The following is a 57,671-nucleotide window of genomic DNA, read 5'->3' as shown; positions in this document are numbered from 1 at the left end:
AATAAAACATCATTATAAGTTGTAAAATTATTACCTGGGACAAAACAACTTGAATCTGAAGTGCCTGCAGCACAAGCTGTAGAAACTATACGCGACCCAGGTAACTGACCAATTGCGACTTCAGCATCTAAAGCTGCAACTAGTTGTGGTACATTTAACCATAAACCACTATTAGACAAATTCACTGTACCAGTTAAATTTGCAAATAAATTAATATTTCTTAATCCAGCATAGTAGTTTACCGCTTCACCACTTTTAGAGCTAATGGCACCATCAATCAACATAATAGAGGTAGTTTTTGAACCAGTACTATTGCGCCCTTCTGTACTCATTGACAGACCAAAACCAAGGCTTTGCCTGTCATTCGAACCTTTAATCCCGTACAGCCCGATATTACTATTTAAGTTATAAATAGGTAACCCTAACCCCCAAGTTCCAATATTACTGCTTGGTGGATTATTAATGCTATTATCCGCAACAAATGCTCCTTGACGAGCAATTGCTTGGAAATCCATACCACGAATGGCAATCACTATCGCATTCGCAGGTGTAGTAGTCGGTGAAGCATACAATGCTGTTTTTAAGGTTGAGTCTGAAAAAGTTCCACTATAAATTTTATTTAATACAGCTTTTAATGGGAAATTAACAGTATTGGTTTTAGCTGCATTAATATAAATATCACCAAAATTTATATATGCCAAATCAGAATTCAATGATGTTGGATTACTAACTGTGTCTTTACGGATTTGTAACGGTGTCAAATTTCTAAAACGAATCGCATAAGCATTCTTACCAGATAATCCCAAATCGAAATAAGTTTGTGGATCATTGACAAAGTCCGTTTTCATTTGCATATGTAAACCGCCTTTACCGACTAGGTTACCAGTTCCTGTATTGGCGGTACCAGAAGTTGCGGCACCTAAATCATTTAGCTGTGTAGCATTCAGCTTTATATAGGCATTTTTTAATACACCAGAAGCACCTAAACGACCAAAACTTAAAATGTCCGAATCTAATCCAGTCGCTTTATATTTTGTATAATCTAAACCTACGCCTTTCTTATAACGTAAATCAACATTTAAACCAGGTTGTTTTTTCCCAGAGAAATCAGGATCATCAACATCACCCAATACAACTGAATTGCTACTAGATACATCACTCTTTTTATTGGTAGATAATACCACCCCATCCGTCGGGTCTAAATATAAATATCCATCGCCAGAAAAATTAAAATTAAAATCCTTTAATATAAGTTGGTTATAGTCTGTCCCACTATTATTTAATGTATAAAAAATATGAGAGTTTTTTAAACCAAATCCTAATGATGCAGGACTGTTCGAATTAAATAAACCACTTTGTGTTTCTAATGAAAAAGTTAAGTCTTTACGGTTCTGAAAAGTTAAAGCACCTAATGATGCACTGTTACTACAATCTGTTCCTCTACCCCCAGCAGCATTTGAGCAAACAGCCACATTAGCAATATTCATGGTTGCGGGTCCCAAAACAGCATTTAAACGCAGCCCATTAGATGCAGCAGCAGGTGCACCCGGTTTTCCGCCGACATCAGCTGTAAATTTTGCACTTAAACTAGTAGCACCGTTATAAGGAGTAGTTTTTATACCTTGCATACTTAAATTCAGTACATCGTCTGTACCTGCAGAGGTTTGAGTACTATCTTTCCAATTAACTTCACCAACTTCAACTTTATCTGCTTCAATTTGTAAACTAATGCCATCCTGACCTGAAATTTGACTGAGAGAGCTATCTTCCAACTCTTGCAACGCAAAGCTCTGCTGAGCACATAAAATACTCAATGTTAAAATATTCAATTGTATTATTCTTTTTCTCATCACTTATCCCTACCTGTGACATTTATACTTGATAAAATGTAGTTAAACTTTAGCAGCGTGATCCATTAGAACCATTACAACCAAATACTTTTAACGTTCCTGCAAGTGCAAGGTTGCCGTGTACATTTAAACCAGTAAAACCTGTTTCTTTACCTGCATCAAATGCAGAAGTAAAAGTACTGGATACATTTGGATAATTACTTATATTTAAATAACCTTTATTTGCAGCTGTAGCAGGATTAGTAGTGGTCGCACCTGAATCTTTCTCAATTTGTAACGCTGCATAACCGAAGTTACGAATTTTTAGAGGTTGCAAATAATTACCTTTATCATCTATACCAAAACGTAATTGTAAAGCCGTTTTAGTTCCCCCTCCAACACTAACACCATCTAGCTGAAATTTTTCTAGCTGCAATGTTCCTTGTAATTGCTTAAATACCAACCAATACAGATTACCATTCGCATCTTTACGATTGTTAGCTGAGATGGCTAAACGACAATAAACTGAAGCTGCATCTTTACATTCATATTCACGAGAAAGAGAACCATCTGTTGTTACCTTATGATTTAAAGACAATGTCCAGTTTAAATCAGCACCACCTTGTCCATTAATCTCACCTAACTGCTGGTTATTTAAACCGACTAAACCTGCATGAGCCGAAGATGCTAAAAGCAATAAAGAACCCAATATCATTTTCATATTTAAGCTCCTACAAACCTGTCGTTGAAATTTTGAAATGCTGAATAAGTAAACCATCTATGGCAGCAGAGCCTAAATTTACATCGCCAGTCGCACCTCCTTTCATTACAATACCTGTAGCATTTATGCTTCTATCTGCTATCAACGATTTATTATCTGCTGAAAAACCCACTTTACCGATTGCAATACTACTGTGAGTAGCATTTGAACCTTGATATGCAATGTTATTAATAGATGTTATATCAGAACCACAGTAACGCACATTACAGGTTGAACCTTTATAAGTTGTATCCGTTCCCGAATAATCTGTATAAATATTCTTATAAACACTTGCTTGATTTGGAATACGAGTCACTTCAAGACTTAAGTTCTTCCCATCTGGCGTATCGACAATTAAAGGCTGATAAATACTTCCTAAAACCAAGTTGATGTTTGGACTATAAATATAAAGACCTTCTTTATCACTAAATTGCGCTGCACCCGTACCACTAATGGCTGGAGTGGTTAGATCCTTAGTTGTACCTGTCGTTTCTCGGGTACTAATTCTTAAAACTTTATCGTCATTATTTCCACCACTATCTGATAAATAATGTGTATTTAATCGAAGTAATAAACCCAAACCCAAAGTCTTATTATAGCTAGTAGACATTCCACCTGTATTTGTAGCGCCATCTAAAGTCTGAAAAACTCTTAACTTTGAACCATCTAGATATAAACCATTTGCAATCATTTGAAAGCGTAGTTTTTCATCCAAACCAGCCAAAGTGGATGGTGCACCCGTTAAAAAGTTTAAAGGAGGAGCAGCAACTGTTTGGTTACGGGCGAACAAATCTCCCCATAAGCCCAATTTCATTGTGTCATATCTTATCGGTTGTGATTGTAACGCCAAAGGTGCTTCTAATTGTAGATAACTCAAATTATTAGATGTTGATAAGCCAGCAAAATCGGGGACTGTTGCAGTTACTACATTCAATATCCACGGATTAGTTTCAGTCCCTAAGTTTACTCCACTTTTTGTAGCATCTCTTGGATCAGCCGTATTATTAAACCGTGAATTCGTCTCTAAATCTGCTTGTGATAGCGCTAAACCATATATAAAAATATCGGCTTTTTTCGCCCCTGCATTAGCAGCAACAGAGGTTAAAGGTCCTACAGGGATAATACGAATCAAGCCAGTATCTTTAGTACGATCTCCCCATGATGCTTTAGGGTCAGCAACGCTATCTTCAGCTTTTTGAAAAACCATCTTGAAATTTTCTGGTAAAAAAGCAATACCTTCACCTGTAGACTCACTTAAGTTTTCATCCGTTAATGCTTCCAAAGCAAAACACGTTTGAGACAAACTGAGTCCTAGCAGTGAAGCCAGTAGCGTTTTTTTAAACTTTACCGTATAACCGAGCTTAGTCATCTTTGACCTTCCTATGTATACGATGCTCCGCACCATATTTTATTTTTCTAAAACTGCATATTTTTGGACAAATAAACCTTCATAATTCCTGTCCAAATACGGCAAAAATCCAAATTTGCCAACCTATTCTCATTTTCTATTATGCTTAAAATTTTATCAAATGCAAAAAAAATACCGTGTGTTTAATGTATTTCCGATAAAATGCCGCTGATCTATGTTTTTTCATTATAAAAATGAATAGCTTATTTTTTAGAGATAATTGTTTCAAAATTCTTAAAGCTATTTTCAAGAGTTTAAACAGAAAAAAGCGAGTATTTCACTCGCTTTTTTTTGCTATCACATTGAATAAATTATGCTTTTGGTAAAGTCACACCTGTTTGACCTTGATATTTACCACCACGGTCTTTATATGATGTTTCACACACTTCATCAGACTCAAAAAACAACATTTGTGCAACACCTTCACCCGCATAGATTCGTGCAGGTAAATTCGTAGTATTTGAAAACTCAAGTGTGACATGCCCTTCCCACTCTGGTTCTAAAGGAGTGACATTTACAATAATACCGCAACGTGCATAAGTGGATTTGCCCAAACATACCGTCAAAACATTTCGAGGAATACGAAAGTATTCAACAGTACGTGCTAAAGCGAAAGAGTTAGGTGGAATGATACAAACATCTGACTCGATGTCGATAAAGCTTTTATCATCAAAGTTTTTAGGATCGACAATGGCAGAGTGCACATTGGTAAATACTTTAAACTCACGTGCGCAACGAACATCATAACCGTAGCTAGACACACCGTATGAAATCAGCTTTTCACCATTTTCATCAAAACGAACTTGGTTCTCAGCATACGGTTCGATCATGCCGTGTTTTTCGCTCATCTCACGAATCCAACGATCAGACTTAATTGCCATGTGTTTTTTCCAAATGCTTAACTCTATAACTGTGCGTACTTTAACTGAAAATGCGTTTGATTGAAATGTTAAGTACTTTAAAATGCAAGATTGTATTGCATTCACACCATTCTCTATAAGCTCGAAATCGCAGAATAACCAATGGGCACTGAGAATCCAAGTAAAATTAAAGAAGCTGTGCGTTGCATATTAAATGGATTTAACCAAGAAATTTTATTTGAAGTTAGTTTTTTACCCAAAAATATCCAAAAAAAAGCAATCGGAATAATCAAAATCAAAAAAATCAGCATGTGCGATACATAAGCTGCGAAATTATGCCAAACAAAACTTGGAAAAATCACAGATGCAAACAACAAGGCTTTCGGATTAAGCAAAGTAGCACAGAATAAGGCACTCGGGCGAATGGTCGCTCGGGAATAATCTTGTTGCCGCTCTGCCTGATGCCAAAGTTTAAATGCCAAATAAATAATGAATACGGCACTAAACAACTTTAAAATCACAGGAATCATCGGGAATTGTTTGGCTAAACTCCCAATCAATGCCCCCCAAACTGTAATCGAAATAAAATAACCCAATGCTTCGGCAGGAATCAGGCTCAAAGATTTACGCACCCCCACTTGGATGCCAGAAGATGCCAACAAGGTGTTGGTTGGACCAGGAGTCAGTAAAATGGTGACAATCAGTCCCATAAAAAACCATGAAATCATTAAATGACCTCACCAAATCATTGAGCGCAGATTAAATCAGTTCAATTCAGTTATCAAAAAAATAATTGTAAGTAGAGATATAACTTAGATTATAAAAGTTAAATATCACTTTAAATCAAAAACTTAAAACAGGTTACAAAAAACATACTTTAAAGTCACTTATTTGCAACATGTGACATAAATTCTTAATTTTGCATATTTTTTATTCTAAAATAGCTGTTTTCACATATTCTATTTAAGTTTTCTTTCAGTTAGTACTGATATTCTGGATTTATATCCCATTTTACTGTTGTTTTTCTAAACATTCATACAAAATAATTTTCTAATTTTTAATACTCTCATTATGGCAAAGCAATTTTTTCAAGCATGGCTTCCTTCTCCTGAAAAAGTCAATAATATGAAAATAATGAAGATTTTTGGTCAACGCACCTTAAGTTCACAGCTTTGGTATGTCAATCGCAAGTCTATTTCTAAAGCGATATTCATCGGAACTTTTTGGGGAATATTACCGATTCCCTTACATAGCCTATTGATTATTTTAACAGTGCTAGTTTTTGAAGCCAATTTACCTGTGGCTTTATTGATGGCATGGATTATGAATCCATTCACAATCGTACCTATTTTATTTTTTGCATTTTGGATTGGCTCTAAAGTTTATCATGTACATATGATCAATACCGATATGTTACTTGGTGTTTTTCATCAAATTGTGCATTGGATCGAAAATTTCGGACAGGGTCATATTGATTTTATTTTGGCAAAAATTTTAGCAACAGGGCTTGTCTGTGAAGCCCTATTTTTTGCCTTTCTATTTTTTATTGGTATGCGTTTATATTGGCGTTGGAGTACCATAAAAAAATGGCGTAAGCGTCATTCAATATGACAGTTTTATGTCTCTATCCTCGTTTAGCTTAATTTAACACCACTTCAATCAACTCTGAATGTCCTGTCGACAAATCTCCATTTAACCATTGCCAATCTTCAACCAACTTGATGACATCATTGTCTAGTAATTCTATTTTGGTTTTGCATTGTCCTATGCGTAACTCACCCGTAACAGTTAAATGCTGATAGCAAATCTCAAAACTATCATCTGTCAGCATTTGCCCAATGATTGAACCGACTTCTACCACACCACCTTCATATCTTGCTGTAATGACCTTGCCTTTTTGATTGTAATAAAAACGTGTTGCCCCATTCACATCGCCATTTGCTGTATTGGCAAGGCTCATAAAGATTTTATTATTGAGTAGATTTAGATTTTTCATTTATTTTCCATGCTATTGTCTTGGTTTATATCCCCTCCTCTTAAAGCAGAAGAGAGGTTTTAAAATGACAATATCAGAAAATCCGATGGGGGTCTTTTTCGACTTTCGTCAAAGAGTTTTTTATTTTTTCAGCAATTGCCATATAACTCTCTGCTGCAGCATCACCCGCTACCACAGAGGGTCTACCTGCATCGACATTTTCACGGATTTGTACATTTAAAGGTAAGCGTCCAAGCAGTGGAATATCATATTGTGTAGATAGTTGATCACCACCACCTTGACCAAATATTTGCTCTTCATGACCACAGTTTGAGCAAATATGAGTAGACATATTTTCAACAACACCCATGACAGGGATTTGCGCCTTATTAAACAGCTCAATCCCTTTAATAGCATCCATTAATGCGACATTTTGTGGTGTCGTTACAATCACGGCACCTGTCACAGGAATACGCTGCGCCAGCGTCAGTTGAATATCACCTGTACCTGGTGGCATATCAATCATAAGCACATCTAAATCTGGCCATAAGGTTTGATTAAATAACTGCATCAAAGCACCTGTTGCCTTTGGACCACGCCAAGCCACGGGGGTGTTTTCTTTGCCAATCAAATGACCAATCGAAAGTACTGCCATACCGTAGGCTTCAAGCGGCACAAAATTTTCCGCTTCAATCATGGGTGTGCGTCCAGCATTACCAAGCATCGTCGGAATACTTGGACCATAAATATCAGCATCCAACACACCAACTTTTAAGCCCATTTTTTGTAAAGCCAGTGCTAAATTCACAGTTGTGGTTGACTTGCCTACACCACCTTTACCAGAGGAAACCAAAATCACATTTTGAATACGTGGATGCTTGGGTACATCACGTTGTTGGGGCGCAGCTTTTTGAATCGGTGGGTTATTTGGATCTTGTTCTGTTTTAGCCTGTGAAGAAGCATCCACCACAGGCGGTAAATTTTGACTTTTAGATTGATTCTGAGGTTTAGGTTCAGATGAGCAACTGTGCCCTGTTTGTCCATGTTGTTCACTTGAACAGCGATGACCATGCGTATGATCGTGTTGAATTTTTTGTTGAATAACGTGCATATTGAGTTCTTGAATGCCACATTTTTCTAAAGCATCCGCCAAGTCATCATGAATCTTTTGTAAATGATCGGCTTCTTCAGGAAAGGTATTGATGGTTATTTGTAAGATGCGTCCTTCCACATTGACTTGGGTAATTCGATCTTTTAAAGCATTGTTTGAGTTTGGCAAAATATAATTTTGAAGCACATTTTGGATTTCTTGCTCTTTCACCTCTTGTGCAGGAGAAAAAACAGATTTTAAAGAAGAAAGCCACGACATATGTTTGCTCCAAAAGTGGAAATGCATCTAAAGCTATAGTCTAGCGGTAAATTGCACGCAGGTTAAGTCTAGTTCTATCAAGCTTTCTGAATGTACTTATAAATCTTAGTCATTTAGTTGGTTTTATTGCTTGGTACTTTTTATAATATTCGCTAAATACTGTAGTTATTTTCATAGAAAATGCGCTTTATGATCACATAAAACGCATTTAAATCATTTTAAATCCATATATTAGCCTTGCTGATCTTTATCTTGCTCATCTGTTTTTACAGTATCATTTTTTTTCAAAGCATTCATTTTTTCAGTGGCTACTTTTTTAAGTTCATCAAACTTGGTGGTTGCTTGTGCTTTTAGCTCATCAAACTTAACTGCAGCCTCTTGTTTCAGTTCATTTGCTTTGATTTTAGCTTCTTCAAGTTTATGACTGGCTTCAGTTTTTAAATGATCAAACTTTTCTTGTGCTTGTTGCTGAGCATCACTCCATTTGGCTTTGGCATCCTCTAACCCCGAATGTGAAGTCGCTGTATGCTCTTCCGTCTGAGCATCTTTTTTCAATTCATTGAGCTTTTTTTCAGCCTCAAGTTGTGCTGCTTTGGCATCATGCTTTACATCATTGATAACTTTTTCGCCTGCAAGTTTTGCCTCGTCAGCTTTAATTTTCAGATCATCACCCAATTCCGATGCTTTTGTTTTTAAATCTTCAACTTTATTTTCTATTGTCATGTCATCACCCTCTTTTCAGGTTATTGTGAATCAAATTTAAGCTTTCTAAGCTTGATGATTCAGTTATACACTGATTTTTTATTGATAAATTATTTCACTGCAATTTGCAATAAATACCATACGCAATGTTACGAACGAACATTTATGCCAATTTGTTATTTATAAATATATTCTAAATAATACACAAATCATTGATATAGATAAACTATTTCAGTAGAGTAATAATTTTAGGAGTCAACAAGTTAGTACTATGTCGCCCAAAATCATTGAAAAAATACGACGCATCTGTGATGAAAAAATCAGCAAAAAAGGTGAAAATGTTGGACTGTCTTTTTATGCGTTCTTTGCAAATAAAAATGATGATCCCGAAACATTGATGCAAGTTGCAATTTGATGGATTCAAACCCATCAACTCGATCATTTCGAAAAAGCGATAAAGATCAAGAAAATGATTGAGGAGGAATATGGAAAATAAGCCATGAAATACTTAATCAAAGGGGATGATAAGTGTGTTTATGACGTTTGCTTGTAACACTTACTTTAATCATTTTCCGTATATTCAAAAACATATAATTACCACTCCATATTCCAATTAGTAAGGGAATCAAAAATATGCTTAGGCTAATGATACCAAATAATAGGCTTTCTACGATTTCGCCCATTCTGCCATCGAGGAATTGAAAGAGAAAAATTAAGATAAACCAAACTAGGGCAAATAAACGGAAGACTTTAAAAAAACGTTGTATTTCAAATAGTTTTTGAGGTGCATTTAAAAATCTAAAAATAAGCCAATAGCTGATAAATGCCATTAACACCAAAAATGGCGTGAGATAAAGTATAACTTCAATCCCACGATAAGCAGTTCGTTCAGATGCAGCAACAAATAAATCACCATGATAAAAGCTTAAAAATAGACAAAAAGGAATCACAAGACTAAATACCGACACCACACTGGCAAAGATTGCCGAGAAAAATAATGTCCAAGATCTCATTTTCATTATCCTTTTTTTGAACTTGGTCTTATTCTGCCTATTTGAATTGTGATTTATATGAGAAAAATGTGAAATTTAGGTGAAGTTGCTTAACACCTGATCGTACTCATAAAACTCACTGCGCTCAACAACCAAACCCACAACACAAAACAACGCCCTTGATGAAAATGATTTAACTCTGTGCCATGCAAAATATTATGCCGAGTTGCTGTCACAGTCGAACTATTGTCCATTTTATAGGCAGCTAATTCTGAAAAATACGGATTCAATTCACGGGCAATTTTAACTTTGTGCCACAAGCTTTTAATTTCATGACCTTTTAAACCCGGTACGATTTTATAGACATCGACAAACTTGGTGTCTTGCTGCTTTAAATAGCCCTGCTGAATCAAAATATCGGTCAATAAACCTTCTAACTGTGCATAAAGAATAGGAACGCAACCTGCATAAAATCCTAGTTCATACAGTTTAAACGCTTCTTCAATCACGTTTTTGCGTAAAGCCTTATTTTCACCGATTTTTAATACATCCAAAGCCTGAAAAAATGTAGTTTGAAAACGCTGACCATTTACCACATTTAAGAGATTAAAATTGTTTAAATCTTCAACGTCATGAATATCTTGCCAAACATACAGTAAATGCAACGCATCATTGGCAACTTTAGCATCTAATTCCTGATTTAGCTCATCGGCGAGCACGTTGAAATAAGGCTCTTTTTCTGCCAACTGATGCAAAGTTTTTTGTAAATAACGATGCTCATCTTCTGTAATATCTTCAAGGTAGTATTGTGCTTCTTTTAAGATATTTTTTCCAAATTGCTGCTGACTGCCTTTATTTTGTGGAATACGGTTCACAGTTCGGTCGAAATCAAATTCATCATTAAAACGATGCTCTAACGTACTATTATCAAAGGTATTTTTATGAATCATGTTTAGATTACTCTCAGCAATGACAAGTTTGGAAATAGACAACAATATTCTATCTGAATGACTCATTGAAAATGTGAATTTGTATAAAAATCTACATTTGCAAAGAATTCCCCTATTCTATTGTGCATCTTCATAGCAATTACGTTAAAATCAATGCCCTTGCATTAACTTTGAGAAAGAGAGTTATATCCGTGCGAAATATCTTAGTCACTAACGCCCTTCCATACGCAAATGGTCCGATTCATATGGGTCATTTACTCGGTTACATCCAAGCAGATATCTGGGTTCGTGCCATGCGTGCAATGGGTCATAACGTGACTTATGTCTGCGCGGATGATGCACACGGGACAGCGATTATGCTGCGTGCAGAAGCCAACGGTATTACACCTGAAGCGCAAATCGCCAATGTTCAAAAAGAACATATCCGTGATTTTGATGGTTTTAATGTAATTTTTGATCATTATGACTCTACACATAGTGAAGAAAATAAAAACCGTTCTTCTGAGATTTATATCAAAAACCGTGAAGCAGGCAATATTGCGATTCGTCCTGTGACACAGTTATTTGACCCTGAAAAACAAATGTTCTTATCTGACCGTTTCATCAAAGGCACATGTCCAAAATGTAAAGCGGAAGATCAGTATGGCGACTCATGTGAAGTCTGCGGTACAACCTATAACGCAACAGAATTATTAAACCCACGTTCTACTTTGAGTGGTGCAACACCAATCGAAAAATCATCAGATCATTACTTCTTTAAACTGCCTAACTTTACAGAATATTTGCAAAAATGGACACGTGACGAAGGTCGTCTCCCTGTTTCTATCGCAAACAAGTTGGATGAATGGTTTGAAAATGGCTTGAATGACTGGGACATCTCACGTGATGCACCTTATTTCGGCTTTGAAATTCCTGATGCACCAAATAAATATTTCTATGTTTGGGTGGATGCACCGATTGGTTATATGTCCAGTTTTGAAAACTACGTGAAAACCAAACGTCCAGACCTAAGCTTTGATGATTATTGGAAAAAAGATTCTAAAAATGAGGTCTATCATTTCATTGGTAAAGACATCGTGTATTTCCATGCGCTGTTCTGGCCTGCAATGCTTGAAGGTGCAAATTACCGTACGCCTACAGGTTTATTTGTAAATGGTTTCTTGACAGTCAATGGTCAAAAGATGTCGAAATCTCGTGGCACATTCATCAAAGCAGAAACGTATTTAGAGCATTTAAATCCTGAATATTTACGTTATTACTTTGCGTCTAAATTGTCTGATAAAGTTGAAGATTCTGACTTAAACCTTGATGATTTCGTACAAAAAGTAAATTCTGACCTTATTGGTAAAGTCGTAAACATTGCCAGTCGTTGTGCAAAATTCATTAACACCAAGTTTGAGAATAAGTTATCTGTAACCTGTGCAGAACCTGAACTGGTTCAAAGCTTTATTGATGCTGGTGACTCGATTGCCAAATCTTATGAAGCACGTGAATTTTCGACTGCAATCCGTGAAATCATGGCGCTTGCAGACAAAGCCAATCAATATATTGATGAGAAAAAGCCTTGGGCTTTAGCTAAAGTTGAAGGTGAAGAACAACAAGTTCATGACGTATGTTCTGTAGGGATTAACCTATTCCGTCAATTGGCTGTGTACCTTGCGCCTGTACTGCCTACACTTGCACAGCAAGTTCAAGACTTCTTAAAACTTGAATCTTTCGACTTTGTATCGAATAAAACTGTATTGGTTGATCATGAAATTGCTTTATTCCAACCGTTAATGCAACGTGTTGATCCTAAAGCGGTTACTGCGATGGTGGATGCTTCTAAAGATTCTTTAGCTGCTGCTGCCGAAGCTCCAAAAGTTGAGAAGAAGAAAGAAAAAGCTAAAGAGAAAAAGCCTGAGCCTAAAGTGGGTGAAGCTGTTTCTGAAAACAATGTTATTGGCATCGAAGATTTTATGAAAATTGATCTTCGTGTGGCAGAAGTTTTAGATGCAGCAACTGTTGAGGGTTCTGACAAACTTCTTCAACTCACTTTGAATGTGTGTGAAGCTGAACCACGTAATGTATTCAGTGGTATTCGTGAGTTTTACCAACCTGAAGACTTAAAAGGCAAATTAGTCGTGATGGTGGCGAACCTTGCACCTCGTAAAATGCGCTTTGGTATTTCAAATGGTATGGTTTTAGCTGCGGGCAATGGCGAAGGTGTTTGGGTCATTTCACCTGAAAGCGGTGCTAAAGCGGGTGATAAGGTTTCTTAACCTCTAAAATTTTAAGATGGAAGCCTCTACTGATGTAGGGGCTTTTTTAACTCAAATTGTATGCTCTTGTTATTTTATGGAAAAGATGCTTTAAAAACCAATAAATTTAATTAATCAAATAAATGTGTTTAATTAATAATATACTTTATTACATCTATTCTTCCATTCTCATATTTTTTGCCAATTGAGCTATTTCATTTTTAAAGTTTTTTGCTATATTTTCAAATTTTACTTGTGCTTTTACGAAATCCTGAACATCGATTTTCTTATCTATGTTCATATATTTAACAATTTCACTTCTAGCTAAATTGACTTTTTCGTATTCCACTTCCAACTCTGGAAAATGTATATTTAATAAAGTAATTAATTTTTGAAACTCACCAGAAAGAGAATTTTCAGGATTCTTTAGCAGTTCAAATAATTCTGATTCACTAATTTTTTTACTATGAAAATATAAATAATTCAGATAACCAACAGAAAAAAATGTACACCATTTTTCAAACAATTCATAACTTTCCTCTAGTTTATTTAATCTAAGTTCTTTGTTTTTTAATCCTGATTGAAACCTAAAATTTCTCTCTAAAGACTTCATATTAAAATAGTTAGTAATAAATACAGCCGTTAAAGTCGAAATTGCGGTTATAAGACCCGCTAAAATTGGTAGCATTTCTTTATTCATTGATTTCCACTCAAAAATGATCATACAAAATATTACTTATTATATTTTATAACCAATCAACTTAAATTTATCTTCTAAAAACTACCCATAAAAAATCTGCCTTTTCACACCAATATTTTTTCATCAATAAAAAGTCCAAACACTCATCAATCCATGTTAAAAAATAAACAACAATAATTTTATTTAAACGATCATGAAAAAATCCATTTTAGCTATTACAGTCTCCATCACACTATTCAGCTCATTTTCAACTGTGGCAGAAACTACAAAGACTCTACCAATCATTGAACAGCAATCCCAAGTCGCAGGTTACTATCAACATCAAGTCGGCAATACCCAAATCACCGCCCTGCTCGATGGCACAAACTTTATGTCACCGACTTTGTTTAAAGACATTTCCCAAGATCAAGTGCATGAAATTTTAAAAAAATACCATACAGATCAAGCCAAAGGCGTACAAACTTCCATTAATGCCTTTTTGGTCAATACAGGAAATTCTCTCGTTTTGGTCGACAGTGGTACAGCCGATTGCTTTGGTGCACATTTAGGTTCTGTGCTGAAAAATCTCAAAGCTGCAGGTTATCAACCTGAACAAGTGGATACGATTTTACTGACCCATTTACACCCTGATCATGTCTGTGGCGTGAGTAAAGATGGTATAGCGAATTATCCCAATGCCACGATTTATGTCTCAGAAGATGAAGCGAATTATTGGTTAGACCCAAAACAACTCAGTAAAATTCCGAAAGAACAAAAAGACAATTACACAGGCACAGTCGAAAAAATTAAAGCAGCACTTGCACCATATCAGGCTAAACAGCAATTTAAAACTTTTAAATTAGGCGACAACATCAAAGGTTTTGAAGTCATCAATACCGCAGGTCATACACCGGGGCATTTTAGTTATAAGCTTAAAACAACGGGCGAAGATGTGATTTTTATTGGTGATATTGTGCATTCTCATACCGTACAATTTGATCAACCTGAAACAGCGATTGAATACGATATTGATCCGAAAAAAGCAGTACAAACCCGCTTAAAACAGTTTGCTGATTATGCGAAACATGGACAAACCATTGCCGCACCACATTTACCATTTCCAGGCATTGGACATATTTATTCAGCAGATGGGAAAAGCTATCAGTGGATTCCTGTACATTTTAAGGATTGATTTAAAATCGAAAGAAGCTCTTTTTACAGGGGGCTTCTTAATAGTATAAAGCGCCTTGTACCTGACCTTCATCTACAAATATTTGAATGTTTGGTGCCAACTTAAATCCCAATTGATTTTTGACCAGTTCGCAGAAGCGAGTAATTCTATTTTATTTTTCATTTTAGATAGCAACTTGATTTTTTTAAGCTTAGCTCAGGAAACTTAAATACATTTATTCACTTCTTTTTAAGATCTTCCCATTTTCTTTCACAACATTTCCATCATAGATATATGTCATTTTATGCTTTGCAACTTGTCGTTCTTGCTCTTCACTCTCAGGTGCACCCATAAAATCTGGCATTGTGATGACGATTTGATTTGTTTGTGCAGAAACTTTGATTAAATCTGAACATGACCCAAATGCTGGTGAAACAGTTAACTGCTTGGTAGGTGTTACTTTCACAAAATATAAAGTGACAGGACAACCACTTCCGCCGATTTCCTCCACTAAAGCTACATCATTGTTCTGTAATTTATAAATGTTTTCAATAGATAAACCATTATTTCCCTCTATCACAGGTGTCACCAACTTTTGATTAAAATAGAGCGCACCTTGAGGGTAAGTCTGTGATTCTTTGATCTGAAATTTACCATAACGAGATGAAACCTTACTTTCACTCGCATGAGCAGTCATCCATGTAGTAGAGATTATTAGCATCAATATTGTTTTATAAAACATTATTTTTCCTTATTATTTTAAAGTTCTTATCACTTCATCCCAAAAATTAACTTCAAGCCAAGCAAGGTCATCACTCCACCTGCAATACGATCAAAGACTTTTTTAAACTTTAAATACACTTTACGAGGTTTTTCCGCAGACAAAGCAACCGCAACCAACGAATACCAACCAGCATCGATAAAAAAACATAAAATTGGCAAAACAAAATAATAATAGGTTGGGAATTCTTTCGGTAAAAGTGCAGTAAAAACACTGGCTAAAATAATGGCTATTTTAGGATTACTCAACTGTGTAATTAAGCCCAAACGATACGCTTGTGCGAAACTCATTACTCTAGCAGTTGCACTTACTTGCTCGATTGGTTCTTTGGCATGCTTAATAATTTTATAAGCCAAATAAAGCAGATATAAACCACCACAAATTTTTAAAGCCAGATAAGCAGAAGGCACAGCCAATAAAACAGCTTGTAAACCAATCACCGCTAAAAAACCAAAAATCGCTGCGCCTGTGCCTGTACCTAAAGCGGTAAATAAACCATGCTTACGTGAAATCGCAATTGAATTTTTTGCTACATAGATAAATGCAGGTCCAGGACTGATTGCACCTAACATCAGTGCTAAAGCAATTGAACCTAAAACAATCAAAGATTCCACGAAATCTACCTACACCAAATTTTCAGATATTTTAACTGATCAGACACCAAAAGAATCTATTTATTTGCATTTTCTAGTAATTTCAAACACACAATTTAGCTACTTAAAAACAACAGAAATTTGCGCTTGGACGCTATTTTAAAGTTGTATTTCAATTCATCACAATACGATAATCAACTAAACATGGTTTTTGGATTAAAACTTGTTGTTGTCCATTCTCGCCTTTTCGCCCTGTATTGAAATTAAAAGAAAAGTCACCATTATCTTCAAAATAAGCCGTTAATGGGTCAGTCAGTGATTTAAATTGAGGGACTTTATTGTTTAACACCAAACGCACACGAAAATCGGGAACACTATAAAAAACCAATGAATCAGGCATATTTTTTAAACTGTGTTCATAAGTCACCATACAATTTTGTGCAGCATTCATGGCTTTAAAATCAGCATATTGCTTTTGTTGATTTTGATCACTGATGACAGTCAAAATATGTCCTGAACCTGTAGCGCCATATAAAAACCCGATACGATTTGCTGAGAACTGATATAGCTTGACATGATGTGACCAATCTTCAATTAGAACTTCACGCTGCCCTTTTGCATTATATAAAACATAATCACAGTGAAAACCATTTTGATCACAAAACTCTTTTTGAATCTTTACCTTTGCAGCACGTCCTAACACTTCTGCGTTGGGATCAACCTCATAAGCTGTTGACGACTGGGCAAAAAGCATAGGACTATTCAGACTTATTAGGCAGAAAATAAAGGTTTTAAATTGTATTTTAGACATAATTTTCCCACATACTTTCCTGATATGATCAATGCTTGAGACATGGTGATGTCGCTGAGGAATAGTTTTTACCCCAAGTTCGATAGCCTTGCGTATCTATATGAAAGCGGTTGTTACCATATGCCCCAAATCCCATTTTATAGCGCTTGCCTTCTTTACGCCAAAATTCACATAAACCTTGTTCTAGTTTTTGGCTTGTCTCTGCGTTTGTTTCTTTAGGGTTCAACACATGAAAATCTACAGCAAAATTTTGCAGATGTTTACTTTTTTTAGCGCCTTTCACACATTGGTTTAATTCAGGATTACGATAAGTTGCGGTGATGGTATACGTTTTAAAATACTCACTCTGCTGTAGTTTTTCTAACAAAATCAAACTTGGTTTGAGATTATTCCAGTATTTTTTCGGTGGAATACTAAAACGTGCATATTCACACTTTTCAGGCATAAAATTTCGATTAGTGACAAGTTCCATCATTGGCGGAGGTTGTTTCATAAAGTTTGCAAAAAATTGCTGATATTCTTTAAAAAGTTTCGGGTCTTGTTGTTGTTTCCATGCTAAATATTGCTGCTTCAATTTTGAAGTCGCTTGTGTTTTTTGTTGCGGTGCGTCTTCAGACTGTTGCGAACATGCAGCGAGCAAACAAATCGTCATGAAAAGAATCGTTTTTACTTTTTGTTGATAGGTCACAGCATTACTCTAATTACTGATATATAAATTATTTTTAATAGATTTACTTCAATCACTTATTCTAGGTAAGTTTTAGAAATATTGCATTTCTATTTACAAAAAAGCACATGCGTATTGATTTAAAAGAAAAATATTTTCCAAAAATTTGGTTCGATTGTTTATTTCATAAAATCATTTTAAACTGATTCTTCCACGATAAAACTCTGTCAAAATTTTGTGTTTAATACCATCGCTCATACGCTTTCTGACCAAACCTTAAGCTTAGACTCTTCTATTCAACTGACCATTAAACGACTGGATCAAATCCATCCACAAATTTCAGGCAATAAGTTTTTTAAATTAAAATACAATTTCTTAGCAGCCAAGCAACATGCCAAAAATACACTGATCACCTTTGGTGGTGCATATTCTAATCATATTGCAGCAACTGCTTATGCTGCGCATCGTTTTGGATTTCAAAGTGTTGGCATTATTCGTGGAGAAGAATTGGCAAAAAAACCACTAAATCCAACTTTAGCTACAGCACAACAGTTTGGCATGCAGTTAAATTTTATTTCCCGTGAACAATATCGTTTAAAAAACCAGAGAGAATATTTAGCGGAACTCGAAACACACTATCCAAATAGTTATATCATTCCTGAAGGTGGGACAAACCAACTTGCGATTCAGGGCTGTAGTGAAATTTTAACCCCATATGATCGAGAAAATTATGATGTGATCTGCTGTGCTGTGGGTACAGGGGGCACGATTACAGGCTTAATTGAAGCAAGCACTGCCCACCAACATATTTTAGGATTTTCAGCATTAAAAGGAACTTTTCTAAACGATGTGGTCGCTCAATTAACATCGAAAAAAAATTGGAAAATATTAGATAACTATTGTTTTGGTGGTTATGCCAAAACCACACCAGAATTATTTGAATTTATTGAAAGTTTTGAAAAAAAATATCAGATTCCTTTAGAGCAAGTTTACACAGGAAAAATGCTATTTGGTATTTTTGATCTCATTTCAAAAGGCTATTTTTCTGAAAACACCCGAATATTGGCGATTCATAGTGGCGGTTTACAAGGCAAAGCTGCTTTATAAACCATTGAAAAACGCCACTTAAAGAACTTAAACTTGTATGGATTTATTGTCATTTAACGCAATTAAGCCTTTGATTAAACGATAGACATTCCAAACAAAAACCACAAATAAAATGACAAACCCAATCAGTACAATCGCTAATAATCCACCAATGACATATCCTGCCAAACTGATCCAAAAAGTTTTAATTTGATAATTTACATGACTTTCCAACCATGTGCCACGCATCTCATCACGCTTAATATAATTCATAATAATTGCAATAAGCCATGTAAAACCAACCACATAACCTACGAGATATAGGATATAACTAATCTGATTATATTGTTTAAGTGAAGCAAGGTCTGTGTCAGTTTTTGATAAATTATTCATGTTTTAACCTTATATTTATAAAGCTTATTTATACTACAAAAATATTTTAAGTTTCATTTAAGCTGTCTTACAAAATTAAATCATTTGTAAATGAGTGCTCAGTGAGTTTGAAATAACAATTCATTTAACTTTGCTGGTTAAGGAGCTGAACTTTTAACTTGATTTTGTCTATAATTGCCTGCTTTCCTTCCCTCTTCGAGTTTTGAAATGTCTCCTCAAATTTACGATGTTCTGGTTATTGGTGCAGGTGCTTCTGGCTTAATGTTAGCAGCCAAAGCCGCAGCACGAGGTCGTAAAGTTTTAGTGGTTGAAAAAGCCAATAAAATTGGTAAAAAAATTCTGATGTCAGGCGGTGGAAAATGCAACTTTACCAACTTGTATGTTGAGCCTGAAAACTTTATTTCGCATAATCCTCATTTTGTAATTTCAGCACTTAGCCGCTATACCAATTGGGATTTTATTGGCATGGTCTGCGAATACGGCATCGAATACGAAGAGCGTAAACATGGACAATTATTTACTTTAAATGGTGCCAAAGAAATTTTAGCCATGTTGCTAAATGAATGTGAAAAAACTGGTTTCGTTGAAATTAAAACCAGTTGTGAAGTCAAAACTGTTCATGCAATAGATGAACAAGCTTTCCAAGTTGCGACCAATATCGGCTATTTTCAAGCCACATCTGTGGTGATCGCAAGTGGCGGACTTTCCATTCCAACTTTAGGTGGTTCGGATATTGGCTATAAAATTGCAAAGCAGTTTGGACATCATATTTTCCCAACACGAGCAGGTTTAGTCCCTTTCACTTTTTCTGATCAATTCAAAGAAGTAACCACTCGTTTAAGTGGCAATGCAGTTGAAGCAACACTCTCCAATGACTTAAATAGTTTTACTGAAGCATTACTGTTTACCCATCGCGGGCTGAGTGGTCCAAGCGCGTTACAACTTTCAAATTACTGGGATGTCGGGCAAAGTTTTAAAATTGACTTTTTACCTTCTGAAGATTTATTCGCATTCTTTAAAGCTAAAAAACATACCCAACCTAAAGTTTTACTGCGTACCTTGTTGGCAGAACGATTACCTAAAAGTGTGGTATTAGAATTACAACACTTAATTTGGGCAGAATATGCCGACACTGCGATTGCTCAACTCAGCGATGAAAAGCTTGAATATATCGCCCATAAGTTACAGCAATTTGAAGTTAAACCTTCTGGAACAGAGGGCTATCGGACTGCTGAAGTCACTTTGGGTGGTGTAGATACCACAGAAGTTTCATCAAAAACCATGGAAAGTAAAAAACAAAAAGGTTTATTTTTTATTGGTGAAATTTTGGATGTTACAGGACATTTGGGTGGTTTTAATTTTCAATGGGCTTGGGCATCTGCCCATGCTGCATCGGAATATGTTTAATCACAAATAAAATAAATTAGGCTTCAAATAATTCACTTCTAAATTCAAATAGAGCTGCATAATATTCCTTTTACGCAGTTCTATTCATCATTTATAAAAAATTGACTATTCTAAATAATCTGTTCTCAATAGCATGATTTTTGGATTACTTTCAATACGTTGCGTAGCAATATCCATCCATTGATATTCAGAAGCTTGCTTCCCACGACTCCCCACAACACGTTGATAAATAGACTGCATAATATAGATAAGTTTCATTTTTTAATTCCTTTTTAAACTTTGTTTCCTAAAAATTCATATCAAGATAATTTAGTTTTATGTCATAAATATGAATTACTTAAATTTATCTGATTATTTTTTAGGTGTCTATATTTTATACAACAATATTTACAACTTAGCTTATTTAAAGTCGTGATTAAGTTCACTCTTTCATTTCTGTTTGCGTATTGTCCTGCTCTTGCGTGGCAACTTCTTCAGTATCTCTCTTTTTAGGCTTAGCAAAAACAAACTTATAGGCACTGGCTAAAAAGCCAACGGTAATCCCCGCAATTACAATAGGAGCAATAAATTTATTTGGCTGTTTTTTTGACATGTTGTTTCTCCTAATTTATATTTTCATTTTACAAATAAAAAAGACCGGTCAGTGCATCCTGATCGATCTTGATTATAAATTACAGGTTAATTCAGGTCATCTTTTAACGGATAATCAGAATTTGGAGTAGATGAAGTACTTGATTGATCTAAATTAGTTTGATATTCAGACTCAATCGTTGGTGTATCAGTAGTAACTTGATCTTGCGGTACAGGCGGTGTGGTCGTTACTGTGCTTTGTTGTGCTAAAGGATTTGGTTTATTGCCTTCTTTTTTAGCTTTATCAATCAAATCAGTCAGTACTCGTTCTGCAGGTTGGCGTCCCCCCAGACCAAATGCCAAAGCGAAAGCAACAGCAACAGCACCTAAAGTTAGACCAAATGCAAGATTAACAATAGAATCTGCAATACCCATTGCACGTAATCCCATTGCGATCACAAGTCCCATGATCAAAATACGAACTAAGTTACCCAACCAACGGGAACTGTTATATTCACCACGTTGCACAACATTCGCTACGAGGTTTGCAAGCCAGAAGCCTATCACCAGTATCACCGCACCGAGTAAAATATCGGCACCAAACTGGATAAACATCGAAATCAACCCACTGATTTGCTCGAAGCCTAAACGGTTTGCTGCTTCAGACACGGCAAATAGCATAGTAAAGAATACAATCAGATAACCCAACACACTTGAGATTTTAGTGGTACCCAAAAAGCGTTGTACATCCAGTTTTGCAGGAACTTCATCCACACCTGTACCCGCAACCACTTCGGCTACCAAGCGTCCGACAAAACGGGATACCACATACGCTACGATTAAAATCAAGCCTGCTGCAATGATATGTGGAATCGCATACATAATTTCTGCTAGCATCGCTGTTGCAGGTTGTGAAATCGCTTGAATACCTAGCGCTTCAAATGCCACGATCAATGACGTAATCATCACAACCGCAAAGACAAAAGAACCTAAAAGTTTTGCTAAGTTACTATTTTTAAATAAACCAATTTTTTCAGCTTGTGCTTGTAGATTTAGGCTATTGCTCAATCCTTCCACAATACCACGTACAATTTTTGCCAAAATATATCCGACAAAAACGATCACACCAGCAATGAAAATATTAGGTAGATATGAAATAGCTTCATTCACCATATTTTGTACAGGGATGAGCAAGCCTTGTAGACCTAAAATAGACAATACAATTGGCAGGAATAACAATAAAATCAACCAATACACAATATCTGCAATATTATGACTAATTGGATTTACACCCACTTCTGCACTGAGTTTTTCATCCAATTGGGTACGGTCTAATAAATTTTTAAGCCCGACTTTGACCAAATTGGCAACAATCCATCCCACAAAACCAATGGCAATTGCAGCAAGCAACTGTGGAATAAACAATAAAAATTGCTGAATCATATTGCTAAATGGACTGCTGATACTGCTTAAATTCAGTACATTCAGCGCTCCGATTACAGCGATCACCATGACTACCCAAAAGATCACCCTTGAAACAATATTTTCAATATTTGAACGATGACCTGTGGCATTAGAAAGTTTTTGATTGGTTCCTAATTTGGTCAGTATTTTCTTAACGCCTGCTGCAATAATGAGTGCTAGAATCCATCCCACCAATAAAATTGCAATGGCTGCAATAATGGGCTGAAACTGTTCCCAATAATACATGGCGTCAAATCGCCCTCCTCGCGCACCTAAATAATCATTCATTGTTATTTCCTCTATTATCTTGATCAGTTATAAAACATGATTTATTACAAATGGCTTAAGTAACTTATTAATTTTTAAGCACCAAAGATGAAAATAATTTAAAAATCTCACATCCTTAATTTTATAAAAGCATGTTTGATAATTTTATAAGCAATAAAAAAGCGTGTCCTTTAAGGATCACGCTTATCTTTTGCGGCGTCTGTAGTTTCATCTATTGCTGTACCAATCGTATCTTGCTGGCGATCTGAATCATGTTCACTTGCAGCAGGTATAGACTGATCAGCAGAAGTTTCTCTAGGTGAAGGATTAATATCTACAAACATATAAAAAATTAGAGCTGCCAAAAAAATCCCAACAACAATTAAAATATAGACAGGTAAACGTCTTTTTTGTTGTTTTTCCTCAGCTCCCTCAACATGGGGCGGTTTATTAAAATCATGTACCATGCTTTCCCCCTTAATTTACGTAAATGGTGTTTTTTTATACTAACAAGCTCTATTGTTGTATTGTGTAAAAATTTTTATTTGTTAGTAAATCAAATCTCTAGCACTTTAAAAAAACTATTTTTAGCAAAACGAATGAGAAAAAGTGCTTATTCAGCCTAGTTTTTAGTATCGGCGTATAATTTAAGCTATACTAATGCCCCTCTTATTTGGCTATGGATCATATGGCTTATCAACGGCAAAGTGTCTTCTTAGATATAGACACAGATGTCACCCATCAATGCTTTTTGCATACTACACGTGATGAACATTTAATTGGGATTATTGAGTTTACAAAGCAAAGTTATGTTCTAAAGTGGGGAGATTTAGAATACTTCCGTCGTCGTACTGAAGAATTATCAGTCATGCCATTTCCTGACTGTATCAATGCCATGATTATTGATATTCGAAATGTTGCCCCTTATTTAGATAGTGACGTTCCGATTATTCCTTGGCGTTTGGTTGAAGAAGAGTGTCCGATTCGTATTGTGGTTCCACAAGAGCGCTTAGAGTTTTATTCAGGCTTTTTTGAACCTACATGGCTCAGTACAGACACCGAATCTGCCATCCATGAATTACGCGAATTTATGGATATGTTTGTACATTAAGCATAAAAAAGAGCATTTATATCCTCTATAAATGCTCTTCTATTTAAATACTCAAATTACTTTCAAAAACTAGATCAGCATTATAGTGTGCTAATCCGAACATATTACCAATAGTTTTCAACCGCAATATTACCCTCACCACGTCTGTTCATGGTTAAACCTCGTGCTTTCAAGGCATCTTTCGTATCATCCACCATTTGTGGATTACCACATAACATGACATGTGTGGTTTCAGGATTGAATGTTAAACCCACAAACTTTTCTAACTGACCATTTTCAATCAAAATCGGTAAACGATCATGTAAAGCGGCTTCTGGATCACGCGTGATAATTGGCACAAATTTAAAGCCTGTATGCCCTTCACCAAAATTGGCTGCAATTTCTTGGATGCGTTCCACATAAGCCAGCTCAGTAGCGGTACGCACACTATACACTAAAGTAATCTTTCGGTATTTTTGCCAAGTGTCAAAGTCTTGAAGCATAGAAATGAATGGCGCTAAACCTGTACCTGTTGCCAATAACCATAAATCATTGGGTAAAGGTAATTGATAGCGAGCCAGTGTTAAAAAACCATAAGGAACTTTTTCTAAATATAGCGCATCGCCTACTTGTAGATGCTGTAAATTTGATGTGAACGCACCTTCGGGTACCACGATCGAAAAGAACTCCAAAGTTTCATCAAAAGGAGATGAAACCACAGAATATGCTCTCACCACCAGATCATCTGCAACTTTAAGTCCGATACGGGCAAACTGTCCTGCTGTAAATTTAAAATGTGCTGGGCGGGTCATCGTAAAACTAAATAAGGTATTGGTCCAACGATGAACAGATAAAACTTTTTCTACGCTAAATTTTTCAATTGACATAATTTCAACGTGGCATGAATGACTGTGCTCATGGTAGCATGTCAGTATAATTTATTAATATTTATTTAAATAGACTTCTTTCATAAATCTCGTTTTTCACTTATCGGTGAAATCTCCAACAGATTTAAAATGCTTATGAAAAACGTCTCAAGTTAAGGCTATTCACATGCGCATGACTTTACGCCAATTGGCTGTTTTTGTAGCAGTCGCTCAAGAAGGTACCGTAACCAAAGCCAGTGATGCGGTTCGGCTAACACAAAGTGCTGCAAGTATGGCTTTGGCAGATTTAGAAGATGGACTCGGTGCGCCATTATTTGATCGTTTGGGGAAAAGACTTCAGCTTAATGATTTGGGTCGTTTTTTATTACCCCAAGCGTTAGAAATCTTAGGACGTTGCGAAGCTTTTGAACAAGCAGCAAAAGGTGAATTACAAAGTATCGATTTACGTATTGGTGCGACTTTAACCATTAGTGATTATTTGATGCCTGATTTGATGGCAGATTTTTTGCAAATTCGCCCGCAGGCTCATTTACAATTACAAGTCGGCAATACTCGTCAAATGATTGAAGCTGTGAATCAATTTCAGCTTGATTTAGCCATGATTGAAGGTTCTTGTCATTTACCCCAATTACAATGTATTCCTTGGCGTGATGATGAGCTTGCTGTCTGCTGCGCCGCTAGTCATCCTTTAGCACAGTTAAATCGTCCACTGACACCCGCAGATTTTTATGCTGTAGAATGGATTTTACGTGAAGAAGGTTCTGGTACACGTGAAGTTTTTGATCATGCTATTTTAAAAGATTTACCTGACGCAAATATTCGTTTGACACTGGGTCACAATGAAGCAATTTTAAAAATTGTGGCGGGCGGTTTAGGAATGTCTTGTATTTCAAAATTAGCGATTGAGCCTTTATTAGAAAAGCAACAATTGGTCATTTTAAATACTCCTTTTTGGTCACTGACGCGTCCTCTTTATATGCTTGTGCATCGTCAAAAGTATCAAGGACCTGGCTTACGTTCTTTTTTAAAGTTCTGTGAAGACCAAGTTGCTGAATAACCTAGAAGTTTAAATCCTAAGTGATTCACCGAAAATCACTTTTAAAAATAAGATTGATATTTAAAATGCTGCTTATTTTCTTAAAGCAGCATTTTTTTGCGCAGCGTTTTTCTTTTCTTGTTCTATTTTATATAGCTCTAGCTTAATATCTTGTTCTTGCTGATATTTTTGATACTTCTGATAAGCTAAATAGCTTACATTTGTGCCCAAGACTAAAACAATTCCAGTCACAATATAGAAAGGATTGATATGGATCTTGCGTTCCTTTTTCTCTTTAATAGGTTTCCATTTTCCATAGAGTATTTGAGTTTTTAAATTGAGATACATCGAATTTTCCTTAAAACTCGACATTTTTTTAAGAATCTCGGCTTCTGCTTGTTGGATTTGTCGGTCTGTTAATTCATCATCTGCCTGTTTTTTTGCCTGTAAATCATCAGGCTGTATCTTTTCTAAGCTTGTGATAGTTTTAACGCTGGAGATTAAATCTAAAGTTTTATTCTCTTCAAATGGTAAATGTTGGGCTATCTCTTGATTTAGGTCTAATTTAACCGCAGCATTTAAATTTAGTAGATCTTCATCTGTTTGAAGCCGATTTTGAACACTATGAGAGTTTTCTAATTTTGCCTCAATGTCATTCTCATGCGTTAGAGCTTCTAATTGGACATTTGCAGCTCGACTTTCAGAGGGTTCTGTTCTTTGAATAGACTCAGAAATGTGTGTAGAGTTATGTTCTACCTCTGATTGCATAACTGGATGATTATCATCAATATGCGGTTCTTCTAATAACGATGTATCATCACTTACAAGTCCAACAAGACTATCAGACGCACCTTGAATATTTTGCTGCGTAAAGATGGTTTGAGAATTGTGGTGAATAGCAGAAGTTATTGTTTCATCAATTTTTAATTGTTTATCTGTAGGAGATTTAGGGTCAAATATCTCCTGCTGTATTTTCATATGTTGTGATACATCTAAATCAGCTGGATCATCTGTATGACTTAAAAGCTGTATATCTCTTGCATTATTGATTTCTAAATCAAATTTATCACTTGAAGCTCTATCTAAAGAAGGTGCAGTACTAACTTCGTTTGTAATTTTTAAGATTGTTTTTTCTTTGATTGAATATTCATCATTGAGAACGATTAAGTTGTCATTTAATTGTTTTTTGGCTTGTGGAGCAAGATTTTGGATTATCTGCCCAATTCGTTCTTGGGTATGTGTGACAGCTTCAACAGCTTCAACAGCTTCAACAGCTTCAACAGCTTCAACAGCTTCAACAGCTTCAACAGCTTCAACAGCTTCAACAGCTTCAACAGCTTCAACAGCTTCAACAGCTTCAACAGCTTCAACAGCTTCAACAGCTTCAACAGCAGGATAGGCTTTTTCTTCACTGCTTAACAAGCGTAGGCGTGTGAGTACCGACTTTCGACTTAAACGTTTTGATCGAGTTTTATTCTTTTCTTTTAATAACGAGGTATAAGCATCTGTCAGGGGAGCTGCATTTTTGATATCTAAACGCACAATACAATTTGCAGCTAATTGATCTGTAGCATTGAATACAGCACATTTGATTCTTTCACCAATTTGCGGCTGTATATCTGAATTGGGGAAATCAGATAAATGAAAATGAATAATACGTTGATCTTCAAGTAATTCAATATATCCTATTTTATTTTTAGAATCATACTGAATAACTTTCCCTTTATAAAACATAAGTTGGTTCTCTAATTTTTTATAATATAATAATGTCAAATAAAAAAAGGAAGCTCGAAAGCTTCCTGATCATCTTACTAAATTTTAGTCTTTTTGCACACTACCAAAAATTTTATCGCCTGCGTCTCCAAGTCCTGGCACGATATAACCATTTTCATTTAATCCTTCATCAATTGAAGCAGTGAAAATGGTGACGTCTGGATGTGCTTGTTCTACACGTTGAATCCCTTCAGGTGCAGCAACCAATACCATTACACGAATATCTCTACAACCACTCGCTTTAAGTACATCAATCGCTGCAACCAATGATGAACCTGTTGCAAGCATTGGATCAATAATCATCGCAATACGGTTTTGCACATCTGGTACAAGTTTTTTGTAATAAGTACGTGCTTCTAAAGTTTCTTCATCACGCTCTAAACCAAGTACAGACACTTTAGCACTTGGAATCAGATTTAAAAAACCTTCTAACATACCAATCCCTGCACGTAAAATTGGTACAACTGTAATTTTTTTACCCGCAATACGATCTACAGTGACTTTGCCATTCCACCCTTCAGTTTCATGGTCACATACAGGTAAATCTTTAGTCGCCTCATAGGTCAGGAGCATTGTGACTTCTTGTGCGAGTTCACGAAAATTCTTGGTACTAATATCAGCACGACGTAATAAACCTAATTTATGACGAATAAGCGGATGGCGAATTTCTTGAATGGGCACGGGAGAACACCTAAAAAGATAACAGTAAATTTCCATTATTATAAATGTTTTTTATATAAGATATAAGAAAGCCCTCAATGTTTGAGGGCTTTTTTTGTTAAATCTGATCGTTTTTATAGATTATTGCTGTTGGCTCAACATCATATGAATCGGTGAAAGAATTTCAGATTTAAGTGCTAAGTCGATTAGTGGATCTGGGTAGACACCAATAATTAGAACAAGAGCAGCAGCACCTAAAACCATAAGACCACCTACTTTTTGTCCCCAATGATCAACCGCATCAATACGAGGATTTTCAGGTGGAGTCATATACATCACAACCATCACACGCAAATAGTAGTATAAACCAATACCACTACCCACAATAATCATTGCAGCCAAGAACCAATGCTGCGCTGTTACTGCTGACATTACTACCAAGAACTTGCCGATAAAGCCTGCAGTCAATGGAATACCTGCGAGTGACAACATCATTACAGTTAATGTTGCAGTCAACACAGGGCGACGCCAAAATAAACCACGATAGTCTGCAAGTGATTCAGCTTCATCCACATTGTTATATGGGCTTGACATCAACGCAACTGCACCAAAAGCACCGATTGTCGTTAATGTATAAGTTGCAATATAAACTGTGACACTGCCTAAGCTTGCATAGCTTGTACTAACTAAAGCAATCAATAAATAACCAAAATGTGCAATCGAAGAATAACCTAAAATACGCTTTAAGTTTACTTGACGCACTGCAAGGAAGTTACCAACTAAGATAGAAAGTACTGCAATCACGGTAATGATTGTTACGATTGATGGTACTAAAATTGCACCAGAAGTCAAAATGTAACGAACCAATAAGCCGATGGTTGCAACTTTTGCTACTGTCGCCAAGAATGTTGCGATTGGCGCAGGCGCGCCTTGATAAACATCAGGTGTCCATTTATGAAATGGTGCAAGTGAGAGTTTAAAGCCAATTGCAAACACAATCAGACCTAAACCTAAAATCACCATCGGTTGTTGAATTGCTTGGAATAAAGCTGGTACAGCATCATAGAATGCTAATGAACCTGTATATGCATATACATACGCCATCCCCATCAACAACATTGCAGACGCCGTTGCTGAAAGAACTAAATATTTAATCCCCGCTTCTAACGATTTTGCACGTTGATGTGTATATGCCAATAGACCATACACAGGAATTGACATCAACTCTAAACTAATAAAGAACGAGGCAAAGTGTGAGCTTGCCACCATTAACATTGCCCCTGCTACAGAGATCAACATTAAGATATAAAGCTCTTCACGATGATCTTTATAGGTTTCGATATAGGCATGCGCTAAAGTACAGCAAGCCAAAGCAGCAACAATAGCAAGCAGTTGATAGAACAATGTAAATGGATCAACCATAAACATGCCCATGACATTAGATGGTGCAAAATCACCACCAAACATCATGATCAATACATCAAGCGCTGCAAGGTTTAAACCCACCACTGAGGCAGTTGCAATCAAATTATGATTACGTTTGATTGCAGTTAAGATCATCACCACGACTGCAGTCAACGCTACAATCATGACAGGTGCCAAAGGCATGAGATCCGAAAATGACATTGTGAAGTTCATGATTATTGGATCTCCACATTTGCTTGAGAAACAACCTGTTGAGTTGATTCAACAATTTCTTGAACAGGAATATAGCTATTTGCAATCCACCGCATACTTGAGTTTGAAACATCTAAGAATGTTTGTGGATACATACCCAACCATACCAAACCAATTGCACAGACCATCAAAAGAACAATTTCACGTGCAGTCAAGTCTTTGAGTGGTGTTGCATAATGTTGTTTCTGCGCTTCGTTTGGTGTTCCAAATAAAGCCTTGTGGATCAAAATAAGACCATACAGACCCGCAAACACTAAACTGATCGCAGCAATAATCGTGAATGTTGGGAATTTACCAAACGCACCCATCAAGATCAGGAACTCACCAATAAAGTTACCTAAACCAGGAATACCGACTAATGCCGCAATAAAGAACATTAAGAAGAATGGTAAATATTGGAACTGACCACGGATACCTCCCATCAAGCGTAAATCACGGGTATGTAAACGCTCATACACTTGACCACACATAATGAACAATGCAGCAGAAGATAAACCATGTGCCAACATCATGATCATCAGACCTTGGAAGGTCAAAATATTACCTGCATATAGAGCAAGTAACACGAAGCCCATGTGCGAAATAGACGTATACGCCAGTAAGCGTTTCATATCTGTTTGTTGGAATGCACACCAAGCGCCGTAGAAGATACCAATTAAACCAAAGATGATCGCAATATCTGCAAATTGTGCAGATGCTGCTGGGAAGAACGGAATCACGAAGCGTAATAAACCGTAAGCCGCAGTTTTAATCAAGATACCTGCTAAGTCGACAGAACCTGCTGTAGGTGCTTGCGCATGCGCATCTGGTAACCAACCATGTAATGGAAACACAGGAAGTTTTACTGCAAACCCGATGAACATACAGATCATTAATGCATAAGCGATATGAGGTGCTTGTGCATCTAAAGTACGTGCAACCGCCATCAAGTAATAATAGTCAAAGCCAATCGTACCTGACATCATGTATCCATAGATCACAAGACCTAGAATACCCACAAGCATGATCAAACCTGCAACTTGTGTATAAATAAAGAACTTAGTCGCTGCATATACACGCGATTTGCCTGCTGCTCCAGTATGACCCCAAAGTGCGATCAAGAAGTAGATTGGAACAAGCATCATCTCCCAGAAGAAGAAGAACAAGAACAAATCAATTGCAAGGAAAACACCGATGACCCCGCCCAAAGACCATAAAAGGTTTAAGTGGAAGAAACCAACGTTCTTTTGAATTTCCCCAAATGAACAACCTACTGCAAGTACACCAAGCAATGCAGTTAAGCCGACCATAAGAAGTGAAAGGCCATCAACAGCTAAATGGATATTAATCCCTAAAGACTTGATCCACTCAACCTGAAATTGTGCTGCCCAAGATGGGACTTGTTGTCCCAACTCATATGTAAAACCACCTTGGCTCCAAAGCACACCTGTTAAGCCCAAAGTAATGAGCATACCAATCAATGCAATGTAACGAGGTAAATGGTCATCGAGCTTATCGACTACCCAGCAAAGAAAACCTGCAATAAAAGGTACAAGAATTAATGCGGGTAAAATCCAATTGTTTGTGATTTCCATCTTATTTCCCCACTACCTGAATCACGATCAAGATCATCAGCAATACCACTACACCGAGTGACATACTTGATGCATATTCACGTAATGAACCTGTTTGACGGGCACTTGTAAATTTATTACCACCTTTCACAATTGCAGGTAAAACTAGCCATAAACCATCAATTGGGTCACGACCAAGAACTTTTGCAATCAATAAGTAAGGTTGCACAAATACAAGGTTATATAATGAGTCGAAACCAAATGCATTGCGGCAAATATTGGCTAAACCTGCACCAAATGAAGTTGTTGCAAAACCTTTGACCGCATTGTATGCAAATGCAAACAACACTACACCCACGACTAAACCAGCAAGTGCAATACCCACTGCGGTATATTCAGCAGAATGCATACCATGCATCAACGCTTCTGTTGGTACATTGAACACAGGAATTTGCGCAGCAGTGAGTGCTTTTTCTACTGGTGCTTTTAAGAAATAAGCCAAACCTGTAGAAAGTACCGCAAGAATACCTAAAGGGAGCCAGTAAGTTGCACCTTTGATTTCATGATAAGGCGTATTTTCTTTGCCGAAGAATACAACCCAAATTAAACGGAATGTATAAATCGAGGTTAAGAATGCACCTGCTACACCGACCCAATATAACCAGCCGAATGCTGCATTTGCTTGACCTTGTACCCAAACTGCGCCCAAGATCGCATCTTTCGAAAAGAAACCAATGGTCACAAACGGAATTGCAGCAAGTGCACCACCACCGATGGCGAAGCAAGCAAATAAGAATTTATTTTTGTAGAACAAACCACCCATTTTGAAAATGTTTTGTTCGTGATGGTAAGCTAAGATCACCGCACCAGAAGACAAGAATAATAATGCCTTGAAGAATGCGTGAGAAAGCATGTGGAATAAACCTGCTTGGTAAGCTTCTGCACCTACAGCCATAAACATATAACCGAGCTGACTCATGGTTGAATAAGCAAGAATACGTTTGATGTCGGTTTGAACCAATGCCGCAAAACCAGCAACCAGTAATGTTACTGCACCTGTAATGGCAATAAATTGCATGATTTCAGGTGTCATTTCAAACACAGTGAACATACGGCAGCACAGATAAACACCTGCAGTTACCATTGTTGCAGCGTGGATCAATGCTGATACAGGTGTAGGACCTGCCATCGCATCCGCTAACCATGTTTGTAATGGGATTTGTGCAGATTTACCCGCAGCACCTAAGAACAACATGAGTGAAGTCCAAAGTGCAAGATTATGGTCAAGCGCTAGCACTTGAGAAGCATTGGCAACGATTGTACCAATATGCAAAGTACCAAACTGTTGATAAAGCAAGAACAATGCGATGAGTAAGAAAACATCACCTACACGTGTTACGGTAAATGCTTTAATCGCAGCCATACCATTTGAAGGGTTTTGGTAATAGTAACCAATTAACAGATAAGAACACAGACCTACACCTTCCCAACCAAGGAATAACAACGCTAAGTTGTCACCCAACACAAGCACAAGCATGCTTGCCACGAATAGGTTGAAATAAGAGAAGAAGCGTGCAAAGTCCGCTTCACCACGCATATACCATGTTGCGAAAATGTGAATCAGAAAACCTACACCTGTGATCATGCCCATCATTAACAATGATAAGCCATCTAAATGTAAGCTCACCCCTGGTGCAAAACCACCAACATTAAACCAAGTCCACAAATGCTGTGTTTGTGCAACAGAATCATTGTTGACAAAGTCCATGCCAGCAATCAAGGCAAATAATGCAGACAAACCTACAGAACCTGCACCAATGATTGCAGCAACATTTTCAGGAAGTTTATTGCGCCCTGCCGCCAAAAGGATAAAGCCAATCAGCGGAAATAAAATTGTTAAATATAAATAGCTCATCCGCGCATCTCACTAGCAGCATCTACATCCAAGTGATGGAAGCGATGATAGAACTGAAGGACGATCGCAAGACCGATACACGCCTCTGCTGCAGCAAGGGTCAAAATTAAGATAAACATAATTTGACCATCAGGTTGTACCCAAGCACTTCCTGCAACAACGAATGCCAACGCAGCAGCATTCATCATGATTTCAAGGCTCATCAACATAAATAAAAGATTGCGTCGTACCATTACACCGTAAAAGCCAAGTGCAAAAAGGATAGATGCAACGATTAGACCATGCTCTAAAGGGATATTGCCCATTATTCTGTATCCTCTTCTGCACTTGGTTCACGTTTGCCTAAGTGGAATGCTGCAACCAATGCTGCAAGCAATAACATTGCGGCTACTTCAACCAATAATAAGTAGTGTGTAAAGAGTGCTTGACCGACTGCTTTAGGTCCCACCATTTGCGTACCTAAAACATGCTGTGTTTGGGTATAGTCAGAACCTAACATCCAAACTAGACATAAACCCATCAAGAAACTCATCAATGCTGGATATGCCCAAGCATCAGAAGTCAACCATTTGCGCTCTTGATCAACGGTATGTTGACCAAGATTCAGCATCATCACCACGAAGACGAACAACACCATAATTGCGCCTGCATAGACAATCACTTCTAATGCTGCTGCAAATGGTGCGCCAATGATTAAGAAAATTCCTGCAACTGCAAGCAATGACACGATTAAGCTTAATAACGCATGTACAGGATTCGCATTGGTCACAACACGAATTGTAGAAACAATGGCCACGAGAGCCATTAAATAAAATGGCCACATCATGGTAGTAAGCTCCGTACGTCAACAGGTGCGCTTTCACGTTGCGCTTGACCTTTTTCTTTACCGTCAATTGCCATACCCGTTACACGATAGAAGTTGTAATCAGGGTATTTACCTGGACCAGAAATCAGTAAGTTTTCTTTCTCATAGACAAGGTCTTGGCGTACATATTCACCAAGTTCAAAGTCTGGTGTTAACTGAATCGCAGTCGTTGGGCAAGCTTCCTCACACATCCCACAAAAAATACAACGTGAGAAGTTAATGCGGAAAAATTCTGGATACCAACGTCCATCTTCTTTTTCAGCTTTCTGTAATGAAATACAACCTACAGGACATGCAACCGCACATAAGTTACACGCAACACAACGCTCTTCACCATCTGGGTCACGAGTTAATACGATACGACCACGGTAGCGTGGTGGTACGATTTGTTCGGCTGGAACTTCAGGATATAAAATCGTATCACGAGGACGAACAGCGTGTGTAAACACCATCCACAGTGAGCGAACAATTGTTCCTACTCCAGCTAGAATTTTATACATTTTGTACTCCCTGCTGTCCTAGGCTTGATTCATCAGAATCACAGCACCAGTCACCAAAAGGTTAACCAATGCGAGTGGTAAACACACTTTCCAACCAAAATTCATCACTTGGTCATAACGAGGACGCATTAACGAACCACGTGCCAAAACAAACATCATGACAAAGAATACTGTTTTGATGATGAACCAGAAAGCATCTGGAATGAATGGAATATCTAAATTAAATGGCGCTAACCAACCACCAAAGAATAATGTCACGATCAATGCTGAAATCAGGATAATGTTGACGTATTCAGCAACGAAGAACATCCCCCATTTCATACCACCATACTCGACATGGTAACCTTCAGCTAACTCTTGTTCAGCTTCAGGTTGGTCAAATGGATGACGATGCGTTACCGCAACACCTGCAACCACAAAGATCAAGAAACCCAAGAATTGTGGAATAATAAACCAAACATCACGTTGTGCTTCTACGATGTCACGCAAGTTAAAAGAACCTGCAATCGCCACCACACCCATGAGCGAAATCCCTAAGAATACTTCATAAGAGATCGTTTGAGCTGCAGAACGTAAACCACCCAATAATGCGTATTTGTTATTTGATGACCAACCACCAAACAACACAGCATAGACTGCGATCCCCGCCATTGCCATAAAGAACAATAAGCTGATGCTCATGTCCGCTACACCTAAATAAGGTGAAATCGGAATAACCATGAATGACAGTACCGCAGTTGCCATTGCAACTGCTGGAGCCATACGGAAAGTGAGTTTATCTACGAATTTTGGTGTCCAATCCTCTTTGAACATGATTTTCAACATGTCGGCAACGATTTGGAACATACCGCCTGGACCAACACGGTTTGGACCGTAACGGTCTTGCCATAAACCGAGTAAACGACGCTCGATAAATGACATGAGCGCAGCAAATAAAACTACAACCAACATGATTACAATTGCTTGAATCACACTGTAAGCAATTGGCCAATCTTGTGCCCATGTCGGGAGGGCGCGTAAAGTTTCGTTCATGAATTACACTCCTACCGCCACAGATACAGGTTCAGCAAGAGAAACGGTTGGTGCTTGTCCAACTGGGTATCCAATATAACCTGTAGGTAAATATTCAATCACTTGCACTGGAAGACTAATCGTTGTTTCACCTGCTTTCACAGTGATTTTCTGACCATCCTGAACATTTAAACGTGCTGCATCTTGCTCACCGACTGCAAACATTGCTTCAGGAATACGTGACTCCATGGCAGGTGTTTTTACTGTGAATTCGCCAGAGGCAAAAATATGATGCATCGGTACTAAACGGAAACTATCAGGGTTTGCAACGAGTGCAGTTGGTGCGACATAACTACGTGTAGGACGTTTCGGTAAACGATCAAACAAACGTACGCCTGCATCACCACCTTTTAAGTGACCGCCCACTTCGTCTTGGTATTTGTTCCAAGATTGTGGAGAGTTCCAACCTGGTGCCCATGCAAATGGCACTAAAGACGCTGCTTTTTGTGGACCAACATAACCTTCCATAGAGAATGTTAATGCAGAGTCTACATCTACAGGCTGTTTTGGCTCATGTACATTCAGAGGCGCACGCATTGCGGTACGACCTGAGTAACGACGAGGTTCACGTGCAATTTTCAAACCATGCACACGGTAGCCTGCATCTGGTGCAACATCTTGGATCGCTTCTAAAGCAGGAACATTATTTACAACGCTTTCAATCACGTCATCTAACAATGTCCAAGAAATCGCTTTACCTTTCACACCCGTTTCAATGGCATGTAACCAGCGCCATGATTCTTTAATCGCAAGTTCTGGTTTATAGTAACTTGGATCATAGATTTGGTAGAAACGTTGTGCACGACCTTCTTGTGATACAACCGTACCATCACCCTCAGCAAAACTCGCAGCAGAAAGTACCACATCTGCAGCTTGTACTGTTGCAGTTTCTGAATGATCCAATACGATCACGTTTTGTGCTTTAGCCAATGCCGCTTGTACTTGTGTTGCAGGTAAACGACGGAACAAATCATTTTCAACAATAATGATTGACTCATACTCTTGAGCAAATGCTTGTTCTAAGCTTAAACCACCAAATAATGCCAAGCCCATTGAGTTCACTTCAGGCACAGTCAAGCTTAAACCTGCATTTGCACCAAGATTCTGTGCAACTTGTGCAGCAGCTTCCATGATCGCAGCATCTTGTAAACTTGTACCAGAAATAATCAACGGTTTTTTCGCAGCTTTTAAGGTGTCGGCAATGGTCTGTGCAAATGCTTTCGCATCCTCATCTAAACCTAAAATGCTTTCACCTTTTACCGCAGCAGCAACCGCAAAACCTAAACGCGCAATATCATTTGGAGAGGCAACCACTTCACCTGTTGCTACATCTGCCAGACGTGTTTGCGTTGCAGCCAAAATGTAAATCGGAGATTTTGCATCTTGACCAATACGTTTAACAGGTTCAGCCAACCACTCTTGGGTACGACGTTCTGCTGCCATTTCTTTGGCTTTATTTTTTGCCGCTTGACGAACTGACAATGCCATACGTGGCGCAGTTTGGGTAAGGTCTTCACCTAAGATCAATACCGCATCATAGCTTTCAATCTCACGCATATTCGGGTTATAAATACCCTCGGTTTGCATGATCGATGCAGCAAGTTCAACTAAGCTTTGCTCTTTTTGAGACATACCTGTTGAGTAGTTGTCTTGTCCAACCAACGCACGAAGTGCATAGTTAGATTCGAGTGATGCACGTGGCGAACCAATACCCAAGACTTTTTTGCCCTGAACATTGGCAATAACAGTATCCAATGCTGTATCCACTGAAACAGTTTGAACATCAGCACCTTTACGGAATTGTGGTTGACGTGGACGATCTTCACGGTTCACATAACCTGCGCCAAAACGACCTTTATCACAGAGGAAGTATTGGTTAACTTCACCATTGAAACGGTTTTCTACACGACGTAACTCACCATAACGCTCACCCGGTGAAATATTACAACCTGAAGAACAGCCTTGGCATACGCTTGGCGCATACTGCATGTCCCATTTACGGTTATAACGCTCAGAATGCGTTTTATCGGTAAATACACCTGTTGGGCATACTTCAGTCAAGTTACCAGAAAATTCAGACTCTAATGTACCTGATTCTGGACGACCAAAGTAAACACGTGAAGCGTTAGCATACACACCAAAGTCCGTACCACCTGCGTAATCATTATAGTAACGAACACAACGGTAACACGCGATACAACGGTTCATTTCATGTGCAATGAACGAACCTAATTCTTGGTTGTAGTGCGTACGTTTAGTAAAACGATAACGACGACGATCGTGACCTGTCATCACAGTCATATCTTGCAAATGACAGTGACCGCCCTCTTCACAGACTGGACAGTCATGTGGGTGATTCGTCATTAAGAATTCCACGATCGACTCACGGAAATCTTTTGCTTCTTTGTCTTCAATCGAAATATAGGTATTGTCAGCAGCAGGTGTCATACATGACATGACCAAACGACCACGCGTATCTTCTGGATTTGCGTATTGAGTCACGGCACATTGACGGCAAGAACCGACAGAACCTAAGGACGGATGCCAACAAAAGTACGGAATATCAATTCCCAAAGACAAACATGCTTGTAGCAAGTTCTCTGAGCCATTGACTTCGTACGATTTGCCATCGACATGAATTGTAGCCATAGTCGAATTCCTTAAGCTTGTTCTACGTTGTCAGTTTGAGCTGCCGCATTGACGACTTTCGCTTCAAACTCACCACGGAAATGTTTGAGTGCACCCATGAGTGGCTCCATTGCACCTGGCGCATGCGCACAGAAAGTTTTACCGATCCAAAGCTTACGTGTCAGCTCTTGTAAGTGATCGATATCTTCTTTCTTGCCTTCACCATTTTCGAGTGCTTTGAGCGCTTTCACAGCCCATGGCAAACCATCACGGCAAGGCGTACACCAGCCACATGATTCACGTGCAAAGAATTCTTCTAAGTTACGGGTTGCAGACACCATACATTGGGTTTCATCTACGACCATGAGTAAGCACGTTCCTAAACGTGAACCTGCTTTCATAATGCTTTCTGCATCCATTGGCAAATCGATATGCTCTGCCGCCAAGAAGTCAGTCGATGCACCACCCGGCAACCATGCTTTGAGCTTCAAGCCATCACGCATACCGCCTGCATATTCTTCAATCACTTCACGTGCAGTTGTACCAAATGGGAGTTCCCATAAACCAGGGAATTTTACTTTACCTGATGCACCATAAATCTTGGTACCTGGGTCTTTGGATTTATCTGCAGATAAAGCGATATACCACTCAGGACCGCGTAGCATAATTGCAGGTAAGTTGTTGTAAGTCTCTACGTTATTCACAATCGTAGGACGACCCCAAGCACCTGCAACTTGTGGGAATGGTGGTTTGGTACGTGGATTGGCACGACGACCTTCAAGTGAGTTAATTAATGCAGTTTCTTCACCACAAATATAACGCCCTGCACCTGTATGTACGTGTAACTCAAAGTTCCAACCTGTACCTAAGATGTTGTCACCCAAATAACCTTTAGCACGAATTTGCTCTAACGCTTCATTTAGGTATTGTGCAGCTTCGATGTACTCACCACGAATGAAGATATAGCCTTGAGTTGCCTCTAAGGTATAACCCGCAATCAACATTCCTTCGAGCAATTGATGTGGAAGTTTTTCCATCAACAAACGGTCTTTGAATGTCCCAGGTTCCATTTCATCAGCATTACAGATCAGATAACGAGGACCACCATCATTTGGCGCCATCAATGACCATTTAATCCCTGCTGGGAAACCCGCACCACCACGACCTTTTACGGTTGCAGCTTTAATCACTTCCAGCACTTCTGTTGGTTTCATACCCAGTGCTTTTTTGAAGCCTGCATAACCTTCGAGTGCTTCGTAATCGTCCGCACTGCGAACGAATTCCTGTTTGCTCAAGCGCCATGTTAATGGGTGAGTTTCTGGATTACCGTCGCCATAAATTGGTTTTGGTTCAGTATTCATACATACTTCTCCAATAATTGTTTCACAGAAGCTACTTCAACCAAACCATGAGTATCTTCATCAATCATCAAAGTTGGACCCTTGTCACAATTTCCTAAACAGCAAATTGGCAATAAAGTAAAACGACCATCAGCAGTGGTTTGACCATATTGGATGCCTAATTCACGTTGGAATGCTTCAGCCAAAGTTTCCGCCCCCATCAAGAAACATGCAATCGAATCACACAATAAAATCACATGACGACCCACAGGTTGACGGTAAATACGGTTATAGAACGTTGCAACACCTTCCAAATCCGCAACACTAATTGTCAACAACTGTGCAATCGCATTCAGTTGTGCATCATCCACCCAGCCATTACGGCGTTGTACACACTTCAAAGCATCCAAAGATGCTGCACGTGGGTACGGATAGTGACCCATGTGATGTTCAATTTCATGGATTTCTTCCGCAGTTAAAATCCCTTCAACATTCACACGTGGTTTTTTATCAGTCAAAATCATCATAATGCGTACCCCTTAGCGATCCACGTCAGCCATAACAACGTCAATCGTCGCTAAATAAATGATCAAGTCAGATACAAGACTGCCGTTAATCACAGAAGGAATTTGCTGTAAATGCGTGAAAGTTGGTGTGCGAATACGGGTACGATAACTCATCGTTGACTTATCTGAAGTCAGATAATAGTTTGACGCACCTTTTACCACTTCTGCCATCACAGACGCTTCACCTGCAGGCATTACAGGACCCCATGACACGCTCAAGAAGTGCGTAATCAAGGTTTCAATATCGTGCAAAGTCTTGTCTTTTGGTGGTGGAACTGCCAAAGGATGATCCGCTTTATAAGGACCAGAAGGCATATTATCCAAGCATTGTTTGACAATTTTTAATGACTCTTCGATTTCACGATAATGCACGATCACACGTGCATACGCATCACCCTCATATTCTAATGGCACTTCGAAATCATAGTTTTCGTAGCCACTATACGGGCGATATTTACGCACATCGAAATCAATACCTGTCGCACGTAAGCCAGTCCCTGTTACCCCCCAAGCCAATGCAGATTTTGCATCGTATTGCGCAACATTACGGGTACGACCAACAAACACTGAGTTTTTCAGTGCTGCTTTGTGATATTCCTTCAAACGCTTTGGTAACCAGTCTAAAATTTCGCGAATCAATTTTTGCCAGTTGTTTGGAAGATCGTGTGCTGTCCCACCAATACGGAACCATGCTGGATGCATACGGAAACCTGTGATCGCCTCAATCGCATCATAGATTTTTTGACGATCTGCAAACATATAGAATACTGGGGTCATACCGCCCGCATCCTGAATCGCAGTACCGATGTATAACAAGTGGTTATTGATACGGAACAATTCAGACAACATGACACGGATACATTGTGCACGATCAGGAACAGTGATTCCTGCCATTTGTTCCACACCCATCACATAAGGCATGTTTTGCGCACAACCACCTAAATAATCCACACGGTCTGTATAAGGAATGAATGAATGCCAAGTCTGACGTTCAGCCATTTTTTCCACACCACGGTGGTGATAACCGATATCAGGTACGCAGTCTTTCACTTCTTCACCATCTAACTGCAAGATGACACGGAACGCACCGTGCGCAGAAGGATGGTTTGGACCTAAGTTCAAGAACATAAAGTCTTCGTCTTTATTGCCCCGCTTTAAGCCCCAGTCCTCAGGAACAAAACGCAAATGTTCTTGTTCAAAGTCTTGTTTGGCTTTGTCCTGCATATACGGCGTATATTCAGTTGCACGTGCAGAATATTCTTTACGAAGTGGGTGACCTTCCCAATACGTTGGCAACAAAATACGACGAAGCATTGGATGCCCTTCGAAGTTAATGCCAAACATATCGTAAGCTTCACGTTCGTACCAATTGGCATTTGGCCAAATATTGGTTGCTGTTGGGATATTTAAATCACTATCACTCAACGCAACTTTAATACGAATATCACTATTACGCTCAAGCGATAACAAGTGATAGAACACAGTAAAGTCAGATGCAGGGAGTCCATCACGGTGTGTACGCATGCGTTCATCTACCGCTGACAAGTCAAATAGCATCACGTAAGGACGTGATACTGTACGCAAGTACATTAAAACTTCTTGTACACGTGCGCGCTCAACCCAGACCGTTGGAAAATCTTCAAACGTTGGTTGCACGTAAAAGTTCTCACCAAATTTGGTTTTGAGATCTTCTACAATCGCAAATGCTGGGCGTGAATCAACAGGAGTTGACTCTGGCATAGCAATTTCAGTTTCAGCCATTGGCTTGGCTTCCTATTTAATACAAATTCTGTCAAATTTCCCGATGATCATAGCCTTCAGCTATGTCAAACATTCATCAGAAAAAATTACTCAATTTCATCCATAGAGCGTAAGTTTTTCACTGCAATACGTTCAGCATTCTTACGATCACGTTCAGGCATCATCTTTGGCTTATACACTGGCTGAAGATCATCACCAATTACCGCAGAAAGTGGACGACGCTCTAACTGAATTTGGTCTTGCAATAACATCAATGCCTGAATTAAAGCTTCAGGACGAGGCGGGCAACCTGGAACATACACATCTACAGGAATGATTTTATCCACGCCTTGTACGACTGAATAAATGTCGTACATACCACCAGAGTTTGCACAAGCACCCATTGAGATCACCCATTTAGGTTCAAGCATTTGCTCGTACAAACGTTGAATCACAGGCGCCATTTTTACAAAGCATGTGCCTGCAACAATCATCAAGTCAGCCTGACGTGGAGAAGCACGAATAACCTCAGCACCAAAACGTGATAAATCATGCACACCTGTTAAGGTTGTTGCATATTCCACATAACAGCAAGAAGTACCAAAGTTAAAAGGCCATAATGAGTTTTTACGCCCCCAGTTCACAGCTGTATGTGCCAAGTCCTCTAAACGAGTCATAAACACATTTTTATTCACTTCTTCTTCAAGCGGATCTGTGACGATCTGACGCTCTTGAAGTGGATATTGATCAGCGTCTGGATTCGCACGGGTTAAAGTATATTTCATGCCCGACTTACTCCTTGTTCAGTGACATAGTCGGTGTTTTTGATTTCACACGACCAGATGATTGAGCTGGAATCATACCAGTAGGGTCAGTAACCAACTCTTCAATAGAATTAAAGCGGGTGATTTCTGCAAGATCCATATTTGGTGAACCTACTTTAGCTTTAATTCCTGCTGCTTTACGTTTATCAGAAGGTGACCAGTTTAAAGCCCCTGTAGATAATTCATAAACCAAACCAACAAGTAAAACTAAAATAAATACAGCAGCGGCTGCAAAACCTATCCATCCCACTTCACGAACAGAGTTTGCCCATGCATAGAGGTAAAGCGCCTCTAAATCGAAGACGACAAAGAAGATTGCAACCAAATAGAATTTTGCAGATAAGCGGATACGTGCACCACCAGCACCTACCACACCAGATTCAAATTGCTCTTGCTTAGCACGCCCCCATGCTTTACCCCCAAGGAGTAAAGGGACTGTGAGCATAAAGACACATAGAAATGTAACACCGATCACGAAGGCAATAATTGCCCAATCGTATGGAGTAATGGCACTCATGCGGGGATAACTCCTGGCAGGCCTATTATTAACAAAGAATGTATGTATTGGCCTAAAAATACACCAAACACAAAATAAATCTGAACAATTGTACCCGATTGCTATCATCTGTTGCTAGTTTATAGCTATAAGTCTTTCAGATGATTTTTTAATCTTTTAGGGTATTGACACACATTTCGCACAGATATCCCCTAGATCAATCGTATTCTCAAATAAAAAACAATATTTTTATAAGTTTTTTCAAAAAAACAGCTGTAATTCATGTTTTTTAAATTTAAATCAGTTACTTAATACTTTATTTTTCATTTTTAACAATATGCTTTATCAAGTATTTCGATATTATCTTGATCATTTTCACAGAATTTGTTTAAAAACATCTATTGAAAATATTTTGTTACATTGTTCAAGGCAAGAAAGCTCACCGCCCCACAAAGAACAATAAAAATATCTTAATACGATAAATTAAACCTAATAAAAACTATTTCACCCTAAATAATAAGCATTATTATCATCAACACAAACATATGAATGATTTAAACACTGAATAGCCCCTTCAATATAATTTTATTTCCTACTTCTCACCTACCTTCAATTTAACCAAATCACATTTTCTAAAAAATAATTAAAAAATTTAAAGCTTTATTTTTTCATTTTTCAAATCCATAACAACCATTAATAAAGTTTATACAATTCATTAAGTTATTCTGTGTATGCTAGTAATCAATAATAAGGAGTACAACCAATGAGCATGAACTTTGCACATAAACCAAACTATTTTTTATTTGCTCAATTATTAATACGTCATGTTGAGGGGTATATCAAAAAGCATCCTGATGCAAATAATGCGATTTTTGACTTACGTGATATTTACGAATTGTTCCGTCAAGATTTGGCTTCAACCACAACTAATTTAGATGGCATCTTAAATATTGCAGATGAATACACTGTGGATACCATCAACGGTGATCAAAAAATTATCAGTCAATATAAAATTGATGCTGAACAAAATAGCTTACTGATTGATTTTAATGCTGATGCCTTACAAGCACTAAGAGATGGTAAGCAAATCATTGCACCTGATGCGACTTTACACCAATAGTCTTATAAGTATGATTGAATAAAGTAATTCTATAAAAAAAAGCACCAAAATTATGGTGCTTTTTTATATTATTTTAAAAAGATTATTTAGCTTTTGGTTTCATTCTTTTTGCAGGCCAAGACATTTTAAAACGCGCGCCACCCAATGTTGGACTCTCATCAACCTCAATCGTTCCACCAAACCAGTATGCGATACGACTCACAATCGAAAGCCCTAAACCATACCCCCCTGAAGCACGGGTACGACTATCATCTAAGCGTGCAAAAGCTTCAAAGATACGTTTACGATCCTCTTCGGCAATACCAGGCCCATCATCCTCAACGCAAACGTATGCCATGCCTGTATTCGCATCAATCCCACCACTGATACTAATCCGATCATCACAATAACGGATCGCATTCCCAACCAAGTTTTGCACGACACGATGCAAATAACGACGCTCTGCTTCCACCACGATATCATTCGCCAATGGCACCAGATGAATTTCTTTTTGTGTTTTTAACGCTTCTGTTTCTACAGCGACTTGATCTAATACATCAATTAAAACGATTTTTTCAAAATCTAACGATGGCGTACCTTGCTCTAGTTTGGCATAGGTCATGATTTCATCAATCAAAGTATTAAGTGCTTCAATATCTTTATCAATCATTTCCATTTGTTGCAGACGGTATTCATAATCATCCTCATCCGCTAGCATTTCCATACCAAAACGAATCCGTGCTACAGGCGTACGTAGCTCATGTGATACTGCCCGCATCAATTCACGTTGCGCCTCAATAAGACGCTGAATATGATCTGACATGCTGTTATAACTGGTTGCCAAACTTGCCAACTCATCATGTCCTTCTACAGGTACACGATGCGACATATCTCCTGTTTTCATAACATCTAAAGCATCATTCACCAGCTTTAATTTACGTTGCATTGGGACAATTAAGCCATAAACGCCTAAACACAGTAAAAACATACTGAGTAAAGTAATACCAGCCGCAAGTTTAACTGGCATCCAGTTGAACATTGGGACTGGACCAATCACAAGGGCTTCACTTGGGGAGTTTGGCAAGGGTGAAACGATAGAAAGTGTTGTTCCACGTGCAGTAGCACTGTCTCGCCATAAAATTACCGATTGATCAGAACGCAATCGCCCCAGCTGTTCAGGATCAAGGTTTAACTCGGAAACTTTTTCTAATGAAACATTATAGTAAAAATGTTCTTGTATTTTTTTTAGATATTCTTGTTCTTGACCTGGATAATAAACAAGATAATCCATGATAAAGACAGGTAAAGCACGCATTTGTCTTTCAGCAAACTGATCCACTTTGACATATAAGTAATGCTTTGGATCATTCCGAATCCCTAAGACCAAATATGCTACACCATGTTCTGCATCATAGCGTACAACCGCTTTTTGACTCTCTATACGCTTGTTTTCAGTTCTAGATAACTCAACTTTATTGGCATCTACATAATGAATAGGCAGTTCAAGCAAATCAGAAGCATCTGAAATCCAGTCTGCTCTTTGTTGGTCTGTTTGTTGTCGTGCCACACCCTCACTAATAACATAAGAAATACCGTCTGTGAGAGATTCACGATATTCTTGTGCACGTTGATAGTTGATAATTTGCACCAGCAAATAACCAAACAATGCAACCAAGACGACAAGAATAACTAATCCTGCGTAAATACGCAGGAATATGCTGTGTTTTGACACGAAAACGACCTTAATCTAGCGCTATATTTCCTAGAGGAAAATAGCATTACATCCCATTCGTTTCTTTAACAAATAGGTAACCTTTACTACGTACCGTTTTAATACGTTTTGGATTTTCAGGATCATCGCCGATTTTTGGGCGAATACGTGAGATACGCACATCGATTGAACGGTCTTGACCATCATATTCAATTCCACGAAGACGTTCAAAAATATCTTCACGTGACAAAATACGTCCAGCATTTGATGCCAGTAGCCATAAAAGGTCATATTCAGCACTGGTGAAATCAACCAACTCACCATTTAAGGTCACTGAACGACCACCATTATCAATGACCAAGTCATCAAACTCGATACGCTGTGCAACTTCATCCTCAGGTGCTTTATCTGTACGACGCAACAATGCACGGATACGCGCTAGCAGTACACGCGGCTGTACAGGTTTAGCCACATAGTCATCCGCGCCCATTTCCAAACCAAGAACTTGATCCATATCTTCTGTACGTGCTGTCAACATCAAAATCGGTTGATGATAATGTGGACGAACTTCACGGCACACTGTTAAACCATCTGCACCTGGCAACATCACATCCAATACGACCATATCTGGCTGTTCTGCAATAATACGACGAATCGCACGGTTGCCGTCTGGTTCTACCCCAACTTCAAGTCCATTACGGATCAAATACTCTTGAGTCAAACGTGCTAAACGCTCATCATCTTCAACGATTAAAATTTTTGGTAACTTTTCTTCTTGGCTCATTCATATGCCCCTTATTTAATTTGGTATCTGCGTACAAATCTCGCAGATTCAACACGCTATGTTTTGCAATATACACACGTTTACATTGTAAACAAGACCCCATTCACCAAACTGATACACGACAGTAGCATTTTGTTATATTTTTACTAGTCATTGAATTGTCGACCATTTTCATGGATAAAATCACGTTTTTTTTAATTGTTTAAATTTCTTGTGATTTAAAAGTACGTTTTCTATACAAAATATTTCATTGTTCACATTCTGTCTCTTTAAACCTACTGTTTTTAGTTATCCACAAGGTTATCTATAAGCAGCTTTACTAGAGTTTGTTATGCTATGCCCTTGTCTAATAAGGCATATATAACAAGCTCACAAGAGCACCTCAATATTTCAATTTTTTCTTGCTGTAGTGAGAAAAAAATTTATCGAAATGTCAATATTGATCTCCCCTAATTTTTACCGTATCTTGTGTCCTAAGTTAAATTAAACCACTAAGTATTGTGTTTAGTCCTTAAATATCGCAACTACATATCCGACGATATTCGTGCGATTCAAATGGTCCATAAACATAACAATGATGACAATGGAGCTACGCTGACAATGAACGCCATGACTACCCCAGGTCAACTTCAAGTGATTAAACGCACTGGTGATGTTGCCCCGTTTGATGCAGAAAAAATTGCTGTCGCAATTGGCAAAGCTTTTTTGGCAGTTGAGGGTCAACAAAGTGCCGATTCAAGCCGTATTCATGACCGTATTACACAACTCACAGAAATGGTCTTAAATACTTTTAATCGTCGTTTACCATCAGGTGGCACAATCCACATTGAAGAAATTCAAGATCAAGTTGAACTGGCTTTGATGCGTACAGGTGAGCAAAAAGTTGCTCGTTCTTATGTCATCTACCGTGAACAACGTGCCGAAGCACGTAAGCAAATGGGTGCTCATCATCACCCAACGCTACAAATCACAGATGCGAATGGTCAGCTTCAGCCTCTAGATTTGGGCAAACTTCAAGCCACAATTGAAAAAGCAAGTGAAGGCTTAGAAGGCATTAATGTTCAAGCCATTGTCGATGAAACAGTTAAAAACTTATACAACGGTGTAAAACAGTCTGACATCTCGACTACTATGATGATGGCGACACGTACCCGTATTGAACAAGAACCTAATTATACTTATGTGACTGCACGTTTATTGCGTGACAATTTGGTTGCGACAGGTTTAGAGTTTTTAGGTTTGGCTGCTGATACTTTAGAAAATGACGCTTTAGAAACCTACTTAAACAAAGGTGTTGAATTAGAGCTTCTTTCTGCTGATCTACTAAATTTTGACCTTAAAAAATTGGCTGATGCGATCAAACCTGAACGTTCAAACCAATTTACTTATTTAGGTCTACAAACTTTGTTTGACCGCTATTTCATCCATTCTGATGGTGTACGTTTCGAACTACCGCAATTGTTCTTCATGCGTGTTTCGATGGGTCTTGCGCTCAATGAAGATGATAAAGAGCAACGTGCTATCGAATTCTATGACTTATTGTCTAGCTTCGACTATATGGCATCTACCCCAACATTATTTAACTCAGGGACTTTACGTCCGCAGTTATCAAGCTGTTACTTAACCACCATCCAAGATGATCTATATGACATCTATGGTGCGATGCGTGACAATGCGCTACTTTCTAAATGGGCAGGTGGTTTAGGCAATGACTGGACACCAGTACGTGCTTTGAACTCATACATCAAAGGGACAAACGGTAAATCTCAAGGTGTTGTGCCATTCCTTAAAGTTGCCAATGATACTGCCGTTGCGGTAAACCAAGGTGGTAAACGTAAAGGTGCGGTGTGTGCATACCTTGAAACTTGGCACTTGGATATTGAAGAATTCTTAGAGCTGCGTAAAAACACAGGTGATGACCGCCGGCGTACCCATGACATGAACACTGCGAACTGGGTTCCAGACTTGTTCATGCAACGTGTATTTGAAGATGCTGAATGGACGTTATTTACACCTTCTGAAACGCCAGATCTGCATGATTTAACAGGTGCAGCATTTGCTGAACGCTATGCGTACTACGAAGGCATTGCCAAAGAACAAAACTTGCTACATAAGAAAATCCGTGCAAAAGACTTATGGCGTAAAATGTTATCAATGTTATTTGAAACAGGTCATCCATGGATCACATTCAAAGACGTATGTAACCTACGCTCACCACAACAACATGTAGGTGTAGTGCATTCTTCTAACTTATGTACAGAAATCACCCTAAATACAGATAAAGACGAAATCGCAGTATGTAACTTAGGTTCAATTAACCTTGTACAACACGTACAGGGTGGTGTATTAGACCGTGAAAAGTTAGCACGTACCATCAAAACAGCAGTACGTATGCTCGACAACGTGATCGACATTAACTACTACGCTGTTCCACAAGCGAAAAATTCAAACTTGAAACATCGCCCTGTGGGTATGGGCATCATGGGCTTCCAAGATGCTTTATACGAAATGAAACTTGCGTATGGCTCTGATGCAGCAGTTGATTTTGCTGATGAATCTATGGAGGTGATCAGCTACTACGCAATCCAGACTTCTAGCGACTTAGCTGTTGAACGTGGTGTGTATTCAACATTTAAAGGCTCATTGTGGGATCAAGGTATCCTCCCAATCGACTCTTTAGACATCGTTGCAAAATCACGCCCTGAACGTATGTTCGAAGTAGATCGTACACAACGTTTGGACTGGGATACTCTACGTGCCAAAGTTCAAAAAGATGGTATGCGTAACTCAAACGTGATGGCAATTGCACCAACTGCAACAATTTCAAATATTTGTGGTGTTTCTCAGTCGATCGAGCCAACCTTCCAAAACCTATATGTGAAATCTAACCTTTCTGGTGAATTCACAGTGATCAACCCGTACCTAGTACGTGCGTTAAAAGATCGTGGTCTATGGGACTCAGTAATGGTCAATGACTTGAAACACTTCGAAGGTTCAGTACAAAAAATTGCCCGTATTCCTGAAGAATTAAAAGCAATTTTTGCTACAGCGTTTGAAGTTGAACCGCGTTGGATCGTAGACGCAGCATCACGTCGTCAAAAATGGATCGACCAAGCACAGTCACTTAACCTTTACATCTCTGGTGCGAATGGTAAAAAGCTTGACCTAACCTATAAAATGGCATGGTTACGTGGTCTTAAAACAACCTACTACCTGCGTGCATTGGGTGCGACATCTGCTGAGAAATCAACCATTAATACTGGTGCATTAAACGCAGTTAAACCAACAACGGTTGCTGCTCCTGTTGCAGAAGCGAAACCTACTGCGCCTGCTGAGGAAGATGGTTTTTCAAATGCAGCGCCAGTACCACAAGCATGCTCAATCGACAATCCTGATTGTGAGGCTTGTCAGTAATTTTTTAATCCTCCCCGACCCTCCTTTTTCAAAGGAGGGAGAAAATCCCCCTTAACAAAGGGGGATTTAGGGGGATTATAAATTTAGGCAATAAAAAAGCCCTCTAGCGTCGGCAAAACTAACTAGAAGGCTTTCAATCTCGACGTGATACCAAGATGGTCACAACGAGGCTGGCATATGTGAATGCGATGCTGATTCTAGCACTGAATTATCTTTCGAGCCAGTAACAGTCATCTTGATTTTTGTATCAATGAGGTACTTGCTCATGGCAAATAAAATGGCTCGAAGTGCAATCACAGGTCAATATGTAACTTTGGAATATGCAAAAAAGCATCCCAAAACTACAGTGATTGAGACAGTAAAGCCAACTAAATCATCTAAAAAATGATTTAAAAACTTGAACTTTCATTTTTAAAGTTCTCAAGACCCAAAAGGACTAAGAGATGTTTCATTTAAGTCATAACTATGAGTTAGGCGTAATTGCACTAATCTTAGCCTTTTTAATTTTTTATGTGCCTGCGCTCTACGCATTTTTTGCCATTCGTAAGCAACAAAAACGTAAGCACCATAAATGATTGAAGTATTTGTTCTTTCGAACAAGAACAAAACAATGATTGGTAAAACTTAATTTTACTTACACAAATTGAGCGTATAGTGGGATATCTCAAGTTGAGATGTCTAAATAAAAGATATAAAGCAACGAAGAGAGAATTGATATGTCTATCCTAAGTTGGGACGATTTTGAAGATGATGAACCGAAACAAGCTGCACAAGCTCACCAGCCTGCGCCCGTCGAACCGAAAAAAACGACTGATTCGCAAGTGGTACCTGATGCACAGCAATCATCGCAGAATTTGGCAACTGCACAATCCACTGGAACCCATTCAACACGATCAACAAATCCAACCGATTCGTTGGCAAGAGCATCTGACGCTTTAGAAAAATTAGACGTAGCACCTGGCTTAGAAGAGCTGGAAATGGGTGCGCAGCGTGTCCAAGTTGATGATAAAGCGATGATCAACTGCCGTGCTGACTTAAACCAACTTGTACCATTCAAATACGAATGGGCTTGGCAAAAATATCTTGATGGATGTGCAAACCACTGGATGCCACAAGAAGTCAATATGAACCATGACATCGCACTTTGGAAGTCTGAAAATGGTTTAACTGAAGATGAACGTACCATTGTAATGCGTTCACTTGGTTTCTTCTCAACTGCGGATTCATTGGTTGCAAACAACTTGGTACTTGCGATTTACCGTCATATTACCAATCCAGAATGTCGCCAATATATTTTACGTCAAGCATTTGAAGAAGCAATTCATACCCATGCTTACCAATACTGTATCGAATCTTTAGGTATGGACGAAGGCGAAGTCTTCAACATGTACCGTGAAGTTCCATCAGTTGCACGTAAAGCAGCATGGGGCTTGAAATATACGCAGTCTTTAAGTGATCCTACATTTAAAACAGGAACACCTGAGAATGATCAAATCTTACTGCGTAACTTGATCGCATTCTATTGTGTACTTGAAGGGATCTTCTTCTACTGTGGTTTCAGCCAAATCTTGTCAATGGGTCGTCGTAACAAGATGAATGGTGTTGCTGAACAGTTCCAATACATCTTACGTGATGAATCGATGCACTTGAACTTTGGTATCGACATGATCAACCAAATCAAGATCGAAAATCCACACCTTTGGACAGCTGAGTTCCAAGAAGAAATTATTCAAATGATTCTTGAAGGCACAGTACTTGAGATCGAATATGCGCGTGACACCATGCCTCGTGGCGTATTGGGTATGAATGCTGCAATGATGGAAGAGTACTTGAAATTCATTTGTAACCGTCGCTTAGCGCAACTAGGACTACCTGAACAGTTCTCAGGAGTGAACAATCCATTCCAGTGGATGTCGGAAATGATGGACTTGCGTAAAGAGAAGAATTTCTTTGAAACACGTGTCACTGATTATCAAACTGGTGGTGCATTAAGTTGGTAAGTTAAGTCGCTGAATGACAGATAATGCGAGATTTTTGACACATATTTCAAGACTGTTACAAATTTAATCAGCTATGCTAAAGCATAAAAAATAGAGCCTAATGGCTCTATTTTTTCATTCCGTATTTTTTCTTGTTTCTTTTATTTTAGTTTTCTCGAAAACTCTTGTTCCATTTTTCCAACATACGCCCTCAACCCTTACCCATGAAACATTTCCATTACTTCCTTTGAGCCAAGCCCCCCTTTCAGAGAGATAGATAGATATAAAAGTTTTATCTTCGTTAAAGAATTTTTCCGCAGCTTTATAATTCAACAAAGTACATGTATTTGCCTCAAAACTAATATTCCTTATTACTACATTACCTTCATGGTCATCCCATGTTAAAGAGTCTTTATTAAAATTAAGATTTAGTTCATGACAAACCCAAGGTGTAGGCAAATTTAAATTGACACCATCTGATATGGATGCATCTAAATGAGATTCCCAGATGAAATTATTTAAACACCGAGCATAACTGGCATTTTCTGGCACATTCCATGATGAGGTTTCAAATTTGTTTTGATCCCATGTATTTCGCCAAGGATTCTCTAAAAAGTAAGCTTGGTCAGTTATATCTGGAATGTATGTATCGATACCTCTAAGACCTTTATCTAAAATAAAATTTGCAATTGAGCTAGCTTGAGATTTATTAGCTAAGACAGTAACAAGAAATCTAAATTCTTCACGTCTTAACCCATGCATACCAACTCCCTCAGGATACTTCTCTTTTACAGATTGGTGCTCATAGAGTACTAACCATTTTTCACCATTTTTACACTGCCTAAAGGGCAATTTATTAATATTTAAAGTGAGATCCTTGTTAAAAGGGAATTCAAGCAAATCTTTTTCATCTGTATTTTCCAAAGTTATAAAAGGTTCAAATTCCTGCATATCTTTAACTTTATTACTACTTAACTGTTGTAAATCAAATAAAATAGTTGGATCAATGTCTCTTTGAAATCCAAGAGATAATGGATTGACGTATACTCTTGGTACACTCTCCGAGTAATCCTCACTTATCCAAAAATTATCGGCTAATCGGGAAAGTAATTCCTCTAGTGCTAACCACTGATATTTTTTACCTACTCTTTCTGTCAAAGCACGTTGTCGAGAGGAATCCCCCATACTTCTATCACGGGGGAAAAGTTTAGCTGTCCAACCATATCTATAGGCTCTATAAGCTACCCAATTACAAACTAAATTTTTATCAAATCCTCTTTCATCTAGAGGATCCCTATCATTACTGAATAGCAAAGGAATTATTTCAAATGCTTCTGCTTTTAATCGATCATTTAATAGCTTTAAAAATTTATCTTTCTGGATTTTCTTATCTATTTCCCATTGTATTAGCTTCTCCTGAGGTACAGCAGGAGACTCTTTGAATATATCCTCTATACTTGAAATTCCATATTGATAAGGATTAAGTACCCGCTGTAATTCTTCAAACTCTTTTGAAATTTTGCCACCTAAACCTTGAATGACATTACTAAAATTTGAAATTCTCTGACGTTTGGTTAAAGAAACTTTTTTTGTCAAAGGTACTTTAATAAACTCTCTCACTCTTGGCCAAATTTCATAATTTGAGAAATCTCCCATATTCTGAGCAGCCGACCAAAAAATTGCCTCACAACCAGAGTATTTAGCTAATCTTTCAATCTTATTCTTAGTGATATTGAATTTTGGCTTAGGAGAGTTATAAGGAGGTTTAGCAATATTTAAATTAATATCGCTATCAAGACAACCTAGATAATCTCCCAATTCAATGACACCTAAAGCATAATCTCGAAGGAGTGTCCCATAAGGCGGAGTATTATTGAAAAAAATTAAATCGAAAATTTTTCTTGAATATCTATTGATTACGCAAGTATCAGAATTTATACAACATGCTCCATATGCTGCTGCTAAAAGTCTCTCGAGAATATAAAGGTCATCAACCTTTATAAAATTATCTAAAAGCTGTGGAAATAAATCTGGATTTATACAAAATAATTGAGTTAAAGATTTTGTTGCATTATCACGAATTGATCTATTACTTGAAGAAAAAATCCAACATATAGCTAAGCTAGCCAAATACTGGTTATACGTTTTAATGCCACGTTGTTGGCCTTTCAAACACCAATCTAACAAAATACCTACTGTTGAATCACTTTCACTTGACTGCTGATTAACCCATACGGTCCAAAATGAATCCCTTACAGGCATGCTCAATGGCAGTAACTTCGAGTTCAAGAACTCAGCATTCCAAGGATGATCAGCTGTAGAAATTTTAATTAAAACATCTAGTGGGTCTTGATAAGTTAATTTATTGAGTAGTTCGCGAGATCTATCAAAGAAAGCATCTCTTGAACGCCATTGTATACTATCAACGAAAGATTCTTGAATATCCCATTCGTCCCACCAATTACTATTTACTGTGGAAGGAAGAACATCAACTAATTCTAGTTGATGCTTTTCAGGCAATATAAATGCTAAAGCAGAAAATAACCCTCTCCAATTCCAATTTATTACTCCATTTTCAAAAAGAAATTGATTATCAGAAAACTCAAACATCTTATGAATATTTGTTTGGCATTCTATAAATTTCTCAGCCATGAAGTGATCTTGAAAACGTTGGAAAGTAAATCTAATAACATGATCACTATCAAATTCATCTAATTTATTAGGGTTAGGATCATTTCTTAAGAGGCCATTATTTAAAAACACATCTAACCACGAACTTTCAGTTCTTAAGATGACTTGATGAAAAGTTTGATTAACTAAGCCATGACATTCATCAATCGATAAATAATCACGACGCATTAAAAACATTTGACCAGCTAAGCTTTTAAGAGTTCGACCAAATAATTGCCATAAACTACTAGTTATTGATTCCTTATTTTCTATATATTTAGAAATACTTTCCATATAGTATCTAAGCAATTTCGTCGAACCCTGTAATCCAGTAGGAATTTCTGTTTGGTTATTCTGTTTTAATGAGTTACAAAGTGACCTTAAAAATAAGGGATTAACAAACTCGGGGGCTAACCAAGGAGTGCTTGGTCTAGCAATATTAAACTTATCTAAATAAACTTTAGCTGCATTCACTTGTTCCTCATAAGTTGAAAAACCTTTTATTTCAAAAGTAGGGTGACATTTTCTTAAACTCTCAGATACCGCTAAGTGAAAATATTCTTTTCTACATGAAACAATACAACACAAGTTCTTATATTTTTTCAACTTGGATAAAAAAATAGACAAATTATTTGACCAAAATCTACATCCTATGCCTTCATTAATAGCATCAATTGTAATGAGCGATTTTCGGCGATTTACTTTCCCAGCTACGTCCATAGCTGATAAAAAATCATCTAGAGTAAAATCTGGTAATTCCAATATTTTTGAAATCTGTATTCCAAAAGCCTCATCGTTGAAATTTTGACCTAGCATAAGGATAGCAGGATGATTTTCTTTAAGTGCACTTAATGTTCCTTTTGCTAGAAGATGACTTTTTCCAGTTCCTGCTGATCCATGAATTAAAGCAACGTTACTATTGATACATTTAAAATATTTATTATTAATTAGACTTTTAAAGTCATTTAAAATTCCCTCAAGGTAACTGAGATTTTGGTAGATTTGCCTTAAACTATAATAGTTTTCATGCTTATGGTTATACCCAAATATATTCTCCAATTGCACTACTATGTTTAAAAAGTTGGAAGTCAAATCAGACCACTTATTTATATCCCAATGGTTGTACTCCGATACATTAATTTCATCGAATATTTTTAGAAAATCACTCTTATGCTGGTAAATTTTAGTTATTAATTGTTCATCAAAAGTAAAATTGTTTACCTTGTATAAAACTTGGGTTAAGAACTCCCAATTATAAATTTTTTCTTTAAAAGCATATACTTGATTAAAAATATCTTCAGATCTTGAAAGAGCATGAAATACCATCTCAACTTCAACATTAACATGGTGCTCTGGTGTGTAACGCTCATCTAAAGTAGCTAAAGATTCATCTAATTTAGTTCTAAACCATTCAGGAGTTAAAGAAGTTTTTCCAAAAAAATATTTGACTAAACCCGCATATTCTGGCTGCATTAATCGACTAGAAAGTTCACTTGCGGTCCATATCTCGAACTCGACTGATTCGCCAGAAGGCTTTTTATATTTATCACTCCATTGTTTACTCCAATTTTTCCAATGCTCCCATCCTGTCTTTCCTCGCTTACCTGTTACATCAGTCAAATCACATGCAACAGCAATAACATATTTGGTTAACTTTGAATGATTATTAAAAGCTTCCTCTACAGATCCATTGATTTGAGACCAATCAATTCCGCCACTCTTAAGAAAGTACTTGGCTTGATACCCAATTTTTTCTCCAGTCTCAAGTAACCAATAAGCCTCAAGTCCCCCATCACCACCAGCACCTTCAACTCTTCTAAACTCATTAAAGCCAGTAAATTGTTCTAATTGAGCTAGTTGACACATAAGCTCTTCAAATGCACCTCTCGGTCCACTTGCATCAATTGATTTAATAGAAGAAAAATCAAACATAAAACTCTCTTAAAACAACTTAATATACTGTTTATACTATATAAATTAAATTTCAGGCTCAAAGTAAATATTTTAAATTTCTCTCTGAATAGCCAACAATACTCTACCGCATATAAAGAAGGAAAGGATTAAAGGGAGGAGCTACAAAGTATATAGAATGAAATATGCTGTGTTTGATTAAATTGAGATGTTTGCAATTGGGCTACTAGGCATCATTCGATTTTCCACGAGATGAGACAAAAGCATTTAAGGTAACGTCAAAATGAGGCTATCTCATGTCTAGGATATTGGGAGCAGTCCAATGCTTAGAGTTATTGAATCTAAAAATCTCGTAATAACAAGCCTTATGTTGTGTGACGATTGTGCGACACATAAACTGTCATGGTGTTTTTCTAGGGTTGTGATGTGGGTATAACTCTATGAGTTTTTTATTTATTAATGCATTAACTTGGTCATATCCACGTTCAATGCTTGTTACACTAAATCC

Annotated in this window: 51 protein-coding genes and 1 pseudogene (1 of these 52 only partly in view); 13 read left to right on the top strand and 39 right to left on the bottom strand. The window is 37.8% G+C overall.

Going from position 1 to position 57,671, the window contains the following annotated elements:
* From DJ533_RS06495 to DJ533_RS06475, 5 genes are all read right to left on the bottom strand, one after another.
* On the bottom strand, positions 1-1,850 hold the 5' portion of the coding sequence (locus tag DJ533_RS06495) for a DUF6160 family protein (RefSeq protein WP_065993649.1). 439 nt of this gene lie to the left of the window's left edge; 1,850 of the gene's 2,289 nt are visible here — the first part of the coding sequence; it begins with the start codon at positions 1,848-1,850; its stop codon lies off the left edge, out of view.
* Positions 1,851-1,899: 49 nt separating this feature from the next.
* Positions 1,900-2,550, bottom strand: a complete 651-nt coding sequence (locus DJ533_RS06490; protein ID WP_065993650.1) for a hypothetical protein — start codon at positions 2,548-2,550, stop codon at positions 1,900-1,902.
* Positions 2,551-2,560: 10 nt separating this feature from the next.
* The gene (locus DJ533_RS06485) at positions 2,561-3,958 is read right to left on the bottom strand and encodes a hypothetical protein (protein WP_065993651.1); all 1,398 of its coding nucleotides are present in this window, start codon (positions 3,956-3,958) and stop codon (positions 2,561-2,563) included.
* Between the two features lie 350 nt (positions 3,959-4,308).
* Entirely contained in the window at positions 4,309-4,878 is a 570-nt protein-coding gene (dcd, locus tag DJ533_RS06480; protein WP_065993652.1) for a dCTP deaminase, read from the bottom strand.
* A gap of 113 nt (positions 4,879-4,991) precedes the next feature.
* Complete coding sequence (locus tag DJ533_RS06475; RefSeq protein ID WP_065993653.1) at positions 4,992-5,585, bottom strand: LysE family translocator; 594 nt, start codon at positions 5,583-5,585, stop codon at positions 4,992-4,994.
* Positions 5,586-5,928: 343 nt separating this feature from the next.
* Here DJ533_RS06475 and DJ533_RS06470 point away from each other — a divergent pair, with 343 nt between their 5' ends.
* Positions 5,929-6,468: a DUF2062 domain-containing protein gene (locus DJ533_RS06470; protein WP_065993654.1), complete on the top strand. Its 540-nt coding sequence runs from the start codon at positions 5,929-5,931 to the stop codon at positions 6,466-6,468.
* A gap of 28 nt (positions 6,469-6,496) precedes the next feature.
* Here the strand turns inward: DJ533_RS06470 and DJ533_RS06465 are convergent, their stop codons facing one another.
* From DJ533_RS06465 to DJ533_RS06455, 3 genes are all read right to left on the bottom strand, one after another.
* Positions 6,497-6,853, bottom strand: a complete 357-nt coding sequence (locus DJ533_RS06465) for a hypothetical protein (protein WP_065993655.1) — start codon at positions 6,851-6,853, stop codon at positions 6,497-6,499.
* Positions 6,854-6,926: 73 nt separating this feature from the next.
* Entirely contained in the window at positions 6,927-8,201 is a 1,275-nt protein-coding gene (gene apbC, locus DJ533_RS06460) for an iron-sulfur cluster carrier protein ApbC (RefSeq protein WP_065993656.1), read from the bottom strand.
* 231 nt (positions 8,202-8,432) lie between these two features.
* A complete protein-coding gene (locus DJ533_RS06455; protein WP_065993657.1) occupies positions 8,433-8,924 on the bottom strand; it encodes a hypothetical protein in 492 nt (163 codons plus the stop codon).
* Positions 8,925-9,174: 250 nt separating this feature from the next.
* On the opposite strand from DJ533_RS06455, the pseudogene DJ533_RS06450 reads away from it, so the two are divergent.
* Positions 9,175-9,399, top strand: a pseudogene (locus DJ533_RS06450) (DUF6500 family protein).
* A gap of 16 nt (positions 9,400-9,415) precedes the next feature.
* Here DJ533_RS06450 and DJ533_RS06445 read toward each other — a convergent pair.
* Positions 9,416-9,916 carry a hypothetical protein gene (locus DJ533_RS06445; RefSeq protein ID WP_065993658.1) on the bottom strand — a complete coding sequence of 167 codons (501 nt, stop codon included), beginning with the start codon at positions 9,914-9,916 and terminating at the stop codon, positions 9,416-9,418.
* An 89-nt stretch (positions 9,917-10,005) separates the two neighbouring features.
* A complete protein-coding gene (locus DJ533_RS06440; RefSeq protein WP_065993659.1) occupies positions 10,006-10,845 on the bottom strand; it encodes a hypothetical protein in 840 nt (279 codons plus the stop codon).
* A 191-nt stretch (positions 10,846-11,036) separates the two neighbouring features.
* Here DJ533_RS06440 and metG point away from each other — a divergent pair, with 191 nt between their 5' ends.
* On the top strand, positions 11,037-13,106 hold the full coding sequence (metG, locus tag DJ533_RS06435; protein WP_065993660.1) for a methionine--tRNA ligase: 2,070 nt from the start codon (positions 11,037-11,039) through the stop codon (positions 13,104-13,106).
* A 154-nt stretch (positions 13,107-13,260) separates the two neighbouring features.
* Here metG and DJ533_RS06430 read toward each other — a convergent pair whose 3' ends face one another.
* Complete coding sequence (locus DJ533_RS06430; RefSeq protein WP_065993661.1) at positions 13,261-13,785, bottom strand: hypothetical protein; 525 nt, start codon at positions 13,783-13,785, stop codon at positions 13,261-13,263.
* A gap of 193 nt (positions 13,786-13,978) precedes the next feature.
* Here DJ533_RS06430 and DJ533_RS06425 point away from each other — a divergent pair, with 193 nt between their 5' ends.
* Positions 13,979-14,956, top strand: coding sequence for an MBL fold metallo-hydrolase (locus DJ533_RS06425; RefSeq protein ID WP_065993662.1), 978 nt, complete (start codon positions 13,979-13,981; stop codon positions 14,954-14,956).
* Positions 14,957-15,170: 214 nt separating this feature from the next.
* On the opposite strand, the gene DJ533_RS06420 is transcribed toward DJ533_RS06425, so the two are convergent.
* The 4 genes from DJ533_RS06420 to DJ533_RS06405 form a co-directional block, all read right to left on the bottom strand.
* Positions 15,171-15,677, bottom strand: a complete 507-nt coding sequence (locus DJ533_RS06420; protein ID WP_065993663.1) for a hypothetical protein — start codon at positions 15,675-15,677, stop codon at positions 15,171-15,173.
* 29 nt (positions 15,678-15,706) lie between these two features.
* Positions 15,707-16,330, bottom strand: coding sequence for a LysE family translocator (locus DJ533_RS06415; protein WP_065993664.1), 624 nt, complete (start codon positions 16,328-16,330; stop codon positions 15,707-15,709).
* 151 nt (positions 16,331-16,481) lie between these two features.
* Positions 16,482-17,120 (bottom strand): hypothetical protein, encoded by a 639-nt coding sequence (locus tag DJ533_RS06410; RefSeq protein WP_065993665.1) that lies wholly within the window; start codon positions 17,118-17,120, stop codon positions 16,482-16,484.
* 28 nt (positions 17,121-17,148) lie between these two features.
* The gene (locus tag DJ533_RS06405) at positions 17,149-17,808 is read right to left on the bottom strand and encodes a D-Ala-D-Ala carboxypeptidase family metallohydrolase (RefSeq protein ID WP_228716521.1); all 660 of its coding nucleotides are present in this window, start codon (positions 17,806-17,808) and stop codon (positions 17,149-17,151) included.
* A 216-nt stretch (positions 17,809-18,024) separates the two neighbouring features.
* On the opposite strand from DJ533_RS06405, the gene DJ533_RS06400 reads away from it, so the two are divergent.
* Complete coding sequence (locus DJ533_RS06400) at positions 18,025-18,894, top strand: 1-aminocyclopropane-1-carboxylate deaminase/D-cysteine desulfhydrase (protein ID WP_065993666.1); 870 nt, start codon at positions 18,025-18,027, stop codon at positions 18,892-18,894.
* 27 nt (positions 18,895-18,921) lie between these two features.
* Here DJ533_RS06400 and DJ533_RS06395 read toward each other — a convergent pair whose 3' ends face one another.
* Positions 18,922-19,266 carry a DUF4870 family protein gene (locus DJ533_RS06395; RefSeq protein ID WP_065993667.1) on the bottom strand — a complete coding sequence of 115 codons (345 nt, stop codon included), beginning with the start codon at positions 19,264-19,266 and terminating at the stop codon, positions 18,922-18,924.
* Between the two features lie 207 nt (positions 19,267-19,473).
* On the opposite strand from DJ533_RS06395, the gene DJ533_RS06390 reads away from it, so the two are divergent.
* Entirely contained in the window at positions 19,474-20,673 is a 1,200-nt protein-coding gene (locus tag DJ533_RS06390; protein WP_065993668.1) for a BaiN/RdsA family NAD(P)/FAD-dependent oxidoreductase, read from the top strand.
* 105 nt (positions 20,674-20,778) lie between these two features.
* Here DJ533_RS06390 and DJ533_RS18645 read toward each other — a convergent pair whose 3' ends face one another.
* The 4 genes from DJ533_RS18645 to DJ533_RS06380 all read right to left on the bottom strand — a co-directional run bounded on the left by DJ533_RS18645 (position 20,779) and on the right by DJ533_RS06380 (position 23,441).
* Entirely contained in the window at positions 20,779-20,931 is a 153-nt protein-coding gene (locus tag DJ533_RS18645; protein WP_171488538.1) for a hypothetical protein, read from the bottom strand.
* A gap of 163 nt (positions 20,932-21,094) precedes the next feature.
* The gene (locus DJ533_RS18640; protein WP_171488537.1) at positions 21,095-21,265 is read right to left on the bottom strand and encodes a hypothetical protein; all 171 of its coding nucleotides are present in this window, start codon (positions 21,263-21,265) and stop codon (positions 21,095-21,097) included.
* Positions 21,266-21,351: 86 nt separating this feature from the next.
* The gene (locus tag DJ533_RS06385) at positions 21,352-22,995 is read right to left on the bottom strand and encodes a mechanosensitive ion channel (RefSeq protein ID WP_065993669.1); all 1,644 of its coding nucleotides are present in this window, start codon (positions 22,993-22,995) and stop codon (positions 21,352-21,354) included.
* A 170-nt stretch (positions 22,996-23,165) separates the two neighbouring features.
* Complete coding sequence (locus DJ533_RS06380) at positions 23,166-23,441, bottom strand: hypothetical protein (protein WP_065993670.1); 276 nt, start codon at positions 23,439-23,441, stop codon at positions 23,166-23,168.
* 221 nt (positions 23,442-23,662) lie between these two features.
* Between DJ533_RS06380 and DJ533_RS06375 the strand changes: the two genes are divergently transcribed.
* Positions 23,663-24,085, top strand: coding sequence for a hypothetical protein (locus tag DJ533_RS06375; protein WP_065993671.1), 423 nt, complete (start codon positions 23,663-23,665; stop codon positions 24,083-24,085).
* Positions 24,086-24,189: 104 nt separating this feature from the next.
* On the opposite strand, the gene DJ533_RS06370 is transcribed toward DJ533_RS06375, so the two are convergent.
* Complete coding sequence (locus tag DJ533_RS06370; protein WP_065993672.1) at positions 24,190-24,951, bottom strand: ferredoxin--NADP reductase; 762 nt, start codon at positions 24,949-24,951, stop codon at positions 24,190-24,192.
* Between the two features lie 166 nt (positions 24,952-25,117).
* On the opposite strand from DJ533_RS06370, the gene gigC reads away from it, so the two are divergent.
* The gene (gene gigC / locus DJ533_RS06365) at positions 25,118-26,008 is read left to right on the top strand and encodes a LysR family transcriptional regulator GigC (protein WP_065993673.1); all 891 of its coding nucleotides are present in this window, start codon (positions 25,118-25,120) and stop codon (positions 26,006-26,008) included.
* A 72-nt stretch (positions 26,009-26,080) separates the two neighbouring features.
* On the opposite strand, the gene DJ533_RS18635 is transcribed toward gigC, so the two are convergent.
* The 15 genes from DJ533_RS18635 to ndhC all read right to left on the bottom strand — a co-directional run bounded on the left by DJ533_RS18635 (position 26,081) and on the right by ndhC (position 43,616).
* Positions 26,081-27,721, bottom strand: coding sequence for a hypothetical protein (locus DJ533_RS18635; protein WP_171488536.1), 1,641 nt, complete (start codon positions 27,719-27,721; stop codon positions 26,081-26,083).
* Between the two features lie 84 nt (positions 27,722-27,805).
* Complete coding sequence (gene upp / locus DJ533_RS06350; protein ID WP_065993675.1) at positions 27,806-28,441, bottom strand: uracil phosphoribosyltransferase; 636 nt, start codon at positions 28,439-28,441, stop codon at positions 27,806-27,808.
* Positions 28,442-28,561: 120 nt separating this feature from the next.
* Entirely contained in the window at positions 28,562-30,058 is a 1,497-nt protein-coding gene (nuoN, locus tag DJ533_RS06345; protein ID WP_065993676.1) for an NADH-quinone oxidoreductase subunit NuoN, read from the bottom strand.
* Between the two features lie 2 nt (positions 30,059-30,060).
* A complete protein-coding gene (gene nuoM, locus DJ533_RS06340) occupies positions 30,061-31,665 on the bottom strand; it encodes an NADH-quinone oxidoreductase subunit M (RefSeq protein WP_171488600.1) in 1,605 nt (534 codons plus the stop codon).
* 7 nt (positions 31,666-31,672) lie between these two features.
* A complete protein-coding gene (nuoL, locus tag DJ533_RS06335; RefSeq protein ID WP_065993678.1) occupies positions 31,673-33,565 on the bottom strand; it encodes an NADH-quinone oxidoreductase subunit L in 1,893 nt (630 codons plus the stop codon).
* Complete coding sequence (gene nuoK / locus DJ533_RS06330; RefSeq protein WP_065993679.1) at positions 33,562-33,870, bottom strand: NADH-quinone oxidoreductase subunit NuoK; 309 nt, start codon at positions 33,868-33,870, stop codon at positions 33,562-33,564. Before nuoK ends, nuoL begins: the two co-directional genes overlap by 4 nt.
* Complete coding sequence (gene nuoJ / locus DJ533_RS06325; RefSeq protein ID WP_171488599.1) at positions 33,870-34,388, bottom strand: NADH-quinone oxidoreductase subunit J; 519 nt, start codon at positions 34,386-34,388, stop codon at positions 33,870-33,872. Before nuoJ ends, nuoK begins: the two co-directional genes overlap by 1 nt.
* On the bottom strand, positions 34,388-34,930 hold the full coding sequence (gene nuoI / locus DJ533_RS06320; protein WP_065993681.1) for an NADH-quinone oxidoreductase subunit NuoI: 543 nt from the start codon (positions 34,928-34,930) through the stop codon (positions 34,388-34,390). Before nuoI ends, nuoJ begins: the two co-directional genes overlap by 1 nt.
* 18 nt (positions 34,931-34,948) lie before the next feature.
* Positions 34,949-35,962 (bottom strand): NADH-quinone oxidoreductase subunit NuoH, encoded by a 1,014-nt coding sequence (gene nuoH / locus DJ533_RS06315; RefSeq protein WP_065993682.1) that lies wholly within the window; start codon positions 35,960-35,962, stop codon positions 34,949-34,951.
* A gap of 3 nt (positions 35,963-35,965) precedes the next feature.
* Positions 35,966-38,650, bottom strand: a complete 2,685-nt coding sequence (nuoG, locus tag DJ533_RS06310; protein ID WP_065993683.1) for an NADH-quinone oxidoreductase subunit NuoG — start codon at positions 38,648-38,650, stop codon at positions 35,966-35,968.
* Between the two features lie 11 nt (positions 38,651-38,661).
* The gene (nuoF, locus tag DJ533_RS06305; RefSeq protein ID WP_065993684.1) at positions 38,662-39,990 is read right to left on the bottom strand and encodes an NADH-quinone oxidoreductase subunit NuoF; all 1,329 of its coding nucleotides are present in this window, start codon (positions 39,988-39,990) and stop codon (positions 38,662-38,664) included.
* Positions 39,987-40,496 (bottom strand): NADH-quinone oxidoreductase subunit NuoE, encoded by a 510-nt coding sequence (nuoE, locus tag DJ533_RS06300; protein ID WP_065993685.1) that lies wholly within the window; start codon positions 40,494-40,496, stop codon positions 39,987-39,989. The genes nuoF and nuoE overlap by 4 nt, the downstream gene beginning before the upstream one ends.
* 12 nt (positions 40,497-40,508) lie before the next feature.
* Positions 40,509-42,296 (bottom strand): NADH-quinone oxidoreductase subunit C/D, encoded by a 1,788-nt coding sequence (gene nuoC / locus DJ533_RS06295; RefSeq protein WP_065993686.1) that lies wholly within the window; start codon positions 42,294-42,296, stop codon positions 40,509-40,511.
* Between the two features lie 86 nt (positions 42,297-42,382).
* The gene (locus DJ533_RS06290) at positions 42,383-43,060 is read right to left on the bottom strand and encodes a NuoB/complex I 20 kDa subunit family protein (RefSeq protein ID WP_065993687.1); all 678 of its coding nucleotides are present in this window, start codon (positions 43,058-43,060) and stop codon (positions 42,383-42,385) included.
* Positions 43,061-43,067: 7 nt separating this feature from the next.
* A complete protein-coding gene (gene ndhC / locus DJ533_RS06285) occupies positions 43,068-43,616 on the bottom strand; it encodes an NADH-quinone oxidoreductase subunit A (protein ID WP_065993688.1) in 549 nt (182 codons plus the stop codon).
* Positions 43,617-44,358: 742 nt separating this feature from the next.
* Here ndhC and DJ533_RS06280 point away from each other — a divergent pair.
* A complete protein-coding gene (locus DJ533_RS06280; RefSeq protein WP_065993689.1) occupies positions 44,359-44,715 on the top strand; it encodes a hypothetical protein in 357 nt (118 codons plus the stop codon).
* Positions 44,716-44,797: 82 nt separating this feature from the next.
* Here the strand turns inward: DJ533_RS06280 and bfmS are convergent, their stop codons facing one another.
* Together bfmS and bfmR are read right to left on the bottom strand one after the other, a co-directional pair.
* The gene (gene bfmS / locus DJ533_RS06275; protein WP_065993690.1) at positions 44,798-46,426 is read right to left on the bottom strand and encodes a sensor histidine kinase BfmS; all 1,629 of its coding nucleotides are present in this window, start codon (positions 46,424-46,426) and stop codon (positions 44,798-44,800) included.
* 46 nt (positions 46,427-46,472) lie between these two features.
* Positions 46,473-47,189, bottom strand: coding sequence for a response regulator transcription factor BfmR (bfmR, locus tag DJ533_RS06270; protein ID WP_065993691.1), 717 nt, complete (start codon positions 47,187-47,189; stop codon positions 46,473-46,475).
* A gap of 600 nt (positions 47,190-47,789) precedes the next feature.
* Here bfmR and DJ533_RS06265 point away from each other — a divergent pair.
* The 4 genes from DJ533_RS06265 to DJ533_RS06255 all read left to right on the top strand — a co-directional run bounded on the left by DJ533_RS06265 (position 47,790) and on the right by DJ533_RS06255 (position 52,603).
* Positions 47,790-50,603 (top strand): ribonucleoside-diphosphate reductase subunit alpha, encoded by a 2,814-nt coding sequence (locus DJ533_RS06265; RefSeq protein WP_065993692.1) that lies wholly within the window; start codon positions 47,790-47,792, stop codon positions 50,601-50,603.
* 265 nt (positions 50,604-50,868) lie between these two features.
* Positions 50,869-50,991, top strand: a complete 123-nt coding sequence (locus DJ533_RS19055; protein WP_267285739.1) for a hypothetical protein — start codon at positions 50,869-50,871, stop codon at positions 50,989-50,991.
* Positions 50,992-51,046: 55 nt separating this feature from the next.
* Positions 51,047-51,178, top strand: a complete 132-nt coding sequence (locus DJ533_RS06260; RefSeq protein WP_081406093.1) for a preprotein translocase subunit YajC — start codon at positions 51,047-51,049, stop codon at positions 51,176-51,178.
* A 141-nt stretch (positions 51,179-51,319) separates the two neighbouring features.
* On the top strand, positions 51,320-52,603 hold the full coding sequence (locus DJ533_RS06255) for a ribonucleotide-diphosphate reductase subunit beta (protein WP_065993693.1): 1,284 nt from the start codon (positions 51,320-51,322) through the stop codon (positions 52,601-52,603).
* Between the two features lie 114 nt (positions 52,604-52,717).
* Here the strand turns inward: DJ533_RS06255 and DJ533_RS06250 are convergent, their stop codons facing one another.
* Positions 52,718-57,184 carry an NACHT domain-containing protein gene (locus tag DJ533_RS06250; RefSeq protein WP_065993694.1) on the bottom strand — a complete coding sequence of 1,489 codons (4,467 nt, stop codon included), beginning with the start codon at positions 57,182-57,184 and terminating at the stop codon, positions 52,718-52,720.
* Positions 57,185-57,671 lie beyond the last annotated feature (487 nt).

This window comes from Acinetobacter defluvii (assembly GCF_001704615.3).
GTDB lineage: Bacteria > Pseudomonadota > Gammaproteobacteria > Pseudomonadales > Moraxellaceae > Acinetobacter > Acinetobacter defluvii.
The sequence above is the reverse complement of the archived record's forward strand: the minus strand, read 5'-3'. Positions and strand labels throughout refer to the sequence as shown.

Excerpts from the sequence above, each read along its gene's own strand:
- DJ533_RS06490 (WP_065993650.1), bottom strand. The coding sequence starts at position 2,550 with ATGAAAATGATATTGGGTTCTTTATTGCTTTTAGCATCTTCGGCTCAT.
- DJ533_RS06485 (WP_065993651.1), bottom strand. The coding sequence starts at position 3,958 with ATGACTAAGCTCGGTTATACGGTAAAGTTTAAAAAAACGCTACTGGCT.
- dcd (WP_065993652.1), bottom strand. The coding sequence starts at position 4,878 with ATGGCAATTAAGTCTGATCGTTGGATTCGTGAGATGAGCGAAAAACAC.
- DJ533_RS06475 (WP_065993653.1), bottom strand. The coding sequence starts at position 5,585 with ATGATTTCATGGTTTTTTATGGGACTGATTGTCACCATTTTACTGACT.
- DJ533_RS06470 (WP_065993654.1), top strand. The coding sequence starts at position 5,929 with ATGGCAAAGCAATTTTTTCAAGCATGGCTTCCTTCTCCTGAAAAAGTC.
- DJ533_RS06465 (WP_065993655.1), bottom strand. The coding sequence starts at position 6,853 with ATGAAAAATCTAAATCTACTCAATAATAAAATCTTTATGAGCCTTGCC.
- apbC (WP_065993656.1), bottom strand. The coding sequence starts at position 8,201 with ATGTCGTGGCTTTCTTCTTTAAAATCTGTTTTTTCTCCTGCACAAGAG.
- DJ533_RS06455 (WP_065993657.1), bottom strand. The coding sequence starts at position 8,924 with ATGACAATAGAAAATAAAGTTGAAGATTTAAAAACAAAAGCATCGGAA.
- DJ533_RS06445 (WP_065993658.1), bottom strand. The coding sequence starts at position 9,916 with ATGAGATCTTGGACATTATTTTTCTCGGCAATCTTTGCCAGTGTGGTG.
- DJ533_RS06440 (WP_065993659.1), bottom strand. The coding sequence starts at position 10,845 with ATGATTCATAAAAATACCTTTGATAATAGTACGTTAGAGCATCGTTTT.
- DJ533_RS06430 (WP_065993661.1), bottom strand. The coding sequence starts at position 13,785 with ATGAATAAAGAAATGCTACCAATTTTAGCGGGTCTTATAACCGCAATT.
- DJ533_RS06425 (WP_065993662.1), top strand. The coding sequence starts at position 13,979 with ATGAAAAAATCCATTTTAGCTATTACAGTCTCCATCACACTATTCAGC.
- DJ533_RS06420 (WP_065993663.1), bottom strand. The coding sequence starts at position 15,677 with ATGTTTTATAAAACAATATTGATGCTAATAATCTCTACTACATGGATG.
- DJ533_RS06410 (WP_065993665.1), bottom strand. The coding sequence starts at position 17,120 with ATGTCTAAAATACAATTTAAAACCTTTATTTTCTGCCTAATAAGTCTG.
- DJ533_RS06395 (WP_065993667.1), bottom strand. The coding sequence starts at position 19,266 with ATGAATAATTTATCAAAAACTGACACAGACCTTGCTTCACTTAAACAA.
- DJ533_RS06390 (WP_065993668.1), top strand. The coding sequence starts at position 19,474 with ATGTCTCCTCAAATTTACGATGTTCTGGTTATTGGTGCAGGTGCTTCT.
- DJ533_RS18645 (WP_171488538.1), bottom strand. The coding sequence starts at position 20,931 with ATGAAACTTATCTATATTATGCAGTCTATTTATCAACGTGTTGTGGGG.
- DJ533_RS18640 (WP_171488537.1), bottom strand. The coding sequence starts at position 21,265 with ATGTCAAAAAAACAGCCAAATAAATTTATTGCTCCTATTGTAATTGCG.
- DJ533_RS06385 (WP_065993669.1), bottom strand. The coding sequence starts at position 22,995 with ATGAATGATTATTTAGGTGCGCGAGGAGGGCGATTTGACGCCATGTAT.
- DJ533_RS06380 (WP_065993670.1), bottom strand. The coding sequence starts at position 23,441 with ATGGTACATGATTTTAATAAACCGCCCCATGTTGAGGGAGCTGAGGAA.
- DJ533_RS06375 (WP_065993671.1), top strand. The coding sequence starts at position 23,663 with ATGGCTTATCAACGGCAAAGTGTCTTCTTAGATATAGACACAGATGTC.
- DJ533_RS06370 (WP_065993672.1), bottom strand. The coding sequence starts at position 24,951 with ATGTCAATTGAAAAATTTAGCGTAGAAAAAGTTTTATCTGTTCATCGT.
- gigC (WP_065993673.1), top strand. The coding sequence starts at position 25,118 with ATGCGCATGACTTTACGCCAATTGGCTGTTTTTGTAGCAGTCGCTCAA.
- DJ533_RS18635 (WP_171488536.1), bottom strand. The coding sequence starts at position 27,721 with ATGTTTTATAAAGGGAAAGTTATTCAGTATGATTCTAAAAATAAAATA.
- nuoN (WP_065993676.1), bottom strand. The coding sequence starts at position 30,058 with ATGAACTTCACAATGTCATTTTCGGATCTCATGCCTTTGGCACCTGTC.
- nuoL (WP_065993678.1), bottom strand. The coding sequence starts at position 33,565 with ATGAGCTATTTATATTTAACAATTTTATTTCCGCTGATTGGCTTTATC.
- nuoK (WP_065993679.1), bottom strand. The coding sequence starts at position 33,870 with ATGGGCAATATCCCTTTAGAGCATGGTCTAATCGTTGCATCTATCCTT.
- nuoJ (WP_171488599.1), bottom strand. The coding sequence starts at position 34,388 with ATGTGGCCATTTTATTTAATGGCTCTCGTGGCCATTGTTTCTACAATT.
- nuoI (WP_065993681.1), bottom strand. The coding sequence starts at position 34,930 with ATGTATAAAATTCTAGCTGGAGTAGGAACAATTGTTCGCTCACTGTGG.
- nuoH (WP_065993682.1), bottom strand. The coding sequence starts at position 35,962 with ATGAACGAAACTTTACGCGCCCTCCCGACATGGGCACAAGATTGGCCA.
- nuoG (WP_065993683.1), bottom strand. The coding sequence starts at position 38,650 with ATGGCTACAATTCATGTCGATGGCAAATCGTACGAAGTCAATGGCTCA.
- nuoF (WP_065993684.1), bottom strand. The coding sequence starts at position 39,990 with ATGAATACTGAACCAAAACCAATTTATGGCGACGGTAATCCAGAAACT.
- nuoE (WP_065993685.1), bottom strand. The coding sequence starts at position 40,496 with ATGATGATTTTGACTGATAAAAAACCACGTGTGAATGTTGAAGGGATT.
- nuoC (WP_065993686.1), bottom strand. The coding sequence starts at position 42,296 with ATGGCTGAAACTGAAATTGCTATGCCAGAGTCAACTCCTGTTGATTCA.
- DJ533_RS06290 (WP_065993687.1), bottom strand. The coding sequence starts at position 43,060 with ATGAAATATACTTTAACCCGTGCGAATCCAGACGCTGATCAATATCCA.
- ndhC (WP_065993688.1), bottom strand. The coding sequence starts at position 43,616 with ATGAGTGCCATTACTCCATACGATTGGGCAATTATTGCCTTCGTGATC.
- DJ533_RS06280 (WP_065993689.1), top strand. The coding sequence starts at position 44,359 with ATGAGCATGAACTTTGCACATAAACCAAACTATTTTTTATTTGCTCAA.
- bfmR (WP_065993691.1), bottom strand. The coding sequence starts at position 47,189 with ATGAGCCAAGAAGAAAAGTTACCAAAAATTTTAATCGTTGAAGATGAT.
- DJ533_RS06265 (WP_065993692.1), top strand. The coding sequence starts at position 47,790 with ATGAACGCCATGACTACCCCAGGTCAACTTCAAGTGATTAAACGCACT.
- DJ533_RS19055 (WP_267285739.1), top strand. The coding sequence starts at position 50,869 with ATGGCAAATAAAATGGCTCGAAGTGCAATCACAGGTCAATATGTAACT.
- DJ533_RS06260 (WP_081406093.1), top strand. The coding sequence starts at position 51,047 with ATGTTTCATTTAAGTCATAACTATGAGTTAGGCGTAATTGCACTAATC.
- DJ533_RS06255 (WP_065993693.1), top strand. The coding sequence starts at position 51,320 with ATGTCTATCCTAAGTTGGGACGATTTTGAAGATGATGAACCGAAACAA.
- DJ533_RS06250 (WP_065993694.1), bottom strand. The coding sequence starts at position 57,184 with ATGTTTGATTTTTCTTCTATTAAATCAATTGATGCAAGTGGACCGAGA.